This is a genomic window from Streptomyces sp. NBC_01381 (assembly GCF_026340305.1).
GTDB lineage: Bacteria > Actinomycetota > Actinomycetes > Streptomycetales > Streptomycetaceae > Streptomyces.
This window is the reverse complement of record NZ_JAPEPI010000004.1, coordinates 112122-168738: the sequence shown is the minus strand read 5'-3', so window position 1 is coordinate 168738 and position 56617 is coordinate 112122. Positions and strand designations below refer to the sequence as shown.

General features: G+C 70.8%; 52 protein-coding genes and 2 pseudogenes (2 of these 54 only partly in view). 22 read left to right on the top strand and 32 right to left on the bottom strand.

Annotation, left to right across the window (positions count from 1 at the left end):
• On the bottom strand, positions 1 to 1281 hold the 5' portion of the coding sequence (locus OG453_RS42030) for an AfsR/SARP family transcriptional regulator (protein WP_266874061.1). Its footprint begins 1776 nt before the window's first position; 1281 of the gene's 3057 nt are visible here — the first part of the coding sequence; it begins with the start codon at positions 1279 to 1281; its stop codon lies off the left edge, out of view.
• A gap of 164 nt (positions 1282 to 1445) precedes the next feature.
• Complete coding sequence (locus OG453_RS42025) at positions 1446 to 3032, bottom strand: MFS transporter (RefSeq protein ID WP_266874060.1); 1587 nt, start codon at positions 3030 to 3032, stop codon at positions 1446 to 1448.
• A gap of 247 nt (positions 3033 to 3279) precedes the next feature.
• Between OG453_RS42025 and OG453_RS42020 the strand changes: the two genes are divergently transcribed.
• Entirely contained in the window at positions 3280 to 3492 is a 213-nt protein-coding gene (locus OG453_RS42020; protein ID WP_266874059.1) for a DUF4287 domain-containing protein, read from the top strand.
• 37 nt (positions 3493 to 3529) lie between these two features.
• Here the strand turns inward: OG453_RS42020 and OG453_RS42015 are convergent, their stop codons facing one another.
• From OG453_RS42015 to OG453_RS42005, 3 genes are all read right to left on the bottom strand, one after another.
• Positions 3530 to 5179, bottom strand: a complete 1650-nt coding sequence (locus OG453_RS42015) for an FAD-dependent oxidoreductase (RefSeq protein WP_266874058.1) — start codon at positions 5177 to 5179, stop codon at positions 3530 to 3532.
• 102 nt (positions 5180 to 5281) lie between these two features.
• A complete protein-coding gene (locus OG453_RS42010; RefSeq protein ID WP_266874057.1) occupies positions 5282 to 6196 on the bottom strand; it encodes a diiron oxygenase in 915 nt (304 codons plus the stop codon).
• Between the two features lie 177 nt (positions 6197 to 6373).
• Positions 6374 to 6925 (bottom strand): TetR/AcrR family transcriptional regulator, encoded by a 552-nt coding sequence (locus OG453_RS42005; protein WP_266874056.1) that lies wholly within the window; start codon positions 6923 to 6925, stop codon positions 6374 to 6376.
• A gap of 175 nt (positions 6926 to 7100) precedes the next feature.
• Here OG453_RS42005 and OG453_RS42000 point away from each other — a divergent pair, with 175 nt between their 5' ends.
• Entirely contained in the window at positions 7101 to 7568 is a 468-nt protein-coding gene (locus tag OG453_RS42000; protein WP_266874055.1) for a nuclear transport factor 2 family protein, read from the top strand.
• Here the strand turns inward: OG453_RS42000 and OG453_RS41995 are convergent.
• Positions 7549 to 7989, bottom strand: a pseudogene (locus OG453_RS41995) (MFS transporter); the annotation flags it as partial. The gene OG453_RS42000 and the pseudogene OG453_RS41995 sit on opposite strands and share 20 nt — an antisense overlap.
• A 112-nt stretch (positions 7990 to 8101) precedes the next feature.
• On the opposite strand from OG453_RS41995, the gene OG453_RS41990 reads away from it, so the two are divergent.
• On the top strand, positions 8102 to 9196 hold the full coding sequence (locus OG453_RS41990; protein ID WP_266874054.1) for an Ig domain-containing protein: 1095 nt from the start codon (positions 8102 to 8104) through the stop codon (positions 9194 to 9196).
• 69 nt (positions 9197 to 9265) lie between these two features.
• Here OG453_RS41990 and OG453_RS41985 read toward each other — a convergent pair whose 3' ends face one another.
• The 7 genes from OG453_RS41985 to OG453_RS41955 all read right to left on the bottom strand — a co-directional run bounded on the left by OG453_RS41985 (position 9266) and on the right by OG453_RS41955 (position 16220).
• The gene (locus tag OG453_RS41985) at positions 9266 to 10630 is read right to left on the bottom strand and encodes an FAD-dependent oxidoreductase (RefSeq protein WP_266874053.1); all 1365 of its coding nucleotides are present in this window, start codon (positions 10628 to 10630) and stop codon (positions 9266 to 9268) included.
• 123 nt (positions 10631 to 10753) lie between these two features.
• The gene (locus OG453_RS41980; protein WP_266874052.1) at positions 10754 to 11812 is read right to left on the bottom strand and encodes a phosphotransferase family protein; all 1059 of its coding nucleotides are present in this window, start codon (positions 11810 to 11812) and stop codon (positions 10754 to 10756) included.
• Entirely contained in the window at positions 11809 to 12561 is a 753-nt protein-coding gene (locus OG453_RS41975; protein WP_266874051.1) for an SDR family oxidoreductase, read from the bottom strand. Before OG453_RS41975 ends, OG453_RS41980 begins: the two co-directional genes overlap by 4 nt.
• The gene (locus tag OG453_RS41970; RefSeq protein WP_266874050.1) at positions 12558 to 13778 is read right to left on the bottom strand and encodes an acyl-CoA dehydrogenase family protein; all 1221 of its coding nucleotides are present in this window, start codon (positions 13776 to 13778) and stop codon (positions 12558 to 12560) included. Before OG453_RS41970 ends, OG453_RS41975 begins: the two co-directional genes overlap by 4 nt.
• Positions 13779 to 13808: 30 nt before the next feature.
• Entirely contained in the window at positions 13809 to 14447 is a 639-nt protein-coding gene (locus OG453_RS41965; protein WP_266874049.1) for an HAD family hydrolase, read from the bottom strand.
• The gene (locus OG453_RS41960) at positions 14444 to 15259 is read right to left on the bottom strand and encodes an SDR family oxidoreductase (protein WP_266874048.1); all 816 of its coding nucleotides are present in this window, start codon (positions 15257 to 15259) and stop codon (positions 14444 to 14446) included. The genes OG453_RS41965 and OG453_RS41960 overlap by 4 nt, the downstream gene beginning before the upstream one ends.
• A gap of 133 nt (positions 15260 to 15392) precedes the next feature.
• Positions 15393 to 16220 (bottom strand): enoyl-CoA hydratase-related protein, encoded by an 828-nt coding sequence (locus tag OG453_RS41955; RefSeq protein WP_266874047.1) that lies wholly within the window; start codon positions 16218 to 16220, stop codon positions 15393 to 15395.
• Positions 16221 to 16336: 116 nt separating this feature from the next.
• On the opposite strand from OG453_RS41955, the gene OG453_RS41950 reads away from it, so the two are divergent.
• Together OG453_RS41950 and OG453_RS41945 are read left to right on the top strand one after the other, a co-directional pair.
• Positions 16337 to 17278 (top strand): alpha/beta fold hydrolase, encoded by a 942-nt coding sequence (locus OG453_RS41950; RefSeq protein WP_266874046.1) that lies wholly within the window; start codon positions 16337 to 16339, stop codon positions 17276 to 17278.
• 55 nt (positions 17279 to 17333) lie between these two features.
• Positions 17334 to 17990 carry a TetR/AcrR family transcriptional regulator gene (locus OG453_RS41945; RefSeq protein WP_266874045.1) on the top strand — a complete coding sequence of 219 codons (657 nt, stop codon included), beginning with the start codon at positions 17334 to 17336 and terminating at the stop codon, positions 17988 to 17990.
• Between the two features lie 25 nt (positions 17991 to 18015).
• On the opposite strand, the gene cynS is transcribed toward OG453_RS41945, so the two are convergent.
• Both cynS and OG453_RS41935 read right to left on the bottom strand, forming a co-directional pair.
• Positions 18016 to 18486: a cyanase gene (cynS, locus tag OG453_RS41940; protein ID WP_266874044.1), complete on the bottom strand. Its 471-nt coding sequence runs from the start codon at positions 18484 to 18486 to the stop codon at positions 18016 to 18018.
• Positions 18487 to 18558: 72 nt separating this feature from the next.
• Entirely contained in the window at positions 18559 to 19161 is a 603-nt protein-coding gene (locus OG453_RS41935; protein ID WP_266874043.1) for a carbonic anhydrase, read from the bottom strand.
• Positions 19162 to 19316: 155 nt separating this feature from the next.
• On the opposite strand from OG453_RS41935, the gene cynR reads away from it, so the two are divergent.
• Together cynR and OG453_RS41925 are read left to right on the top strand one after the other, a co-directional pair.
• Positions 19317 to 20225 (top strand): transcriptional regulator CynR, encoded by a 909-nt coding sequence (gene cynR, locus OG453_RS41930; RefSeq protein ID WP_266874042.1) that lies wholly within the window; start codon positions 19317 to 19319, stop codon positions 20223 to 20225.
• Positions 20226 to 20297: 72 nt separating this feature from the next.
• Positions 20298 to 21191, top strand: a complete 894-nt coding sequence (locus tag OG453_RS41925) for an alpha/beta hydrolase (protein WP_266874041.1) — start codon at positions 20298 to 20300, stop codon at positions 21189 to 21191.
• A gap of 32 nt (positions 21192 to 21223) precedes the next feature.
• On the opposite strand, the gene OG453_RS41920 is transcribed toward OG453_RS41925, so the two are convergent.
• From OG453_RS41920 to katG, 6 genes are all read right to left on the bottom strand, one after another.
• Positions 21224 to 21898, bottom strand: coding sequence for a response regulator transcription factor (locus OG453_RS41920; protein WP_266874040.1), 675 nt, complete (start codon positions 21896 to 21898; stop codon positions 21224 to 21226).
• Positions 21899 to 21964: 66 nt separating this feature from the next.
• A complete protein-coding gene (locus OG453_RS41915; protein ID WP_266874039.1) occupies positions 21965 to 22717 on the bottom strand; it encodes an ABC transporter permease in 753 nt (250 codons plus the stop codon).
• Positions 22710 to 23600, bottom strand: a complete 891-nt coding sequence (locus tag OG453_RS41910) for an ABC transporter ATP-binding protein (protein ID WP_266874038.1) — start codon at positions 23598 to 23600, stop codon at positions 22710 to 22712. Before OG453_RS41910 ends, OG453_RS41915 begins: the two co-directional genes overlap by 8 nt.
• 102 nt (positions 23601 to 23702) lie before the next feature.
• On the bottom strand, positions 23703 to 24845 hold the full coding sequence (locus OG453_RS41905; RefSeq protein ID WP_266874037.1) for a sensor histidine kinase: 1143 nt from the start codon (positions 24843 to 24845) through the stop codon (positions 23703 to 23705).
• Complete coding sequence (locus OG453_RS41900; protein WP_266874036.1) at positions 24842 to 25666, bottom strand: thioesterase family protein; 825 nt, start codon at positions 25664 to 25666, stop codon at positions 24842 to 24844. Before OG453_RS41900 ends, OG453_RS41905 begins: the two co-directional genes overlap by 4 nt.
• Positions 25667 to 25784: 118 nt before the next feature.
• Positions 25785 to 28016 (bottom strand): catalase/peroxidase HPI, encoded by a 2232-nt coding sequence (gene katG, locus OG453_RS41895; RefSeq protein ID WP_266874035.1) that lies wholly within the window; start codon positions 28014 to 28016, stop codon positions 25785 to 25787.
• Positions 28017 to 28435: 419 nt separating this feature from the next.
• Here katG and OG453_RS41890 point away from each other — a divergent pair, with 419 nt between their 5' ends.
• Positions 28436 to 28849, top strand: coding sequence for a Fur family transcriptional regulator (locus OG453_RS41890; protein ID WP_266874359.1), 414 nt, complete (start codon positions 28436 to 28438; stop codon positions 28847 to 28849).
• 69 nt (positions 28850 to 28918) lie between these two features.
• Here OG453_RS41890 and OG453_RS41885 read toward each other — a convergent pair.
• Positions 28919 to 30190 (bottom strand): annotated as a pseudogene (locus OG453_RS41885) (alpha/beta family hydrolase); the annotation flags it as partial.
• Between the two features lie 121 nt (positions 30191 to 30311).
• Here OG453_RS41885 and OG453_RS41880 point away from each other — a divergent pair.
• Together OG453_RS41880 and OG453_RS41875 are read left to right on the top strand one after the other, a co-directional pair.
• The gene (locus OG453_RS41880) at positions 30312 to 31058 is read left to right on the top strand and encodes a PP2C family serine/threonine-protein phosphatase (RefSeq protein WP_266874034.1); all 747 of its coding nucleotides are present in this window, start codon (positions 30312 to 30314) and stop codon (positions 31056 to 31058) included.
• Positions 31059 to 31097: 39 nt separating this feature from the next.
• Positions 31098 to 32225 (top strand): CapA family protein, encoded by a 1128-nt coding sequence (locus OG453_RS41875; protein WP_266874033.1) that lies wholly within the window; start codon positions 31098 to 31100, stop codon positions 32223 to 32225.
• Positions 32226 to 32245: 20 nt separating this feature from the next.
• Here OG453_RS41875 and OG453_RS41870 read toward each other — a convergent pair whose 3' ends face one another.
• The gene (locus tag OG453_RS41870; protein ID WP_266874032.1) at positions 32246 to 32941 is read right to left on the bottom strand and encodes a helix-turn-helix transcriptional regulator; all 696 of its coding nucleotides are present in this window, start codon (positions 32939 to 32941) and stop codon (positions 32246 to 32248) included.
• A 344-nt stretch (positions 32942 to 33285) separates the two neighbouring features.
• On the opposite strand from OG453_RS41870, the gene OG453_RS41865 reads away from it, so the two are divergent.
• Positions 33286 to 34749 (top strand): NCS2 family permease, encoded by a 1464-nt coding sequence (locus tag OG453_RS41865; protein WP_266874031.1) that lies wholly within the window; start codon positions 33286 to 33288, stop codon positions 34747 to 34749.
• Positions 34750 to 34818: 69 nt separating this feature from the next.
• On the opposite strand, the gene OG453_RS41860 is transcribed toward OG453_RS41865, so the two are convergent.
• Entirely contained in the window at positions 34819 to 35946 is a 1128-nt protein-coding gene (locus tag OG453_RS41860; RefSeq protein ID WP_266874030.1) for an NADH:flavin oxidoreductase, read from the bottom strand.
• Positions 35947 to 36061: 115 nt separating this feature from the next.
• Between OG453_RS41860 and OG453_RS41855 the strand changes: the two genes are divergently transcribed.
• On the top strand, positions 36062 to 36496 hold the full coding sequence (locus OG453_RS41855) for a MarR family winged helix-turn-helix transcriptional regulator (RefSeq protein ID WP_266874029.1): 435 nt from the start codon (positions 36062 to 36064) through the stop codon (positions 36494 to 36496).
• A 4-nt stretch (positions 36497 to 36500) separates the two neighbouring features.
• Here OG453_RS41855 and OG453_RS41850 read toward each other — a convergent pair whose 3' ends face one another.
• The 3 genes from OG453_RS41850 to OG453_RS41840 all read right to left on the bottom strand — a co-directional run bounded on the left by OG453_RS41850 (position 36501) and on the right by OG453_RS41840 (position 38076).
• Positions 36501 to 36968 (bottom strand): NUDIX hydrolase, encoded by a 468-nt coding sequence (locus OG453_RS41850; RefSeq protein ID WP_266874028.1) that lies wholly within the window; start codon positions 36966 to 36968, stop codon positions 36501 to 36503.
• Between the two features lie 25 nt (positions 36969 to 36993).
• Entirely contained in the window at positions 36994 to 37473 is a 480-nt protein-coding gene (locus OG453_RS41845) for an iron chaperone (RefSeq protein WP_266874027.1), read from the bottom strand.
• A gap of 147 nt (positions 37474 to 37620) precedes the next feature.
• Positions 37621 to 38076, bottom strand: coding sequence for a carboxymuconolactone decarboxylase family protein (locus tag OG453_RS41840; RefSeq protein WP_266874358.1), 456 nt, complete (start codon positions 38074 to 38076; stop codon positions 37621 to 37623).
• 178 nt (positions 38077 to 38254) lie between these two features.
• Here OG453_RS41840 and OG453_RS41835 point away from each other — a divergent pair, with 178 nt between their 5' ends.
• The 3 genes from OG453_RS41835 to OG453_RS41825 all read left to right on the top strand — a co-directional run bounded on the left by OG453_RS41835 (position 38255) and on the right by OG453_RS41825 (position 44372).
• Positions 38255 to 40723, top strand: coding sequence for a tetratricopeptide repeat protein (locus OG453_RS41835; protein ID WP_266874026.1), 2469 nt, complete (start codon positions 38255 to 38257; stop codon positions 40721 to 40723).
• Between the two features lie 92 nt (positions 40724 to 40815).
• The gene (locus tag OG453_RS41830) at positions 40816 to 41508 is read left to right on the top strand and encodes an alpha/beta fold hydrolase (RefSeq protein ID WP_266874025.1); all 693 of its coding nucleotides are present in this window, start codon (positions 40816 to 40818) and stop codon (positions 41506 to 41508) included.
• Positions 41509 to 41579: 71 nt separating this feature from the next.
• Positions 41580 to 44372: a helix-turn-helix transcriptional regulator gene (locus OG453_RS41825; RefSeq protein WP_266874024.1), complete on the top strand. Its 2793-nt coding sequence runs from the start codon at positions 41580 to 41582 to the stop codon at positions 44370 to 44372.
• On the opposite strand, the gene OG453_RS41820 is transcribed toward OG453_RS41825, so the two are convergent.
• A complete protein-coding gene (locus OG453_RS41820; RefSeq protein WP_266874357.1) occupies positions 44354 to 45718 on the bottom strand; it encodes a hypothetical protein in 1365 nt (454 codons plus the stop codon). The genes OG453_RS41825 and OG453_RS41820 overlap by 19 nt on opposite strands.
• 444 nt (positions 45719 to 46162) lie before the next feature.
• On the opposite strand from OG453_RS41820, the gene OG453_RS41815 reads away from it, so the two are divergent.
• Positions 46163 to 46756, top strand: a complete 594-nt coding sequence (locus tag OG453_RS41815; RefSeq protein WP_135329171.1) for a TetR/AcrR family transcriptional regulator — start codon at positions 46163 to 46165, stop codon at positions 46754 to 46756.
• Positions 46757 to 46776: 20 nt separating this feature from the next.
• Here OG453_RS41815 and OG453_RS41810 read toward each other — a convergent pair whose 3' ends face one another.
• Both OG453_RS41810 and OG453_RS41805 read right to left on the bottom strand, forming a co-directional pair.
• A complete protein-coding gene (locus OG453_RS41810) occupies positions 46777 to 48822 on the bottom strand; it encodes a discoidin domain-containing protein (RefSeq protein WP_266874023.1) in 2046 nt (681 codons plus the stop codon).
• A 168-nt stretch (positions 48823 to 48990) separates the two neighbouring features.
• Positions 48991 to 49419 carry a YjbQ family protein gene (locus tag OG453_RS41805; RefSeq protein ID WP_266874022.1) on the bottom strand — a complete coding sequence of 143 codons (429 nt, stop codon included), beginning with the start codon at positions 49417 to 49419 and terminating at the stop codon, positions 48991 to 48993.
• 101 nt (positions 49420 to 49520) lie between these two features.
• On the opposite strand from OG453_RS41805, the gene OG453_RS45460 reads away from it, so the two are divergent.
• The 6 genes from OG453_RS45460 to OG453_RS41780 all read left to right on the top strand — a co-directional run bounded on the left by OG453_RS45460 (position 49521) and on the right by OG453_RS41780 (position 54928).
• Positions 49521 to 49604, top strand: coding sequence for a putative leader peptide (locus tag OG453_RS45460; RefSeq protein ID WP_353962314.1), 84 nt, complete (start codon positions 49521 to 49523; stop codon positions 49602 to 49604).
• A 166-nt stretch (positions 49605 to 49770) separates the two neighbouring features.
• Entirely contained in the window at positions 49771 to 50658 is an 888-nt protein-coding gene (locus OG453_RS41800) for an ABC transporter permease (RefSeq protein ID WP_266874021.1), read from the top strand.
• A complete protein-coding gene (locus OG453_RS41795; RefSeq protein ID WP_266874020.1) occupies positions 50631 to 51425 on the top strand; it encodes an ABC transporter ATP-binding protein in 795 nt (264 codons plus the stop codon). Before OG453_RS41800 ends, OG453_RS41795 begins: the two co-directional genes overlap by 28 nt.
• 62 nt (positions 51426 to 51487) lie before the next feature.
• Entirely contained in the window at positions 51488 to 52531 is a 1044-nt protein-coding gene (locus OG453_RS41790; protein WP_266874019.1) for an ABC transporter substrate-binding protein, read from the top strand.
• Positions 52532 to 52533: 2 nt separating this feature from the next.
• Entirely contained in the window at positions 52534 to 53742 is a 1209-nt protein-coding gene (locus OG453_RS41785; RefSeq protein WP_266874018.1) for an LLM class flavin-dependent oxidoreductase, read from the top strand.
• A gap of 76 nt (positions 53743 to 53818) precedes the next feature.
• Entirely contained in the window at positions 53819 to 54928 is a 1110-nt protein-coding gene (locus OG453_RS41780) for an NAD(P)-binding domain-containing protein (RefSeq protein WP_266874017.1), read from the top strand.
• A 42-nt stretch (positions 54929 to 54970) separates the two neighbouring features.
• On the opposite strand, the gene OG453_RS41775 is transcribed toward OG453_RS41780, so the two are convergent.
• Together OG453_RS41775 and mltG are read right to left on the bottom strand one after the other, a co-directional pair.
• Positions 54971 to 55669 (bottom strand): antibiotic biosynthesis monooxygenase, encoded by a 699-nt coding sequence (locus OG453_RS41775; protein WP_266874016.1) that lies wholly within the window; start codon positions 55667 to 55669, stop codon positions 54971 to 54973.
• A 134-nt stretch (positions 55670 to 55803) separates the two neighbouring features.
• A protein-coding gene (mltG, locus tag OG453_RS41770; RefSeq protein WP_266874356.1) for an endolytic transglycosylase MltG crosses the window boundary here: on the bottom strand, positions 55804 to 56617 show its 3' portion. 14 nt of this gene lie beyond the right edge of the window; only the last 814 of its 828 coding nucleotides appear in the window; its start codon lies beyond the right edge, outside the window; it ends in the stop codon at positions 55804 to 55806.

Below are 56617 nucleotides of genomic sequence, written 5' to 3'. Positions count from 1 at the left end.
GAGCTCGGCGCGGTGGGTGCACGGCAGCGCGCCGAGCCTGGCCCGCGCGGTGATCAGCACCCCGCAGGTGGCGCTCCCCGGCAGCAGCGGGCGCACCTGGGACTCGCTGCCCGCGTCGTCGAGCACGAGCAGGACGCGGCGCCCCGCGACCAGGCTGCGAAAGAGGTCGCGCCGTTCCGCGTCCCCCTCGGGCGGGTCGGCCCCCAGGGCGCGCAGCAGCCGCCCGAGCACCTCGCCGGGCGCCACCGGGTCGGCGGTGCCGCGCAGTTCGGCGTAGAGCTGGCCGTCCGGGTAGTGCTCGGCGACCCGGTGTGCCGCCTGGACGCCCAGCGTTGACTTGCCGACGCCGCCGGTGCCCGACACCACGACGACGGGCATCGCCTCACGAGGGCCGGAAAGCGCCGCCCGTACGTCGGCGAGATGCGTGGCGCGTCCGGTGAAGTCGCCGATGGCGGGCGGCAGCAGGGCCGGAACCACCGGCACGGGAGCCGCCGGCGGGGCACCTTCGGCGGCCGCGGCCGGACCGGCGCCCGGCAGCAGCTCGTCGTCCGCGCGCAGGATCGACTCGTACATCCGCCGGAGGTCGGGGCCCGGGTCGATGCCCAGTTCCTCGGCGAGTACGTCGCGGCCCTCGACGTACACCGCGAGGGCGTCCGCCTGGCGGCCCGACCGGTAGAGGGTGAGCATCAGTTGGCCGCGCAGCCGTTCCCGCGTGGGGTGGGTGGCGACCAGGGCGGTCAGTTCGGCGACCAGTTCCGTCTCGCGTCCCGCCTCGGATAGTTCGGCGGAGATCCGCTCCTCCAGGGCCGTCTGCCGTGCCTCCTCCAGCTGGTCGGCCATGGCCCGCAGCGTGTCGCCGATGCCGCCGAGGGCGGGGCCGCGCCACAGGGCGAGGGCCTCGGCGAGCAGCCGGGCGGCCGCGGGGTGGTCGCCCGCGGCGGCGGCCTGTCTGCCCTGCGCCGTCAGATGCTCGAACGCGGTGCGGTCGACCAGGGCCGTGTCGGCGCGGATCAGATAGCCGGGCGGGCGTGTCTCGATGGCGTCGGCCGACAGCGCGCGCCGCAGTGCGGAGACATAGGACTGGATCAGGGAACGTGCCGTGCCCGGCGGGCGCTCGCCCCAGATGGCGTCGATCAGCGCGTCGACGGAGACCACACGGCCGTGCTCCAGGAGCAGCGCCGCGAGCAGTGCCCGGGGCTTGGGTCCACCGAGGTCGAGCCGACGGCCCGCGCGCCATGCCTCGACCGGCCCAAGGAGGCGGTAGTCGGTGTTCGTGTCCACGCCCTCTCCATGCGTCCCTGCCCCGCGCCGCCCCCGCTCGCCGATCCCCGGTCGACGAGTGGTCATGCTACGTCCGCCGCACTTCAACTGGCGTACCGGTGACGGGAATCAGGCCACGTCGGCGGGCCACCAGTCCTTCCGCCCCGGCCGCGCGGTGCCGCGCCTCAATCGGGGCGCGCAGACTCGTCCGGCACATCCCCGGCCGCTGCGAGCGGGTTCGCCCCGTTGCCCTGGAGCCGCTCCAGATCCGCGGGGCGCACCTGGATGACGAACAGGGCGATCAGCGCGGCGACGATCGCGAAGACGGCGGCAGCGATGAACGAACTGGAGATGCCCGAAGCAAGGACCTGGTCGCCCCAGCTCCCCGGGAGCTCCCCGGTCCTGCGGAACTCCGCCAGCTGGGCGGGGTTCGCCTCCGCCATGAACCGCGCCACCTGGTCGGTGGCCTCGTTGCGGCTCGCCGTGCCGAAGACGGTGACCAGGACGGACAGGCCGAGCGAACCGCCCACCTGCTGCGTGGCGTTGAGCACCCCGGAGGCCGCACCCGCCTCATGCGACGCCACGCCCGACACCGCCATCAGGGTCAGCGACACGAACTGCATGCCCATGCCGAAGCCGAAGACCAGCATGGGCCCGAGGATGCTTCCCGCGTAGGTGCTTTCGACATCGGTCATCGTCAGCCAGCCGAGCCCCAAGGCGGCCAGGACCGCGCCGACCACCATGAAGGGCTTGGGCCCCCACTTGGGCAGGAGCTGGGATGCGACCCCCGCTCCTATCGCGATGATCACGCTCACCGGCAGGAAGGCGAGCCCGGCCCGCAGCGGGCTGAAGTCCAGGATGTTCTGCACGAACAGCGTCAGGAAGAAGAACATCCCGAACATCGCCGCGGCCAGGCTCAGCATCATCCCGTAGACACCGGCGCGGTTGCGGTCGCGGAACATCCACAGCGGCGTGATGGGCTGCTTCGACCGGCTCTCGATGACGAGGAACACGCCGAGGAGCACCACGGCCGCCACAAAGGACGCGATGGTCAGCGTGTCGCTCCAGCCGTCCTCGGAGGCGCGGATGAAGCCGTAGACGAGGAGCACCATGCCGACGGTGGACGTGAGCGCGCCGAGGAGGTCGAAGTGGCCGGGGTGGCGCTCGGACTCCTGGATGTAGCGGGGCGTCGCGAGCGCGATCACCAGGCCGATGGGGATGTTCACGAAGAGGACCCAGCGCCAGTCGAGCCACTCCACGAGCAGCCCGCCGGCGAGCAGTCCGATCGCGCTGCCGCCCGCCGAGACGGCGGCGAACACACCGAACGCCCTGTTCCGCTCGGGTCCTTCGCGGAACGTCGTGGTGATCAGCGCGAGGGCGGTGGGCGATGCGATGGCGCCACCGACGCCCTGCAGCGACCGCGCCGCGAGCAACTGCCAGGACTCCTGGGAGAGCCCGCCGAGCAGGGAGGCGAACACGAAGAGCAGGACGCCGAACATGAAGACCCTGCGGCGGCCGAGGATGTCTCCGAGCCGCCCGCCGAGCAGGAGCAGGCCGCCGAAGGTCAGCGTGTAGGCGCTGACCACCCAGGACAGGGTCTCGGTGGAGAAGCCGAGCGAGGTCTGGATGTGCGGAAGCGCGATGTTCACGATGGTGATGTCGAGGACCACCATCAGCTGGCACGAGCAGATGACGAGAAGCGCGATACCGCTGCCCCGTCCCCGCTCCGGGGATTCGGCAGACACCGAGGGTGAAGATCGATCGGCCGTCATGGGATTGCTTACGTGCTGACGCCTCAGTCCGGCCTCACACCGCGGGCCGGCAGTGAACGGCTGCGTTCACTGGCTCAAGGCTAGTCCGGGCACTCCGGCCCCGCCAATCGAACAACCCTGCACCGCACGGTCACTGCGATCCAAAGATGTCCCGGGCCGACCGATGACTTTCCCCAGCCCCTCCCGTCTTACCTGCGACATCACCACTTGCCTGCGACACCAACACGACAGACGGGACACCGCCATCATGAGCACTGCCGCCAACGGCCCGGCCAGCTACTTTCCTTCGATCGAGAAGAAGTACGGCCGCCCGGTCACCGAGTGGCTGGAGCTCATCCGCTCTTCGCCGCTGACCAAGCACATGGAACTCGTCGCCTGGCTCAAGACCGAGCACGGCCTGGGCCACGGGCACGCCAACGCCCTCGTGGCCCACACCCTTGCCGAGGCTCGCGCCAAGTGAGGCGCGGGCGTGGCAGGTTGGGCCCTTGTGGCCCGGCTCAGCGCAGCACTCCCCCGCGACTTCTGCGCGCCGTCGGCACAAGCTCCTCCACGGTGGCGAGCTTCACCCGGGGCCTGCCGTCGCGTTCGCCCCGGGTGACTTCGGCGCGCTCGATCGCGGCCATGCCGCGGGCGTCGACGACCTTGCGGTTGCGGCGCCGGGCAAGGCGGTGGAAGGCCTTCGGCGCGCGCTCGGGTGCGGGCAGGGCGCCGGCGACCGCGTCGGCGAGGAGGGTGGTGACCGTCTCGGCGGCGCAGATGCGGTTGGCGCCGATGCCGCCGCTGGGGCCCCGCTTGATCCAGCCCACGACGTAGGTGCCGGGCCGTCCGGTGACGCGGCCGCCCTCGTGCGGGACGGTGCCGGTGGCCTCGTCGAAGGGCAGCCCGGCGACCGGAACTCCGCGGTAGCCGATCGCGCGCAGCACCAGGCCGGTACGGATCGCCCGCTCGCCCGAGGCTTCCGCGACGCGCACGGCCCGGACACCGCCCTGGCCCTCCACCTCCAACGGGGTGCAGTGGAAGCGCAGCACGATGCGCCGCCCGGCCGCGGGCGGCTCCGCCAAGGGCGGCCGGGAGCGGGGCACGCCGCACAGGACGGCGGCCTTGTCCTTCGGGCCCGCCTCGTCGATGGCCGCGGCGATCCGCGGGTCGTGGTCGTCGACGATCAGCTCCACACCCGGCAGGTGCTTGAGCGCGATCAGCTCGGATGCGGTGTACGCGGCGTCTTCGGGGCCGCGCCGTCCGAGCAGGACCACCTCGCGGACCTTGCTCGCACGCAGCGCCGCCAGGGCGTGGTCGGCGATGTCGGTTCGGGCGAGCTCGTCGGGCTCGGCGAGCAGGATCCGGGCGACGTCGAGGGCGACGTTGCCGTTGCCGACGACGACCAAGCGCTCGGCGGAGAGGTCGATCGCGTCCGGCGCCGCGTCCGGGTGTGCGTTGTACCAGGCGACGAAGGACCGGGCGGAGACCATGCCGGGCAGGTCCTCGCCCGGCACGGCCAGGGTGCGGTCGGCGGCGGCACCCACGGCGTAGATGACGGCGTCGTGGTGCGCGGCCAGCTCCTGCGGGGTGATGTCGGTGCCCACGTCGAGACCGAGGTGTATGCGCACCCGCGGATGTGTGTGGAAGCGCGCGAAGGTCTCGCCGACCTTCTTGGTCGCGGGGTGGTCCGGTGCCACGCCGTGGCGTATGAGCCCGCCGGCCACTGGAAGCCGGTCGATCAGCGTGACTTCGGCGCTGGTGTGCAGCAACAGGTCCCGCACGGCGTACATCCCGGCTGGTCCGGTGCCGACGACGGCGACCTTCAGCGGGGCGAAGTCCGACGGCAGGACCCGCGGGAAGGAAGGCTCGTCCCAGACGTGGAAGTTCGGCCCGTCGGGCTCGCCATCGGGCGCCTTCCCTTCGTAGTACGCCGAGTTGATCTCGGCGTACTCCTGCTGCGCGGCCGGCAGTCCGTCCACGGGGAAGATCGCGTCGACCGGGCAGGCGTCGGCGCAGGCACCGCAGCCGATGCAGGTCGTCGGGTCGATGTGCAGCATCTCCGTACTGCCGAACTCCCGTTCCTGCGGCGTCGGGTGGATGCAGTTGACCGGGCAGACGGCGACGCAGGTGGCATCGGTGCAGCAGGTCTGGGTGATGGCATAGGTCATGGTGGCGGCTCGACTCGTTCGGCTCGGATCGACTGAGGTCGGGTCGGATACGGGCGGTTCAGACGCGATCGGTCAGACGCGGTGGGGTCGGACGCGGTCGGGTCAGATGAGGTTGGCGCGCTTGTAGAAGGCCAGCGCCGGCTTGGTGAGGAGCCGGGCGGACGCGAGGAACTCCATCAGGCCCGAACAGCTCGACCGCATCATGGACTTGTGGTGCTCGTTGGCCTTCGCCTCGGCGACGGCGCGCTTCTCGTCGAGCCCCGCGTTCGCGTACACCTTGCGGTTCACCATGCTGGTGACGATGTAGTACGACGCGACCGCGACGACGAACGCGTTGATCTGCCGGCGGACCCGTCCCGCGCCCACGAGCCGCTTGCGCGTCTGGTCGCGGGCGAACTTCATGTGCCGCGACTCCTCGACCACATGGATGTTGTTGATCGTGCGGACGAACGGCACGACCCGCTCGTCCCGCATCCAGTCGCGCTGCATGACGTCGAGCACCTCTTCGGCCACCAGGATCGCCGCGTACGCCGCCTCGCCGAAGGCCAGGGTCTTGAACGCGCGGCCGAGTTCCATGACGGCACGGTGCGGCCGGTAGGCGGGCGCTCCCAGCTTCTGGGCGCCGCGGGCGAACATGATCGAGTGGCGGCACTCCTCGGCGATCTCCGTGAGCGCCCACTGGACCTCGGCGCTGGTGGGGTCCTTCGCGTACACGTCGCGCAGCACCATCTGCTGCAGGATCATCTCGAACCAGATGCCCGTGCTGGCCACCGAGGCGGCTTCCTGACGCGTCAGTTCCTTGCGCTGCGCCTCGGTCAACTCCTGCCAGTACGCGGTGCCGTAGAGGGAGCTCCACTCCGGGCTCGCGCCGTGGTAGTCGCGGTCGAGCGGTGTCTCCCAGTCGACCTCGGTGGCCGGGTCGTAGGCCAGCACGGCGGCCGATTCGAGCAGCCGCCGGGCCACGTCGTCGTCCTGGGAATGACCCTGTGCGGTCGGCCGAACAGTGCTGCTTGCCATGCTGCGGCTCCTTGACTCGGAGGTGTGCGCCAACGTCGAGGCAACGGACCGCCGTGCCGTCCCGCAACGCCGCCGGAGCCCTTGCTGACGGACCGTATAACAAGGGAACGGGACAGGCCTACCCCCGAGTAAGAACTATCTCGGGCCTTCCACTCACAGGGCAGGCGCGCGGAACGACTACCGGGCAGCCAGCAGCAGAGCCGCACCCGCACGCGCCGCACGCGCCGGTTCCGGTGACCCCGAGATCGCGGCCGTGGTCATGGCCCCTTCCGCCAGCAGGACCAAGGGGCCGACAGCCCCCTCCGGCTGCCCCTCGGCGGCCGCGAGTCCGGCCACGTAGTCGCGGAAGGCGTCCTTGTGCGCCCGGACGGCCTCGGCCACCGGCGGGTCCACGGCGCCGAGTTCACCGAAGGAGTTGATGAAGGCGCAGCCGCGGAAGTCCGGCTCGGAGAACCACTCGTACAGCCAGTCGTAGACCGCGAGGAGGCGGCTCTCCCCCGAGGTCCTGCCGTCCACGTACTCGGCGAGCCGCGCCCGCCAGCGGCGGTCGCGGCGGTCGAGGCAGGCGAGGACAAGCTCCGACTTCGACGGAAAGACCTGGTAGAGCCGCTTGAGGGAGACCCCGGAGGCCGCACGGACCTGATCCATGCCCACCGCCTGGACGCCGCGCTCGTAGTAGAGCGCCTCGGCGGCGTCGAGTACGCGGGCCTCTGCCTCGGCGCGATCCATGAGAGCCCCAAACCCAAGAAGGAGAACGAACGTTCTTCGACGGTACCGACCGTACTACGGGGCGGCGGGCAGCCACTCCCTTGCGCGAGAACGCGCGTTCTCCTATGGTGACACACCACGCGGAGAACGCACGTTCTCCCGACCGCCCGGAACCGACCGGAAACGAGGCACCCCGATGACCGCACGACCCCCCGTCCCCCCGTTCACCCGCGAGACCGCCGCCGAAAAGGTCAGGCTGGCCGAGGACGGCTGGAACAGCCGTGATCCCGAGAAGGTCGCCCTGGCCTACACCGAGGACTCGCACTGGCGGAACCGCGCCGAGTTCGTCACCGGGCGCGCCGCCATCGTCGCCTTCCTGTCCCGCAAGTGGGACCGCGAGCTCGACTACCGGCTCATCAAGGAACTCTGGGCCCACGACGGCAACCGCATCGCGGTGCGTTTCGCGTACGAATGGCGCGACGACTCCGGGCACTGGTTCCGCTCGTACGGGAACGAGAACTGGGAGTTCGACGACGCCGGCCTGATGCGGGCGCGCCACGCGTGCATCAACGACCTGCCCATCGCGGAGTCCGACCGCAAGTACCACTGGCCGCTGGGCCGCCGCCCCGACGACCACCCCGGACTCAGCGAACTCGGTCTGTGACGGCCTGCGGCCGCCGCTGACGCCGACCGCGCACCAAGGTGGCCAGGAACAGCGGCAGCACCACGCACTGGGCCGCCACCGCGACCCAGAACAGGCCGGTCCTGCCGGTGCGTTCGGCCAGTTGACAGCCCTCGCCTCCGGCGACCCCGCTGGCGAACGCGCCGATCCCCGCTGCCAGGCGCTGGCGGCCGAAGACGACGGCGGGCGCGCGCGGCGAGCGGGCCAGCGCCTCAAGGTCGTTCTTGAAGAAGAGGACGATCTCGCCGAGACAGATGAGAAGGGATCCCAGCAGGATCGCAACGTGGTCGCCGATGGCGAGCGTGGCCATCCCGCAGGTCATCGTGCCGAAGCCGAGCCACAGGGCACGGGCGTAGGACAGGCCCGCAATCCGGTCCGCGAGGAGCGGTTGCGCGACGACGAGAGGCCCCCGCCGACGACCGCCTCGCCCTGGGCGGCCGCGCCGAGCTGACCGGCCACTCGGCGCCGGCGACACCACGCTGTACCTGGACTCGGGCGCACTGCTCGGCGACGGGGTGCACAACCGGCTGCTGCGCATCGGCGACGAGTTCGTCCAGTACACGGTGGCGGAGCAGGACGGCGACGAGTGGCGCGTGACGGGGCTGCGCCGGGCCCAGTGGGGTTCCGCCGCGACCGGGCACGCCACCGGGGACACCGCCGCGCGCGTGATCGCCAACAGCTACGCCGGTGCGATCGGCGGCAAGGGCATCATCGACGAGATCGCGGGTCGCCTCTCCACCGCCTGGAACGACACCGGGATCATGTCCAATTCGTACGACGGCGTGGAGTCGGCGTCCGAGTCCGGCTGGGCCCCCTACGGGCAGGCCCGCCTGATCAACGGCACGTACGCGAAGACGAAGGCCAAGGACGGCTTCATCACCGAGACCAGCCGCATGACGTCCAACACCTGGGACGCGCTGACCCGCGCGAGCTGGGGCGAGGTGGGCGTCACCAGCATGGACCAGGTCTTCATCAACAACGCGTTCTACAAGGCCAACTTCCTTCCCGGAATGCTCGGTTGGATCAGCCTCAAGGGCAACGAGAGCCTGCTGAGCATCGAGAGCAAGATGGCGCGGGGCGCGGGCCTCAACGCGGGGTCGGGCTTCCAGTCGTCGCTGCGCAGCCTCACCGCGGGCGGCGACAACAGTCTCCGGGTCCTCGACGCGATCAAGCAGTGGGACACGGCCCGTGACATCGGCGCGTTCAGCGAGGCGCAGAAGGCCCGCTTCCGCGACCAGTCCACCAACTGGCACCTCACGGCCGTCAAGCCGGGCAAGGAGTGGTCGCTGCAGGAACTGGACGCCGACGGCAAGCCGATCGGCGCGGCCCAGCGGGTCGTGGCCCCGGAACCGAAGCTCGGCGCCGCCCCGCTGCCCACCGCTCAGGCGGACGGTCTCTACGAGGCCAGGGTGACCACGAACACCCCGGCGACCGTGCGGTACGAGGTGACCGGCGGCGCGCTGCCCAAGGGCCTTCGCCTCAACAAGGACACCGGGGGCATCACCGGCGTCCCGGAGAACGCCACGAAGGCCGAGTTCACGATCACGGCCCGCAACACGGACGGCCTGCCGGACGCGCGGGCGAAGTACACGATCACCGTGCGCCGTTGACGTCAGCCCGGTGACACAGCTGCCCCTGGCCGAGATCGGCCAGGGGCGGTGCTGCCAGGGGCGGTGCTGCTAGGCGCCGCTCGCCTTCAGCATGTCCTCGCGCTCGACGATCTTCACGCGCTCACGGCCCTGCGGCTCGCCCAGCGCCTTCTCGGCGGCGTCGAGGCGGTACCAGCCGTCCCACGTGGTGAAGCGGACCTCCCGCTCGCCGAGGAACGCGTCCACGGCCTCCGGGTCGGGCGATGCGGGGGTGTGCAGACGGTCGTTCGCGTGGTCGTCCAGGAGGCTGGCGACCGTCTCGTTGGCGTCGCCCTTGGTGTGGCCGATCAGGCCCACGGGACCGCGGCGGATCCAGCCGGTGACGTACGTGGACTGGAGGTGCTCCCCGCTCTCCTCGATGACCCGGCCGCCCTGGTCCGGGACGGTGCCCGACGCGACGTCCCAGGGCAGCTTGGGCAGCTCGTCGGAGAGGTAGCCGACGGCGCGGTAGACGGCGCCGAGGTCCCAGTCCTTGAACTCGCCGGTGCCCTTGACGTTGCCGGTGCCGTCGAGGGCGGTGCGCTCGGTGCGCAGTCCGACGACCTTGCCGTCCGCGCCGAGGATCTCGGTGGGCGACTCGAAGAAGTGCAGGAACAGCTTGTGCGGGCGGTCGCCGATGTCGCGGATGGCCCAGTTCTCAAGCGTCTTGGCGACCATGTCGGCCTGCTTGTTGCCGCGCCGGGTGGCGATGGAGCCGTCGTCGTAGTCGATGTCCTCGGGGTCGACGATGACCTCGATGTTCGGGGAGTGGTCGAGCTCCCGCAGCTCCATGGGGCTGAACTTCGCCTGCGCGGGGCCGCGGCGCCCGAAGACGTGGACCTCCAGGGCCTTGTTCGCCTTGAGACCTTCGTGGACGTTCGCCGGGATCTCGGTGGGCAGCAGCTCGTCCGCGGTCTTGGCGAGGATGCGCGCCACGTCGAGGGCCACGTTGCCGACGCCCAGGACGGCGACCTTCTCGGCCTCCAGCGGCCAGGTGCGCGGCACGTCCGGGTGCCCGTCGTACCAGGAGACGAAGTCCGCGGCACCGTGGGAACCGTCGAGGTCGATGCCGGGTATGTCGAGGGCCCGGTCGGCCGTCGCGCCCGTGGAGAAGATCACCCCGTCGTAGAAGGTGCGCAGGTCGTCGAGGCTGATGTCACGCGGGTAGTCGACGTTGCCGAAGAGGCGGATCTGCGGCTTGTCGAGCACCTGGTGCAGGGCCGTGATGATGCCCTTGATGCGCGGGTGGTCGGGGGCGACGCCGTAGCGGATGAGGCCGAAGGGGGCCGGCATCCGCTCGAAGATGTCGATGGACACACCGGGGTCGGCAGCCACTGCGGATTTCAGCAGCGCGTCGGCAGCATAGATCCCGGCCGGGCCGGCTCCGACAATGGCTACCCGCAGAGGGCGAGGCATGTTCAGGTTCCCTTCGAGCGATGGGTGACTCGACGGGCAGCCTAAACTAAGGCAAGCCTTAGTTAGTAACCGGGTTGGCTTTATGACCCCATAAGGCTGCCTTATGGGTCGATCGGCGGCCGATCAGAGGCCGAGACCGTAGTGACCTGCCAGTACCCAGGCCTGGTCGACCATGTGGTCGATGTAGGCGGTGCTCGGCGGGCCGCCCTCCGCGGCGTTGCGGGGCTCGTCGCGGGCCCGCCGCAGGACGCCCTCCCCGATGATCGCGATCTTCCAGACCGCGAGGACGTGCCAGAAGCCCAGCTCCGGGCCCACTTCTCGGCCGCTCGCCTCCGCGTACGTGGCGATGAGCGTGTCGCGCCGGGTGAATCCGGGCAGTGCGGTCACGCCCAGGGCGGGCCGCGCGGCCGGGACCTCGCCGGGCTCCGGCCAGTAGGCGAGCAGGGTTCCCAGGTCGGCCATCGGGTCGCCGAGGGTCGACAGCTCCCAGTCCAGGGCGGCCCGTACCGCGCCGGTGCTCGGCGAGCAGATGACGTTGCGTACGTGCAGATCGCCGTGGACCAGACAGAGCGTGTGCCGCGCGGGAACGCGCCGGCGCAGCAGTTCGGTGAGCCGGTCGAGGGAGGGCAGATCGCGGGTGCGGCTCTGCTCCCACTGCCGGGACCACCGCTTCAACTGCCGCTCGGCGTAAGGGCGGTGGCTCGCGAGGTCGTGGAGACCGGTCCGCTCCAGGTCCACGGCGTGGATCGCGGCGAGGGTGCGGGCGAGCGAAGGGCCCACGCCGGCGCGGACCGGAAGGGGCAGCGCCCGCGCGATCTCCACGCTGTCCAGCACGGCCCCGTCGACGTACTCCATGACCAGTTGATCGACGCCGGCCTCGCCGCGCAGACCGACCACCGCCGGCACGGGGACCTGCGTGCCGGCGAGCGCCGCCAGGATGCGGTGCTCGCGGGCGATGTCGTGGGCCGTGGGGAGCAGCGAGCCGTGCGGGGGACGGCGCAGCACCCAGCTGGAGCCGCCCCTCGCGTCGTCGATCCGGTAGGTGAGGTTGCTCTGGCCGAGGCCGACGCGCCGGGCGGTGAGCGGCCCGGTCACCTGCTCGCCGCGCCCGGCCAGCCATGCGGCGAGCGCTTCGAGGTCGATGTCCCGCGCCGCCCCGGACCGGGCGTCGGCCGCCCTCATACGGCTCCTGGGCCCAGGAGCTGCCCCCCGTCGACGACGAGGGTCTCGCCGGTGATCCAGCGCGCGCCGTCCCCGGCGAGGAAGGCGATCGCGGAGCCGATGTCCTCCGGTTCACCGATCCGGCCGAGCGGGGTCGCCGCGGCGACCGTCGCCTCGCGCTCCTGCCACAGTGCCTCGGCGAGCCGGGTCCGTACGACGCCGGGCGCGATGGCGTTGACCCGGACCTTCGGGGCGAGTTCCAGGGCGAGTTGCTTGGTGAGGTGGATGAGCGCGGCCTTCGACACGTGGTAGATCCCGACGTCGGCGGCGACCGAGTAGCCGCCGATCGAGGCGGTGTTGACGACGCAGCCGCCGTGCTCCCCCATCCACGCCTTCACCGCGAGCGACGTCCACAGGATCGGCGCCCACAGGTTGACGTCCATCGTCTTGCTGAAGCGGCCGTGGTCCTGGTCGATGACCGGGCCGTACGCCGGGTTCGTACCGGCGTTGTTGACGAGGATGTCGAGCCGCCCGTACGTCCCGATGACGAAGTCGACGCAGGCGCGCGCGGCCTCCTCGTCGGTGGCGTGCGCGCCGAACCCGACCACGCCGTCGCCGAGTTGGGCGGCCGCCTCCTTGGCGCGCTCCTCGCTGCGGGAGGTCACGACGACCTGCGCGCCCTGGTCGCGCAGGGCCGCGGCGGCCGCGAGGCCGATGCCTCGCGACGCTCCGGTGACGACGGCGACCTTGCCGTCGAGCGGGCCGCTCACCGCGCGGCCCGCTCGTTCTCACGGCGGCGCAGTTCCCGCACCGCGATGGTGCGCTTGTGCACCTCGTCGGGGCCGTCGGCCAGGCGCAGGGTGCGCAGATGGGCGTACATGCTGGCGAGGGGGAAGTCGTCGGAGACTCCCCCGCCGCCGTGCACCTGGATGGCGCGGTCGACGACCTTCAGGGCGACCTCGGGAGCGGCGACCTTGATCGCGGCGATCTCCGTGCGGGCCTGCTTGTTGCCGACGGTGTCCATCAGGTACGCGGCCTTGAGGGTGAGGAGCCGCGCCATGTCGATCTCGATGCGGGCCTCGGCGATCCAGTCCTGGATGTTGGCCCGGTCGGCGAGCGGCGCACCGAACGTCGTACGCGACTGCGCGCGGTCGATCATCAGGTCGAGGGCGCGCTCGGCCATGCCGATCGAGCGCATGCAGTGGTGGATGCGGCCGGGGCCGAGCCGCGCCTGGCTGATCATGAAGCCGTCGCCCTCGCCCGCGAGCAGCGCCGTGACCGGCACGCGTACGTTCTCGAAGAGCACCTCGGCGTGGCCCTCGCGGTCCTGGTAGCCGAAGACCGGGAGGCCGCGCAGGACGGTGACCCCAGGAGTGTCGAGGGGCACGACCATCATGCTCTGCTGGCGGTGGCTCGGCCCTTCCGGATCGGTCTTGCCCATCACGATCAGGACCTTGCAGTTCTGGTGCAGGGCGTTGGAGGTCCACCACTTGCGGCCGTTGAGGACGTACTCGTCGCCGTCGCGCTCCATCCGCATCTCGATGTTGCGGGCGTCGGAGCTGGCGACCGCCGGCTCGGTCATCGCGAACGCGGAGGCGATCTCACCGGCGAGCAGCGGCTTGAGCCACTTCTCCTTGTGCTCCTCGGTGCCGAAGAGGGTGAGGACCTCCATGTTGCCGGTGTCCGGGGCGTTGCAGTTGGTCGCCTCGGGTGCCAGGTGGGCGCTGCGGCCCATGATCTCGGCGAGCGGCGCGTACTCCAGGTTGTTCAGGCCCGGACCCCATTCGGGGTGCGGGTGGAAGAGGTTCCACAGCCCTTGCTTCTTCGCCTCGGTCTTCAGCTCCTCGATGACCGGGGGCTGGAAGTGCGGATCGCCGGACTCGGCCATCTGCGCCTCGTAGACGGCCTCGGCGGGGTAGATGTGCTCGTCCATGAAGGCGAGCAGCTTGTCCTGGTACTCCTTGGCACGGTCGGAAAGGTCGAACACGAATCCTCCAACGGTCAGATGCTCACGGTGTCATGGGGCGGCCGACGGCACGAGCAGCCGCGCGAGTGCGGCGGCCGTCGTGGCGGCATCGCGGTGCACTACGCCGGCGATGCCGATGCGGTGCGCCGCGGTGATGTTCTGTTCCAGGTCGTCGACCATCACGGTGTCCTCCGGGCGTGCGCCGAGGCGCTCGCAGGCGATGGCGTAGGCGCGGCGCGACGGCTTGCGCACACCGATCTCGCCGGACACGGTCACCGCGTCGAACATGGCGGGCAGGTCGAAGCCCGCGTAGCAGTTGTCGCCCAGGGAGTTGGAGAGCAGACCGACGCGGTGTCCGTCGGCCCGCATCTTCGCCACGAGGGCGATCATGTCCGGGTCCGGGCGCAGTTGCGCCTGCATCCGGCCCACCAGGCCCTCGCCCACGGCCGGCACGCCGTGGGCCCGCAGCCGCGCGGCGAAGCCGTCCTCGAACTCCCGCTCCCCGATGCGCCCTTCCTCGTGCGCGACCAGCAGTGCGCTGCTCTCCTCGTCCTTCGACAGGAGCCGCAGCAACAGCCGCCGCTCAGCGCCGAGTTCCGCGCCCAGTTCCTCGAAGGCGGCGACCACGCTGGTGGTGAGTACGCCGCCGAAGTCGAACAAGACGGCGCTGCGGGTACGTTCCTCACTCATCGCACTGCCTCCTGGTAGCGCCGCATGCCGCGCAGCCACCGGTCGTAGTCACTGCCCTTGTGCCGGAAGAAGTCGAGGACCTGCGGATGCGGAAGCACGAGGAACCGCTCGTCCCCGATCGCCTCCGTCACGCGATCGGCGACATCGAGGGGCGAAAGCACCTCTCCGGCGTCCAACACGGCCTGGGCGGCGGCCCGTTCGACGGGATCATCCGACCTCGAGCCCGCCCTGAGCAGCTCGGTCTCGACACCCTGCGGGCACAGGCAGCTGACCCGTACGCCTTCGTTTCCGTACGTCACCGAGAGCCACTCGGCGAACGCGACCGCTCCGTGCTTGCTGACGGCATACGTCGCCGAGCCGATCTGCGTGAGCAGGCCCGCGGCCGACGCGGTGCTGAAGAAGTAGCCGCTGCCGCGCTCCAGCCAGCCGGGCACGAGGAGCTTCGCGGCGCGTACGTGCGCCATCACGTTGACGTCGAGCGCCCGGCTCCATTCCGCCTCGCTCGCGTCGAGGCCCGGGCCGCCGCCGACTCCGGCGTTGGCGAAGTACAGGTCGACCGGACCGAAGCGCTCGCCGGCCGCGGCGATCAGGCGCTCCAGGTCCGCCGTCGATGCGGCGTCCGCCGCGTCACCGGACACCCTCTCCTCGCCGTGCGCGCCGGCCAGCCGCTTCACCGTCGCCGCGAGCCGGCCGTCGTCGAGGTCGGTCAGCAGGACGCCCCGAGCGCCGTGCTCGAGGAGGCGTTGCGCGATGGCGGCGCCGATGCCGCCCGCCGCGCCGGTGACGATCGCGACTCTCCCGTTGATCTGCACGAACTCTCCCACTCGGTAACCCGAAGTAGTCCGGATCTTCCCTGGCGTCCTCTCACCGTAGTTGAATCCGATGTCAACTTCAATGCATGTGGCGCGCCGGCAGCTCGGCCTGCCCCGGGTGGCCTTCCGTGCGTCACTTGGGGTCAAGGGGGCGGAACGCGGGTGCGCGGCGCTCCAGATAGCTGGTGACGCCCTCGGTGGCGTCGGGATGCCGGAAGGCCTCCGGCATGAGGGCGTCCGCCGCGCCGGCCGCCGTGGCGAAGTCGGTGTCGAGCGCCTGGAGGACCTGCCGCTTCATGACGCTCATGGATGTGGGCGAGCACCAGGTGGCCAGTTCCGTGGCGTAGTCGACCGCAGCGTCGAGGAGCAGTTCCGGCTCGACGACCCTGTTGACCAGACCCATCTCGTACGCCTCGGTCCCGCGCACCACGCGTCCGGAAAGGAGCAGATCCATGGCCCGTCCTGGCCCGACGAGCCGGGGCAGCAGCCAGGCGATGCCGTACTCGGCGATCAGGCCGCGCCGCGCGAACGCCGTGGTGAGCTTGGCGTCCGGCGTGCTCAGGCGGATGTCGCAGTACAGGGCCTGGACGAGGCCGAGGCCTGCCGCGGCCCCGTTGATCGCCGCGATCAGCGGTTTGCGCAGGGTCAGCGGGAACCAGCGCGGGCGCTCGCGCTTCGGCAGTTCCAGCGCGGCCAGGTCCGTCGCCGCGCCGACCTCGCCGACCTGCCGCAGGTCGTCCATGTCCGCTCCGGCACAGAAGCCGCGCCCCGCTCCGGTCAGGACGATCGCGCGCACCTCGGGGTCGGCGTCCGCCTCGGCGAGCAGCGCGAAGCAGCGGGCTTCCAGCTCGTCGTTCCAGGCGTTCAGCCGCTCCGGGCGGTTCAGGGTCAGCACGAGGACGGGTCCACGCCGCTGGGCGATGACCGTTTCCCGTGACTCCGTCCGACTGCTTCCGGTCACTGTCGTGGCCTCCTTCTGAACGCTTCTCGCTCCGCGCCGTGACCCGCCCTGTATATTTGAACCCAACGTCAAGTTCAATACTTTGAACATGCCCCTCACCAGCGGGAGTTCTGCACATGACGACACACATGCCGATCAGCGAGTGGGAGAGCGTCGCGGCGAGGGACGTCGCGACCAACGGCATCACGCTCCGGGTCTTCGAGCACGGGGAGGGCCGCCCCGGCAGGCCTCCGGTGGTGCTCTGCCACGGCTTTCCGGAGCTCGCGTTCTCCTGGCGGCACCAGGTCAGCGCGCTCGCGGCCGCGGGGCACCGCGTGCTGGTCCCCGACATGCGGGGGTACGGCGGCAGTTCACGCCCCGAGGACGCCGACGCGTACGACGCGCTGACGCTCTGCGCCGACCTCGCCGGGCTCCTGGACGACATCGGGGCGGACGACGCGGTCTTCGTGGGGCACGACTGGGGTTCCATCGTCGTCTGGCAGATGGCCTCGGCGTACCCGGAGCGCGTTCGCGCGGTGGTGGGGATGAGCGTGCCGGCGACGCCGCGTGCCCCTGCCCCGCCGCTGCCGATCCTGCGCTCGCGCTTCGGCGACGACTTCTACATCGTCTGGTTCCAGGAGCCGGGCGTCGCCGACCGGGCCCTGAGCGAGAACGTCCGCAGGACGCTCGTCACCAGGGAGATCTACTCCGCCGCGTGGGCCGCGAAGCCCGACGAGCAGCTGCCGCCTCCCGCGTGGCTGAGCGATGAGGAGCTCGCGTACTACGTGAAGGCGTTCGAGGAGACGGGGTTCACCGGCGGCCTCAACTACTACCGCAACCTGGACCGCACTTGGGAGCTCACGGAGCACCTGGACGGCCGGCTCATCGCACAGCCGTCGCTGTTCATCACCGGATCGAAGGACCCCGTGGGGAAGTTCATGCCCGCGCACGGCCTCGACCGCGTCCTCACCGATCTGCGCGGCCATGTCGTCCTGGACGGGGCGGGCCACTGGATCCAGCAGGAGCGCGCCGACGAGGTCAACGCCGCGCTGCTCGACTTCCTGTCCGGCCTGGGCTGATAGCATCCGCAGCCACCGGTTACGTATGTGTTCGAACGACAGTGAATGGATCGCAGTGGCTGCCCAGGCCCCGGCCGCAGACGGCGGCCAGAAGCAACCGATCACACCACGCAGCGCACGCGGTGTCAGGACGCGCAACGCCCTGATCACGGCCGCCCGTGAGGTCTTCGAGCGTGACGGATATCTGGACGCCCGGATCACGGACATCTCCAAGGCGGCCCATGTCGCATCCGGGTCCTTCTACACGTACTTCAACAGCAAGGAAGAGATCTTCCAGGCGCTCGTCGAGCAGGTGCAGGAGGAGATGCTCCACCCGCACCTGCGCGAGCGCACCGGCATCACCGACACCCGCGAGCTCATCGACGCCTCGAACCGCGAGTATCTGCGCGCGTACAAGAAGAACGCGCGCCTGATGGCGCTGTTCGAGCAAGTCGCCCAGATCGACGAGCAGTTCATGGCGCTGCGCATCGAGCGCGGCAACGCCTTCGCCCGCCGCAACGCCAAGCTGATCAGCGCGCTGCAGGAGAACGGCGAGGCCGACACCAGCCTGGATCCGCTGGTGACGGCACACGCGCTTTCGGTCATGGTGAGCCGTATGGCGTACATGGTGTTCGTGCTGGGCCAGCGCATCCCGTTCGAGCGGCTCGTCACGACGCTCAACAAGATCTGGGAGAACGGGCTCCAGCTGAAGGACGCCGAACCGGAGACGTAGAGCGCCCGTATCTGATCAGAAGGGCTCAGAAGGGCTTGGTCGGCAGGTACTTGCCGTCCAGGGTGATGACGGCGCGCTCGCCGCCCTCGGGGTCGGCGACCTTCTTCACGTCCAGCTTGAAGTTGATGGCGCTGATGATGCCGTCGCCGAACTCCTCGTGGACCAGGGCCTTCAGCGTCGTGCCGTAGACCTGGAGCATCTCGTAGAAGCGGTAGATCGTCGGGTCGGTGGGGATGCCGCCGTCGATGGAGCCGCGGGTCGGGATGGTCTGCAGGAGCAGCGCGGCGTCGTCGTCCAGGCCGAGGAGTTCGGCGACGGCCTTTGCCGACTGCTCGGGCAGGGCGTGCTGGCCGAGCACGGCAGCGGTGACGAAGGCGACCGAGAGGCCGGCGGCGTCGGCGATCTGCTGCCAGGACAGGTCCTTGCGGAGCTTGGCCTCGACGGCGGTCGTGGCGAGGGTCTGACGTGCGGTGGGGTCGAACTGGGCGTGCAGCATGGGGAGGGTTTCCTTTCGGGAGGGTTCTGCTTTTGGTCTGCTGGCTCAGGCCACGAGTTTTGGTCCTCTGGCTCAGGCCACGAGCGTGGCCGTGCGGCCGGTGGCGTCCAGTTCCTCGACGGTGCCGGTGGGGATGTCGTAGACCCAGCCGTGCAGAGTGAGCGTCCGCGCGGCCAGGGCGCGGGCCACCGAGGGGTGGGTCGCCAGATTCGCCAGCTGGGCGCGCACGTTCTCGCGCACCAGAGCGTCCACCTCGCGCTCGCCGGTCTCCGCGCTGACGCGGGCCCGTGAGGCGTCCGCGTGCCGCAGCCAGTCGGCGACCGCGGGAGCGCCGGTCAGGTCGTGGTTCTCGGCGAGCGCGGTCATCGCGCCGCAGGCGGAATGACCGCACACCACGACGTCGGTGACCCCGAGGACGGCGACGGCGTACTCGATGCTGGCCGCCACTCCGTCCGAGCCGGGAGTGTGGGCGGGGACGAGATTGCCGGCGGTGCGGATCACGAACAGCTCGCCCGGCTCGCTCTGGGTGATCAGCTCCGGCACCACCCGGGCGTCGGAGCAGCTGATGAACAGCGTCGTCGGCCGGTGGGTCGCGGCCAGCTCGGCGAAGAGCTCCGCCTTTGCCGGATAGACATCGCGCCGAAATCGCGTGACGCCCTCGGTGAGGTCTGGCATGGTCACTCCCTTCCTGGCTGCCCGCTCTGTGGGGCGGCGCTGCCGCTCTGTGGGGCGGCGAGATCCACCATGCACGACCTGCACCTATAGCGTCCAAGACGCAATATCCATGACTCCTATCGATGCGATCTATAGTTCCGTCTATGCTGGAGGGCATGGCTCCGGAGCTCCGTCATCTGCGCTATCTGCTCGCCGTCGCCGAGCACGCCAACTTCACCCGCGCCGCCGAGGAGCTGCGGGTGTCCCAGCCGACGCTGTCCCAGCAGATCAAGCAGCTCGAGCGCGCCGTGGGCACACAGCTCCTCGACCGCACCGGGCGGACCGTCCGGCTCACCGACGCCGGCGAGACCTACGCCCATTACGCCCGCAGGGCCCTGCGGGACCTCGCCGCGGCCGAACGGGCCGTCCTGGACGTCGCCGATCTCTCCCGCGGGCATCTGCGCCTGGCGATCACCCCGACGTTCACCACCTACCTCGTCGGCCCCCTCGCTGCGGAGTTCCACACCCGCCACCCCGGCATCACGCTGGACGTCAAGGAGATGACGCAGGAACGCATCGAGGCCGGGCTCCTCGCCGACGAGCTGGACCTCGGCATCGCCTTCCACGGCCCGCACGCACCCGGCATCATGGCCACCGCCCTGTTCACCGAGACCCTCGGCCTGGTCGTCGCCGCGGCCCGGCACTCCGGCAGCGACAGCGAAGCGCCTCTGCCCGTCGGCGAGTTGACGGAGCACCAACTCGCGCTCCTCAGCGGGGACTTCGCCACCCGCACCCATATCGACGGCTACTTCACCGCGCACGGGGTGCGGCCGCGCATCGCCGTGGAGGCCAACTCCATCCAGGCGCTCACCGAGATCGTCCGGCGCACCGACCTGGCGACGGTGCTGCCCGACGCCGTCACGCACGACCACCCCCATCTGACCCAGGTCCCGCTGGACCCTCCCCTGCCGGCCCGGACCGTCACGCTCCTGCACCGCGACAACGCGTACCGCAGCTCCGCGGCCCGCGCCTTCACCCGCGTCACCGAACAGCTCGTCGCGGCCCGCGCCTACGCCCCCGCCTGAGGCGGCCGCCCCCTCAAGAAGTTTCGAACAGTACGATGTGCGCTTCCTGCCCGACCACCAGTGGAGCACCCAGTGACGGCCGAACCCCCCAGCCTCTTCCAGGTCATCGGCGCACCCCACCCGGACATCGCGGCCCTGCCGCCCGCCGCCCCCTGCGAGCCGGGCGTCAGCGTGCTGCGCGGGATCCCCTACGACGTGCCCGAGGGCTGCCGCCCGCTGGAGCTCGACCTGTGGCTGCCCGAGAAGGCCGGCCAATCCCCCACGCCCGCCCCGCTGGTGCTCTTCGTGCACGGCGGTGCCTGGCGCCGGGGACGGCGCGACGACATGGGACTGCACACGCGTTCGTGGTCGCCCGGTCCCTTCGCGCGCATAGCGGCGGCGGGCTTCGCGGTCGCCTGCGTCGACTACCGGCTCAGCGGCGAGGCCGTCTTCCCCGCCCCGCTTGACGACCTGCGCGCCGCCCTGCGGTGGCTCACGCTGCGCTCCGCTGAGCTCGGCATCGACACCGGGCGGACGGTGGTGTGGGGAGAGTCCGCGGGCGGGCACCTCGCCTCCCTCCTCGCGCTCACCCAAACCGAACCGCCGGTCGCGGGCGGCGTCATCTGGTACGCGCCGAGCGATCTGACCACCGCCCGCGGCAGCTACGACCCGTCGGACCCCGCGTCCCCCGAAGCGCTGCTGCTGGGCGCGGCCCCTTCCTCCGTACCCGAGCTCGCCCGCGCGGCCAGCCCGCTCGCCCGGGCCCACGCCGACGCACCACCGCTCCTCCTCGTCCACGGCGAGGACGACCGCATGGTGAACCGCACCCACAGCGAGGCCCTGGCCGATCGCCTGCGCGAGGCCGGCGCACCCGTCGAACTCTGGACGATCCCGGGCTCCGACCACGTCTGGTACGGACTGACCGAGGCGCAGGCGGATGACATCTTCAGCCGCTCACTCGCCTTCGCGGGCGGAGTCACGGACTGACGGCGGCCGGGCGACGCCGGGGCGCAGGTCCCTCAGGCCGGCATCCCGCGCTCGGCAAGGCCGCTCTCGTACGCGATGATGACGAGCTGCGCGCGGTCGCGGGCGGTCAACTTGGCCAGGAGGCTGCCCACATGGGTCTTCACCGTCGGCAGGCTGATCACCAGGTGTGCGCCGATCTCGGCGTTCGAAAGGCCGTTGGCGATCAGCACGAGCACCTCCTGTTCCCGCTTGGTGAGCCCCACGAGGCCGGGTGCCCGCCGGTCGGGTTCGGTGCGGCCCGAGTGGTCCGCGATGAGGCGGCGGGTGACCGTCGGCGCCAGGACGCCCTCGCCGGTGGCCACGACGCGGATGCCCGCGACGAGGTCGGACGGTGAGGCGTCCTTCAGCAGGAATCCGCTCGCGCCCGCCCGAAGGGCCGGGTACACGTACTCGTCCATGTCGAACATCGTGAGCGCGAGCACCCGCACCCCCGCCAAGGCCTCGTCGGAGCAGATGTGCCGCGTGGCGGCGATGCCGTCCAGCACGGGCATGCGGAGATCCATCAGGACCACGTCCGGGACCAGCTCCCGGGCCAGTTCCACCGCTGAGGCGCCGTCCGCCGCCTCGCCGACCGTCGTCATCCCGGGCGTGGCATCGATGAGCACACGGAAGCTGCCGCGCAGCAGCGCCTGATCGTCCGCGATCAGCACTCGGATCGCATCGGCCATCCCGCGTTCCTCGCATGCTGTTCAACGGGCCTTTGGATGCGGCGACTTTAACAGTGCGGTCTCTCGTCAGGCATCCCATCGGCGGTGCCTCACACAGCCCAGAACGAGCGCCGTCACCGTCCAGACGAGCAGCACCGCGCCCCCGGTGTACGCGTCGCCCGCGTCGACGGTCAGCATCCGCGCGCCGGCCCGGTCGGGGAAGTACCGCGCCACCTCCTTCGTGGCCCCGATGACGGAGAGGATCTGGGACCCCGCGAGCACCATCGGCAGCAGGATCGCCAGCGGGACGACGGCGCTGCGGGCCGCCGCGGCCGCGCCCGCGGCGAACAGGCTCATCAGCGTCAGATACAGCACCGCCCCGGCCAGCGCCCGGGGCACGCCCTCCGCCCCGATCGAGGCACCGTGGGATCCCAGGGCGAGCTGAGTGACCAGGTAGCCGGCGACGGTGACCGGGATCGCGACGAGCAGGGCGGCCGTTGCCGTGACGGCCATTTTCGCCGCGTACAGCCTGCCGCGCCGGGGCACGGCGAGCAGCGAGACCCGCATCATCCCCGACCCGTACTCGCTGCTGACGACGAGCACACCGAACACGATCAGCGCGAGCTGCCCGTAGAGGATTCCGTCGAGGCCGGCCTGCTCGGCGGTGAAGCCGTCGCGCAGCATGCCGCGGTCGGATTCCAACGCCGACCTCGCCGACCAGCCGTCCAAGGCGGCGATGAGGAGACTCAGCGGGATGAAGAGCAGCAGCGCGAGGAACGTGCCGCGGACACCGCGCACTTTGGTGAACTCAGCCCGGACGGCTGCGAGCGTCTCAGCCACGGCTGCCCCCGACGAGCGAGAGGAAGATGTCCTCCAGGGAGCCGGTACGGGTGCTCAGTTCGTCGAGCGCGACACCGCACGCCGCGGCGAGGCGGCTGATGTCGCCCGCGGAAAGACCGCCGACCTCCAGACTGCCGTCCGCCGCGAGAACGGGCACGGCTCCCCTGCGTTCCAACTCACGTGCCAGCAGGGTGGGTTCAGAGGTCCGCACGCGTACGTATGACCGCGCATGGGTCCGGATGAAGTCCACCATGCCGGTGTCCGCGAGGAGTTGACCTCGGTCGATGACGATCACATGGTCGGCGACCAGGGACATCTCGGTCATCAGATGACTGGATACGAAGACGGTGCCGCCCTCGGCGGCCCGCGTGCGCAGCAGTTCACGCAGCCGGCGGATGCCTTCCGCGTCCAGGCCGTTGGACGACTCGTCGAGCACCAGGACGGGCGGGTCGCCGAGCAGGGCGGCGGCCAGGCCGAGCCGTCGTCCCATGCCGAGGGAGAAGGCTCCGGTCCGCTGCCGGGCCGCGTGCGTCAGACCGACCAACTCCAGTACCTCGCCGACCCGTTGCCGTGGGATCCGGTTGCTCTGCGCCAGCCACCGCAGATGGTCGACGGCCGTGAGGCTGCGGTGCGGGGCCGACGCGTCGAGGAGGGCGCCGACGTGCCGGGCCGGGTGGCGCAGTTCGCGGTAGTCGCGCCCGCCGATCCGCGCGGACCCGCCGTCCGGGTGCGTCAGGCCGAGCATCATCCGCATCGTGGTGGACTTACCGGCCCCGTTGGGCCCGAGGAACCCCGTGACGGCACCCGGTCGCACCGTGAAGGTGAGACCGCCGACGACGGTGTGCTCCCCGTACCGCTTGGTCAAGTTCTGGACGTCGATCACACGGCAAGTCTCGCCACGAACGGTGGCCCATGCATCGGCCCCGGGTCGGGATGGGCGGGACGCCCCGGGTGTACCGAACCCATACCTGCGAATGAGTCCGGATCAGTACGGCAGTGCCGCCGTCACCCGGAAGCCGCCGCCCGCCCGCGGCCCGGCGGTGAGGGTGCCGCCGTGTGCGGTGACCCGCTCCCGCATCCCGACCAGGCCGAGGCCGCCGCCGGGGGCAGCGGGGCGGTGCGCGGCACCCGCGGCGGGCCCATCGTCGTAGACATCAACCGTCAACACACCACCCTCTGCCCTGAGTTGGATCCGGCAGCTGGTCGGCGCCGCATGCTTCACGACGTTGGTCAGGGCTTCCTGCACGATCCGGTACGCGGCCGTCGCGACGCCGTCCGGAGGCCCCTCGTCGCAGCGGGAGTCCAGCTCGACACGGACTCCCGCCGCCTCGGCGGCCCGCACCAGCCGCGGCAGATCGGCGAGCCCCGGCGCAGGACCGAGGTCCTCGTCGGCCTCCCCGTCGCGCCGCAGCACCTTGAGCGTGGCCCGCAGGTCGCGCAGTGCCGTGCGGCCGACGTCCTCGATCACCGTCAGGGCTTCCCGCGCCTCCTCCGGGTGGCTGTCGACCACGTGGTTGGCGATCCCGGCCTTGACCGCGATGAGGCCCACGCTGTGCGTGACGACGTCGTGGAGGTCACGGGCGATGCGCAGCCGCTCCTCGACCTTCGCCCGCTCGGCCGTCTCCTCGATGACGCGCCGTACGCTCTCCCGGCGTTCCCTGACGGACGACCCCGCCGCCCAGGTCGCGCCGAGGACCAGCAGCCCGAACACGGCCTGCACCACGCGGGTCCCGCCGTCGTAGTCCCGGCCTCCGGTCAGCGTCAGCAGGGCGGCTCCGGTCGCGCACGCCCCGCCGATGAAGACCGCGGACGGCCCCGCCTTCCGCCGCCACTCCACCGCCACCGAATACAGCGCGTACGCGGCGGCGAGGAACGAGGTCGGCCCGAGTCCGAACGGCAGCGCCGCGCAGGCGGCGACGAGCACGAACGCGAAGACCGGCACGGGCCACAGCCGACGGACGGCGACCGGCAGCGCGGCGCTCAGGGAAAGGACCAACACGGCTGCGTCGCTCGCCTCGCCGCTCAAAGTGTCCCGCAGTGGGGCCAGTTGAGGCAGCAGCGCGAGACCGAGTGCCGCCGGCGCATCGAGCAGGATCAGGCGCCGCTGCCGGACATCCCGCACGTTCACTGCGCGGTCGGCTGTGGCCTGACGGTCAGCATCTGGTGCGCGTATCCGACAGGTCCGGTGGCGTCGTGCAGGACCGTGCTGGTGACGCCGTGCCCCGAGCCTCCGAAGACGACCGTCGTGTCGAGGCCCGTCCAGGGGCCTTCGGGCTGCCGGTACAGGTGCAGGGTCAGGTCGACGTTCGGGTACATCCAGGCGGTCGGCGGCTGGCGTACGGCGATGCCGTTGGCGGTGTCGACGAGGCCCACGTACGACGCGAGCGGACTTGCGCTCTCGCCCGCGACGAGGTCAAGTGCCGTGGAGATCCAGGCGGTTGTACGTCCCGGCTGCGGCGGGGACAGCGGACGTACGTCGATGGAGGCGATGTAACCGCCGGGCCAGAGGGCTGCCATCTCCCACGGGGCGACCTCGTCGGGCGGGGTGAGCGGGGCCGGGGCGCCGCCCGCAACAAAGCTCGTGTCGAGCGCGGCGAGGAGCCAGGCGCGGGCGCGGACCACCGCTCGTCCCGCGACCAGCACGGTGGCCTCGATCAGCTCGATGGTGCGGCCGGGGCGGACGGTCTCCACCTGGATCTCGCACTCGTCGAGCGCGAGGCGCCCCAGGATGTCGAAGCTGATCCGGCCGATGACCAGGCCGGTGTCCGCGGCCTTGCCGGTGGTCCTGTCGGCCAGATGGCGTTCGATGGCGTGGACGACGAGGCCGCCGAGCGGACTGAAGTGCAGCTCGTCGGGGTCCCAGGCGCCGCTCGCGTGGACGGTGGGCTTGTAGCGGTGCTCGTCTATCCGCTCGTAGTAGCTGTCCGGAACCGGTGCGCCGGTGTTCAACGGGCCTCCTCTGTCGTGCCTTCGGTGATCGTACGGCGCCTCCTGTCACCGCCTGCACGCAGAACGGCGTCCGGTCCGGCCCACGGGGGCCGGACCGGACGCCGTCGTCCTCTACGCCTCAGGCCAGGTCGAACCGGTCCAGGTTCATGACCTTGTCCCACGCCTTGACGAAGTCCTGCACGAACTTCCCCTTCGCGTCATCGCTCGCGTAGACCTCCGCGACCGCACGCAGCTCGGAGTTCGAGCCGAAGACGAGGTCGGCACGGGTGCCGGTCCACTTGACCGCGCCCGTGGCGGCGTCGCGGCCCTCGAACGTGTCCTGGGCCTCGGACGTCGACTTCCACTCCGTGCCCAGGTCGAGCAGGTTGACGAAGAAGTCGTTGGTCAGCGTCCCGGGGTTGGTGGTGAGGACGCCGTGCTTCGACTGCTGGTGGTTGGCGCCGAGGACGCGCAGACCACCGACGAGGACCGTCAGCTCGGGGGCGCTGAGGGTCAGCAGGTTCGCCCTGTCGAGCAGCAGGTACTCGGCGCCGAGGCGGTTGCCCTTGCCGATGTAGTTGCGGAACCCGTCGGCGCGCGGCTCGAGCGCGGAGAACGACTCCACGTCCGTCTGCTCCTGCGACGCGTCGGCGCGGCCCGGCGTGAACGGGACCTCGATCTCGACGCCGCCGTCCTTGGCGGCCTGCTCGACACCGGCGGCGCCGGCCAGCACGATCAGGTCGGCGAGCGAGATCTGCTTGCCGCCGCTCTGGGCCGAGTTGAAGGAGCCCCTGATCCCTTCCAGGGTGCGCAGCACGGTCGCCAGCTCGTCGGGCTGGTTGACCTCCCAGCCGCTCTGCGGCTCCAGGCGGATGCGGGCGCCGTTGGCACCGCCGCGCTTGTCGCTGCCGCGGAAGGACGAGGCCGACGCCCACGCGGTGGACACCAGCTGGGAAACCGTCAGGTCCGATGCGAGGACCTGGCTCTTGAGGGCGGCGATGTCCGCCGCGTCGACGAGCTCGTGCGTGACCGCGGGCAGCGGGTCCTGCCACACCAGCTGCTCCGCCGGGACCTCCGGGCCGAGGTAGCGCACGATCGGGCCCATGTCGCGGTGGGTCAGCTTGAACCAGGCGCGGGCGAAGGCGTCCGCGAACTCCTCGGGGTTGTCCTTGAAGCGCCGCGAGATCTGCTCGTAGGCCGGGTCGAACCGGAGCGAGAGGTCGGTCGTGAGCATCGTCGGCGCGTGGGTCTTCGACGCGTCGAAGGCGTCGGGGACGGTGCCCGCCCCTGCGCCGTCCTTCGGACGGTACTGGTACGCGCCGGCCGGGCTCTTGAACAGCTCCCACTCGTAGCCGAAGAGGATCTCGAAGAAGCTGTTGTCCCAGGTGACCGGGGTGTTCGTCCAGATGCCCTCGAGACCGCTGGTGATCGCGTCGGCGCCCACACCGGTGCCGTTCGTGCTCTTCCAGCCGATGCCCTGCTGCTCCATCGGGGCGGCCTCGGGGTCGGGACCGACCTTGTCCGCGTCACCCGCGCCGTGGGTCTTGCCGAAGGTGTGGCCGCCCGCGATCAGGGCCACCGTCTCCTCGTCGTTCATCGCCATCCGGCGGAACGTCTCACGGATGTCGCGGGCCGCGGCGATCGGGTCCGGGTTGCCGTTGGGGCCCTCGGGGTTGACGTAGATGAGGCCCATCTGGACAGCGCCGAGCGGGTCCTCGAGCTCCCGGTCGCCGGTGTAGCGCTCGTCGTCGAGCCAGGTGGTCTCGGGACCCCAGTAGACGTCCTCGTCGGGCTCCCAGACGTCGGGGCGGCCGCCGCCGAAGCCGAAGGTCTTGAAGCCCATCCCCTCCAGGGCCACATTGCCGGTGAGGATCATGAGGTCGGCCCAGGAGAGGCTCTGGCCGTACTTCTTCTTGACCGGCCACAGCAGACGGCGGGCCTTGTCGAGGCTCGCGTTGTCCGGCCAGCTGTTGAGCGGGGCGAAGCGCTGCTGGCCGGCCCCGGCGCCGCCGCGGCCGTCGCTGATGCGGTAGGTGCCCGCGCTGTGCCAGGCCATCCGGATCATCAGCGGGCCGTAGTTGCCGAAGTCGGCGGGCCACCAGTCCTGCGAGGTGGTGAGCACCTCGGCGATGTCGCGTTTCACCGCGGGCAGGTCGAGGGTCTTGAAGGCCTCGGCGTAGTCGAACTCCTCGCCCAGCGGGTTCGCCACTGCGGGGTTCTTGGCGAGGATCTTCAGGTTGAGCCGGTCCGGCCACCACTGGCGGTTTCCGCCGCCCTGGGTCGGGTGCGGTGCGCGTCCGTGCGCGACCGGGCAGCCGCCTGTCTCCTCCGGCTTCGGGTCGGTGACGATCGCGTCATGGTTCTCAGTCATGGGAATCCTTCCGGACGGGGCGGATCACAAAGCTCAAGAACTGCGGAGTGGTACATAGGTCGGGGCACGGGCCGCCGAAGGCGGGGTGGTCACCGACCGGGCACCGGCGCGCACACGGACGATGCGCTCGGGGTCGACGGGGGCAGGTTTCTCCAGCAGGATCTGGTCCTCGAACGGCTCCAGGCCGAGGACTCCCGCCTGCTCGCCGTACCGATGGTCGGCGAGCGGTGCGCCGGATGCCGCGTCGAGCGGACCCGTCTGCTGAAGTCACGCGCTTTTCCCTGCTGTTGCCCTGTCCCTTGGCTGTCGGCCGGATCCGATCCTACGATGGACCAAGTCCAAGTCAATACGACAGACAGGGCGCCGTACGGATTCATTCGTCGGACGATGCTCAACGACGCAAAGTTAGGCTGGTGGACATGAGCGACCTGCTCGAACGGCTCCGCGGACGTGGCTGGCGGATGACCGCTCAGCGCCGGGTGGTCGCCGAGGTGCTCGACGGCGAACACGTCCATTTCACCGCGGACGAGGTGCTCGCGCGCGCCACCGCCCGGCTGCCGGAGATCTCCCGCGCCACCGTCTACAACACCCTCGGTGAGCTCGTCTCGCTCGGCGAAGTGATCGAAGTGGCCACCGACGGCCGCGCCAAGCGTTACGACCCGAACGCCCACCATCCGCACCAGCACCTGATCTGCTCCGGCTGCGGCGCCATCCGGGACGTACATCCCGACGGCGACCCGCTGACGGCGCTGCCGCCCTCCGAACGGTTCGGCTTCCAGGTGTCCGATGTCGAGGTGACCTATCGAGGGCTGTGCCCGGAGTGCGCCGGGTAACTCACGGTGCCCGTGCGGCTGTTCCGGCACGCCGGGGCCGCCGACACCGGGCCGACCGTCCTTTGCTGTCAGGTGTCCGATGAACCAGTCCCTGGCCAGGTCGGCCACCTGGTCCAGGGCTCCGGGTTCCTCGAAGAGGTGCGTGGCCCCCGGGACGATCTCGAGCCGGTTCTCGCAGCGCAGTTCCGCCTGGGCGGCACGGTTGAGGTCGACCACCATCGGGTCGTGCCCGCCGACGATCAGCAGGGTCGGTGCGCGTACGTCGCCGAGGCGGGGCGCGGCGAGATCGGGCCTGCCGCCCCGGGAGACCACGGCGCCGACAGCCGTGTCATCGGCCGCATCGTCAGCGGCTGCCCGCAGCGCCGCCGCGGCCCCCGTGCTGGCTCCGAAGTAGCCGATCGCCAAGGACTCGCGCTGCCGCAGCCAGCGGGTGGCCCCCGACAGCCGCGCGGCCAGCGTGTCGATGTCGAAGACGTTCGCCCGGTCGCCCTCCTCGGCGGGAGTCAGCAGGTCGAAGAGGAGCGTGCCGAGGCCCGCCGCGCGCAGGGCCGACGCCACCGACCGGTTGCGCGGGCTGTGCCTGCTGCTGCCGGAGCCGTGGGCGAACATCACCACCGCGCGGGCGCCCTCCGGCAGAGCGAGGTCTCCGACAAGACCGATACCGCCCGCGTCGACCTCGACCTCAACCTCGGCCTCGACGGGTCGGGACCGGGCGGCCTGCGCCAGGTATGCGATCACTTCCTCGTCGGTGGTCTGCGAGAAGTCCCGGTACCACTGGCCCACGGAGCCGAACAGGTCCGGCGCGGCCAGGCACACCACTTCATCCGCCACCTCGCGCAGCCGGTCCAGCGTGTCCGCCGGAGCGGTCGGCACGGCGAGCACCACGCGGGCCGCGCCCTGTGCCCGTGCGACCCGGCAGGCGGCAGCGGCCGTGGCGCCGGTCGCGATCCCGTCGTCCACCACGATCACCGTGCGGCCCTCGACCGCCGTCCGAGGCCGCCCGTCGCGGTACCGCCGCGCCCGCCGCAGCAGCTCCTGTTCCTCCCGGCGCTCGACCGCGGCGCGCTCCGCGGGCCGGATGCCGCAGTGGCGCACGATCTCCTCACTGATGACGCGTACGCCGCCTTCGCCGATCGCCCCGAAGCCCAGTTCCGGCTGGTAGGGGACGCCGAGCTTGCGGACCACGATCACATCGAGCGGGGCGCCGAGCGCCCGCGCCACCTCGAAGGCCACCGGTAGGCCGCCTCTGGGCAGGCCCAGGACGACCGGCCTTTCCTTCCGCAGGTGCCGCACCGCTCCGGCCAGGCGGCGCCCGGCATCCACACGGTCGCTGAACAGCACAGTGTTCGCCCCATCTCGTTCGGCACCTTCCATTGTCGCGCTCCGACCGCGCCCGCGGCGGCACACGGCGCGACAATGGAGGTGCGGAAAGCGCCCGCCCTGGCGGAGAGGCGGGATGGAGATGCCGTACGTAACGGTCACCGCCCTGAGCCACCCGGGGCTCATGCGCGATCACAACGAGGACAGTCTGGCCGTCGGGCCATGGACGCTGTGCGGAACCGTGACCGAGAACCCGCAGACGCTGGGGTTCCCGCTCGGTACGCCGCTCGTCGTGGCGGTCGCCGACGGCATCGGCGGCCAGCCGGCCGGCGAGGTCGCCAGCAGCCTCGTCGTCCGGCACCTGGCTTCGCTCGGACCCACCCTGGACAGCGAACAAGCCGTGCGTGACGCACTGGACGCCTGCAATCACTCCGTGTACGCGGTGGCCGACGGCGACCCGGAGCTGATCACCATGGGGACGACGGTCGCGGGGGTCGTGGTCCTCCCGACGGAACTGCTTGTGTTCAACGTCGGTGACAGCAGAGTGCTCGACGTGAGCGGCGGCCATGCGGCGCTGCACCGGATGAGCGTCGACGACAGCCCGGCACCGGAGCCCGGCCGGCGCACCACGTCGATCGTCACGCAGTCGCTCGGCGGCGCTCCGCGGTTCACCGCGATCACTCCGCACATCAGCACGACGCCCCTCACCACGGGGCGACGCTACTTGGTGTGCACCGACGGCCTGACCGACCCCGTGCCCGAGGAAACGATCGACGAGGTGCTGCGGGCCCAGGACGGCGGGCGGGCGGCCTTCGGACTGTGGAAGTCCGCCATCGAGGCCGGCGGCCCCGACAACATCACCCTCGCGCTGATCGGCATCGTCGACTAATCGGCTCATCGACCCCACGACACCCCAGGGAGAGCCCGCATGACCACGCTGTTCGTCTGCGGCGACGTCATGCTCGGCCGTGGTGTGGACCAGATACTGCCGCACCCCGGCGACCCGGAGCTGCGCGAGCGATATGTGCGGGACGCCAACGGTTACGTCGCCCTGGCGGAGGCGGTGAACGGGCCCATCCGGCGGCCGGTCGACTTCGCGTGGCCCTGGGGAGACGCGCTGGAGGTCCTTGCGGCGGCCGCGCCCGACGCCCGTGTCATCAACCTGGAGACCAGCGTCACGCGCGGAGGCTCGTTCACGCCGGGCAAGGGCATCCACTACCGGATGCATCCCGGCAACGTCCCCTGCCTGGCGGCCGCCCGGCCCGACGTCTGCGTCCTGGCCAACAATCACGTCCTTGACTTCGGCCGCAGCGGGCTGACGGAGACGCTCGACTCACTGGCCGACGCACGGCTGCGGACGGCCGGCGCGGGCCAGGACGCAGACGCGGCGAGCCGCCCGGCGATCGTCCCGCTCGACGGAAACCACCGGCTCCTGGTCTTCGCCTTCGGCATGCCGTCCAGCGGCGTTCCGTACGGCTGGGCGGCGGCCGAAGACCGCAGCGGGGTGAGCTTCGTGGCCGGCGCGTCCGACGCCGCCGCTGCCGAAGTGGCCGACCGCGTACGGCGGACCAAGCGTCCGGGCGACATCGCGATGGTCTCGGTCCACTGGGGCTCCAACTGGGGGTACCGGGTGCCCCGGGACCAAGTCGCCTTCGCGCACGCCCTGATCGACGCCGGAGCGGATGTCGTGCACGGCCACTCATCGCACCACCCTCGCCCCCTGGAGACGTACCGGGGCAAGCTCGTCCTGTACGGCTGCGGCGATTTCATCAATGACTACGAGGGCATCACCGGGTACGAGGAGTACCGCGACGACCTGCGGCTCCTCTATCTGGCCTCACTTGAACCCGGCACGGGCCGGCTCGTCGAGCTGCGCATCGTCCCGCTGCAGTCCCGGCGCATGTGTCTGCGCCACGCCTCATCGGAGGACGCCGGGTGGCTGCGCGCCCTCCTCGACCGGATCGCCACGGGGTTCCGTCCCTGCGTGGCCACCGACTCGGAGCTCACCTTGCGGGCGGCCGGGGGTCAGATGCGGTCGGCGGCGATGAGGGGGTAGCTCGATGCGCTCGGCCGCCGTCACATGTTCAACAGTGACCAGAAGCGGTCGACGATCTGCTCCAGATAGGCCCGGCCCTGCTCGCCGGACGCGGACTTGCCGACCATCCCCCGGCTCAAGGTCGCGGTCATCAGGTTCTGGTACTCCTGGTGCATCAAGCGCAGCGGTGCTTCGAGCATCTTTCGGTCGATACCCGTCAGTTTCGCAAGGGCTCGGGAGTGCGCCTGCCAGCGGGTGCTGACCGCCTCGCCGAGCAGTTCGGCCAGGCGGCCGTTCCCGCCCGTGACCGCGAGACGGTCGCGTACGGAGAGCCCGAGCACGGACGCCAGCGCTCCTGACTGGCGCGCGTCACCCGTCCATACGCCCGTGCGCTCGGCGGCATCGTATTCGGCGGTGTCCATGCCGACCGCACGGGCGACATCGACGGCGGCATAGCCGCGGATCAGCCGATGCTCCCTCAACGCACGGGGTGTACCGATGAGTTGGGTCGGCTCGCACCACAGCACCGCGGCGAGTGCGGCGAGTTCGCCCGGGTTGGGCGCGGCGATCCCGCGTTCCCACGCGGCGATCGTGTCGGGGGTGATGTGCCCCATGCCGAACGAGGCGCGCATCCCGTGCGCGACATGGCCGGGGGCCATGCCGAGGGACTCGCGGATGCGGCGCGCGGCACCGGCGTCGAAGGGCGGGGGCGGGTCATGGGAGGGGGGACCAGGCACAGCCCGGGATAATAGAGACAGATGATCGATTTGGCTACTGTGCGTTCCACAGACCCCACATTTAGTGCATAGATCCAGGGGCAGTTTTCGTGCATACATCCAGCGGGCGCGGGGTGTAGCCGCAGAACCTCCATAACGTCCTTGCAACCATTGCCACTTCGGGGCAATCGAGCGCGCATCGCCGACCATCCGTCCGTATGATCCACAGCGCTTCGCATGTGCGTTCGCGCATCACGCCGCCGACGACGGAGTCGGATGTTCATCCAACAGTCCCCTGATTCCGGATGCGTTCACCCGCGCACGCTCCATGCGCTCCCAAGTCATGCGCACATCCTGGAGAGTTGATGAAACCCAGCGCGACCGGCGCTCCGCACGACGCGTACCCGGCACCCAGCGGACCCCGTGTCCCCAGCGGTCCGCTCGACCGCTACTTCCGCATCAGTGAACGCGGGTCGACCTACGGCCGGGAGATACGCGGTGGATTCGCCACGTTCTTCACGATGGCGTACATCCTGGTGCTCAACCCGATCATCCTGAGCGGCGCCAAGGACAAGACCGGCGCCGAGCTCGACCCGGCCCAGCTGGTCACGGCCACCGCGCTCGTGGCCGCCGTGATGACGGTCATCATGGGCATCGGCGGCAACCTCCCGCTCGCGCTCGCGGCCGGACTCGGTCTCAACGCGGTCGTCGCCTTCCAGCTCGCCCCGTTGATGACGTGGGACGACGCGATGGGCCTGATCGTCCTCGAAGGCATCATCATCTGCGTGCTGGTCCTGACCGGTCTGCGCGAGGCGGTCATGCATGCCATCCCGCAGCCGCTCAAGCAGGCCATCAGCGTCGGCATCGGCCTGTTCATCGCGTTCATCGGCTTCGTCGACGCCGGGTTCGTCACCCGCATCCCGGATGCCGCGAACACGACCGTGCCGGTGCAGCTCGGCACGGGCAACCTCACCGGCTGGCCGATGTTCGTGTTCTGCTTCGGGGTCGTGCTGACGATCGTGCTGCTCGCCCGCAAGGTCAGGGGCGCGATCCTCATCAGCATCGTCGTGACGACCGTCCTCGCCCTGGTCCTGAACAAGGCGGCGGACATCAAGACGTGGGGCCTGACCACGCCCGAGCTGCCGGACTCCCTCGTGGACAGCCCCGACTTCGGGCTGCTCGGCAAGTTCGACGTGTTCGGCGCCTTCGGTCAGGTCAGCGTCGTCACCGTACTGCTGCTCGTCTTCACGCTCATCCTGTCCGACTTCTTCGACACCATGGGCACGGTCGTCGGTGTCACGGCGGAGGCGGACCTGCTCGACGAGCAGGGCCAGGTGCCGGGTCTGGGCCGGGTGCTGCTCATCGACGGCGCGGCGGCGGTGGCGGGCGGTGCCGCGTCGGCCTCCTCCGCGACCACGTACATCGAATCGGCGGCGGGTGTCGGCGAAGGCGCCCGCACCGGCTTCGCCAACCTTTTCACCGGCGGCCTGTTCGCCATCGCCCTCTTCCTCACCCCGGTGCTGACCATCGTGCCCATGCAGGCGGCGGCACCCGCGCTCGTCGCCGTCGGCTTCCTGATGATGACGCAGGTCAAGCACATCGACTGGGACCGCTACGACATCGCGATCCCGGCGTTCCTGACCATCGCCGTCATGCCGTTCACCTACTCCATCACCAACGGCATCGGCGCCGGCTTCCTCGCGTACGTCATCATCAAGACGGCGCTCGGCCGGGCCCGCGAGGTGCACTGGCTGCTGTGGGGTGTCTCGGTGCTGTTCGCCGTCTACTTCGCCATCGACCCGATCGAGCAGTTGCTCGGCGTCAAGTGACGAAAGCGGGCCCAGGGTCGATCCCCTGGGCCCGCTGCACGTTTCACCCGGTCCGGCGTACTCGCGGCGCTAGCTCAGCGTCTTCAGCGCCGCCGCGTCGTACGGCTTCAGCTCCGCGGTCCGGTCCCCCAGGACCTTCGCCGCCCACTGCGGGTCCTGGAGCAGGGCGCGGCCGACGGCGACCATGTCGAACTCGTCGCGCTCCATGCGGTCCAGGAGGTTGTCGATGCTGCCGAGCGCGGCGCCCTCGCCCGCGAACGCACGGATGAAGTCACCGTCGAGGCCGACCGAGCCGACGGTGATGGTGGGCCTGCCGGTGAGCTTCTTGGTCCAGCCCGCCAGGTTGAGGTCCGAGTCTTCGAACTCCGGGAGCCAGTAGCGGCGCGTGGAGGCGTGGAAGGCGTCGACGCCCGCCGCGGCGAGCGGGGCCAGGATCGCCTCCAGCTCTTCCGGGGTCTCGGCGAGGCGCGCGTCGTAGGCCTCCTGCTTCCACTGCGAGTAGCGGAAGATCACCGGGAACTCGGGCGAGACGGCCGCGCGGACCGCCGCCACGATCTCCGCCGCGAACTTCGTACGGGCCACGGCGTCACCGCCGTACGCATCGGTACGGCGGTTCGTCCCCTCCCACAGGAACTGGTCGAGGAGATAGCCGTGGGCGCCGTGCAGCTCGACGCCGTCGAAGCCGATGCGCTCGGCGTCCGCGGCGGCCTCGGCGAAGGCGCCGATGACGTCGTCCAGGTCGCTCCGGGTCATCGCCTTGCCGGTGCCCTCGGTTCCGTCGACGCGGATGCCGGAGGGGCCGACGGCGGGCGCGTCGGGGTAGGGCGCCTCGCCCTGCTTGCGCACCATGCCGATGTGCCACAGCTGCGGGACGATCGTGCCGCCCGCCGCGTGCACGTCATCGGCGACCTTCGCCCAACCCGCGAGCTGCTCCTCGCCGTGGAACCGCGGCACACGGTCGCTCTGTCCGGCCGAGTCGTGGCCGACGTACGTCCCCTCGGTGACGATCAGGCCCACGCCCGCGGCGGCGCGACGGGCGTAGTAGGACCGCACGTCCTCGCCCGGAACGCCGCCCGGGGAGAACATGCGCGTCATCGGCGCCATCGCGATCCGGTTCGGGACGGTCAAGCCGTTCAGCGCGACGGGCCGGGACAGGATCTCGGCCGCGCGGGAGGCCGAGGACGTAGTGACGGTCACGGTGGTGCTCCTCGTGGAAACTTGACAACTTAGATGCTTGATAAACTCAAGCAACGTCTAGACGGTAAACGCCGATATTTAAGATCGTCAAGTTTCACGAGGTAAAGTGACCCTCATGACAGGCTCTCCCCGCACCGACACGGCCCGGCTCATGGAGCTGCTCTCGCTGTCGCTCGGCGCCTACTACGGCGACTTCACGCTCGCGGCGGCGAGCGAAAACCTCACGGCCAGCCAGGGCAAGGCACTGACCGTCCTGCGCCGCGGCCCCGCGGCCATGCGCTCCCTGGCCGACACCCTCACCTGCGACGCGTCGAACATGACCGGCATCATCGACCGCCTGGAGAAGCGCGGCCTGGTCCGCCGGGAGCCAAGCCCCTCCGACCGACGCGTCAAGAACGTCGTCCTCACCACGGAGGGCGAGCGCGCCACGGACGCGATCCGCGCCAAGATGCAGGCGACGCAGGAGGGCCTGGACCGCCTCACCACCCAGGAGCGCGAAACCCTCCACACCCTGCTGGAGCGAGTCTTCCTCGCGCAGCCCGCCATCTGACCCCTCAGTGCTGGATCAGGCCACCGACCGGGACGGAAGCGACGTGGCCGGTCACCGGAGTGGTCTGCGCCAGGGCGAGGCCGATGTCGACCAGCGATGACCGGCGCAGGAGAGCGACCTCGGGGATCGGGGTCCACACCGACTCGGCGGTTTCGCCGTTGGGCTCGGGCCGGAGTCGGCCGCCGGTGATGCGGACCTCGTAGAAGATACCGACGTTCTGGTGCTCGACTCCCGCACGCGCGGCGGCCGCCGGGATCACCCTTGAGTCCACGCCCAGCAGGCGTTCGACCACCGCGTCACAGCCGGTCTCCTCGGCGACCTCCCGGATCACGGCGTCGAACGGATCCTCCGCGTGCTCGACCCTTCCGCCCGGGAGCGTCCAATTGGTTTCGCCCTGCGGTGGAACGTGGTGGGCGAGCAGCACCCGCCCGTCCTCGATGCACACGGCGTACGCCGCCAGCCGGAAGCTCATCCCCCACATCTACCACCGGCCCGCCTCAGCTCACCGCCCTCTTCACGAGCGCCCCGATCCTCGCCTCGTCCTCGGCCGTCAGCTGCTTCAGTGCGAAGGAGGCCGGCCACATGGTGCCGTCGTCGAGGTTCGCCCTGTCGCTGAAGCCGAACGTCGCGTACCTCGCGTTGAACTTCTGCGCGCTCTGGAAGAAGCAGACGACCTTGCCGTCCTTGGCGTAGGCGGGCATCCCGTACCAGAGCTTCGGTGCCAGGTCCGGCACGGCCGTCCTGATCACGGCGTGGATGCGTTCGGCCATGATCCGGTCCGACTCCTGCATCTCGGCGATCTTCGCGAGCACGGCGGCTTCGTCCTCCGCCGCCTTGTCGGCGCGTGATGCGCGGCGCGCCGACGCCTTCAGTTCCTGGGCGCGGGCCTTCATCGCGCCGCGTTCCTCATCCGTGAATCCGTCGAACTTCTCGGCGGTCGCGGTGGTGCCGGTGGCGGGGCTCTGGGTGGACTTCATGGCGGGTTCCTTACGGTGCGTGGCTGCTGGGTGAGGGTGCGGGGGCAGGCCCGGGAGGAGCCGCCGTGGCGGCGGCTCCCCCCGACGGACCGGCCGGGTGGTGAGCTGGTGGGTGGGGTGATGGCGGGGCGGATGTGCCAGTCGCCGTCAGCCCCACGCGCCGGCGATCTGGCGGGTCGCGGCGTTGAGCCGGTTGAAGAGGTTGGTCACGCCGATCATGAGGACCAGCGCCGCCAGCTGCTGCTCGTCGAAGTGCGTGGCGGCCGCGTCCCACACCTCGTCGTTCACCGCGTCGGGACGGTCGGCGAGCCGCGTCGCGGACTCGGCAAGCGCGAGCGCGGCCCGCTCCGGCTCGGTGAAGTAGGGAGCCTCGCGCCAGGCGGCGACCGTGGCGAGGCGCTCGTCGCTCACCCCGGCCTTGCGGGCCGTCTTCGCGCCGCCGTCGACGCAGGCGCTGCAGCCGTTGATCTGGCTGACCCGCAGGTGCACCAGCTCCAGGGTCTGTCCGTCCACCCCTGCGGAGTGCACGGCCTTGAAGAGCGTCTGGATGGGCTGCATCGCGTCGGGCAGGACGACGGCGGGGTTCTTCATACGGGACTGCATCATGATCTGCTCCTCGTTCCGGTCGGTGCCCCGTTCCCTCGGGGCGTGACTCCATATCAGCCGGGTCTGCTCGCCACGGCCACGGCGATGGGACACCGTGGGACACGTGAAACAGCCTTGAGCTGCGGCGACTTGGCCAGGTAAGTTCCTGCCGAAACGGGACACGGGGGGGCACTTGATGGATGGTCCACAGCGGGCGACGAAGGCAGACCCACAGAACGAGCTGGCCGCCCGGCTGCGGCTGCTCCAGGAACTGTCCGGGCTCGGCGTACGAGCCCTTGCACGGGACACCGACCTCAGCTCGTCGTCCCTTTCGCGCTACCTCAGCGGCCAGACCGTCCCGCCCTGGCCCGCGGTGATCGCGCTGTGCCGGCTCGTCAAGCGCGACCCCCGTCCCCTGCGCCCCCTGTGGGAGCGGGCATCCAACCCCCTCCCCGCTCCCCCGAAGTCCAGCCGCCAGGGCCGGCCGAGGCCCCGCAACGATCTGCCGCGCGACGTGCCCGACTTCACCGGCCGCGAGGCCCAACTCGCCACCGTGCTCGCCGCGGTGGACAGCCACCGGGTCGTCGCGATCGACGGCATGGCCGGTGTCGGCAAGACCTGTCTGGCGATGCACGCCGCGCACCGGCTCGCCGCCGACTTCCCGGACGCCCAGCTCTATGTGGACCTGCACGGCTTCACCGAGGGCCGCGAGCCGCTCGATCCCGACTCCGCGCTGCGGATGCTGCTCGGCGCGCTCGACGTCCCGTCCGAGAAGGTCCCGCGGGAGGGCGTCGAACAGCTCGCCGCCTGCTGGCGCTCCGAGCTGGCCGACCGGCGGGTCGTCGTGGTCATCGACAACGCGGCCGATGCCGACCAGGTCCGCCCGCTGCTGCCCGGCGCCGGTACGTCCGTCGCCCTGATCACCAGCCGCAACCGGCTCATCGGCCTCGACGAGGTGCCCCCGGTCTCCCTTGACGTGCTGAGCCCGCAGGAGAGCGCCGAGCTCCTCGCCCGTGCCAGCGGCGACCCGAGCGGTCCCGACGGACGGCTCGGCCGCGACCCGGAGGCCGCCGCCGAGGTGCTGCGGCTGTGCGGTCATCTGCCGCTCGCCCTGCGCCTCGCCGCGGCCCGGCTGCGGCACCGGCCGGGCTGGACGGTGGGCATCCTCGTCGAGCGGATGGCCGAGGGCGCGAGCGAGTTCGACACCGCGTTCGCCATGTCCGTACGGCAGTTGGACCGCTCCCAGGCCCGCCTGTTCCGTCTCCTCGGCCTGCTGCCCGGGGGTTCCTTCGACGCGTACCTGGCGGCGGCGCTCGCGGACGTGCCGCTGCACAGCGCGCGGGCGATGCTCGAGGACCTGGTCGACGCGCACCTCGTACAGGAGTCGACGGCCGGCCGCTACCGGCTGCACGACCTGGTGCACCAGCACGCGCGGCGGGCCGGCGCGGAGCAGGACTCACCGGCCGAGCGGGAGCGGGCCCTTGGCCGCTTCCTCGACTACTACGTGCACGCGGCGGCCGCCGCCGACGCCGCGATGCCGTTCCTCTCCCCCGGCCGACCGGCCTCCGCGGGGCAAACCCCGGCCGCGCTGCCGCGCTTCACGGACAAGAACGCGGCGTTCGCCTGGCTCGTCGCGGAGTACGAGAACTTGGTGGCCGCCTTCGAGACGGCCGCCGCCGTCGGGGCCGACGCACACGTCTGCGAGCTGCCGCGCTTCCTGCGGGCGTACTTCGCGCGGCGCTGCGGCACCACGCATCTCAACGTGCTCTTCGAACGGTCACTCGCCGCCGCCGAGCGCCTGGGAGATCCGCTCCAACTGGCCGACGCACACAGCGACTTGGGCTTCGCGCGCTACAACGCGGGCCGGATGACGGAGGCCGCCGCCGCGTACGAGGCGGCACAGCCGCGGCTCTCCCAGGCAGGGGACTCGGCGTCGGAGGCCGAACTGGCCATGCGGCGCGGCTATTTGAAGTGGGACGAAGGGCATGTGGAGGAGCCGCTCGAACTCTTCAAGCAGGCAGGGAAGTTGTACGAGCAGGCCGGCTGCCCGGCGGGCGAGGCCCAGGCGGCCGCGTCGGAGGCCTGGGCGATGCTGCAGCTGGGACATCGCGAGGAGGCGGCACAGCGGGCCAGGGAGGTGCTCGGCATGCCCCACACCGACCCCGCGTGGCCGCCCGCGCTGACGGCTCGGATCACCCTCGGCGTGGCCATCGCCCACGAGGAGCCGGACGAGGCGGCGGAGCACCTGCGTCAGGCGCTGGCGCTGGCACGCGAGGACGGGCACCTGCACAACGAGGCGTGGTGCCTCAACTGCCTGGGTGTGGCACTGCGGCGGATGGGCCGCTACGAGGAGGCGCTGGCCAGCCACCGGGAAGCGTTCGCGCTCCTTGACGAGCTGTTCGAGGAGCACTGGAAGGTCCGCTTCCTGAACGGCTACGCCGAGACCTGCCGCCTCGCGGGCCTCCCGGACGAGGCCCTGCGCCTGCACCGGCAGGCGCTGGAGCTCGCCCCGGTCCTTGGCTACGGCCACGAGGCAGCGCTGGCCCACGAGGGCATCGCGACCGTGCTCGACGAGACGGATCCGGCGGCGGCCGCGGAGCACCGCGCGGCCGCCCAGGCGGTACCGGTGCCGGTGCCGGTCCCTCGGGAGACGACAACCCCCTGACGAACTACGTCACTTGACGGAATCCACCGCACTCGCGCCCTCCTAGCTTGCTTCGCGTGGCCGCAATGGCCCGAGACACCGAGGGAGATGTCATGAGCGCGAGTCCGGAACCGAGGAACGTCGTTCTCGTCCACGGAGGCTTCGTGGACGGATCAGGCTGGCAGGCGGTGCACGACAGCCTCACACGGGACGGGTACGACGTCAGCGTCGTCCAGAACCCGACACTGTCCCTCGAAGGGGACGTCGCCGCGGTGCGTCTGGTCCTCGACGCCCAGGAGGGGCCGGTCGTCCTGGTCGGTCATTCCTACGGCGGCGCCGTGATCTCCCAGGCGGGCAACCACCCGAAGGTGGCGGCGCTGGTGTACATCGCGGCGTTCGCGCCGGACAAGGGCGAGTCGGTGAGCACACTCATCGCCGACCCTCCGCCGGGTGCCGCCGTCCCGCCCATCCTGCCGCCCAGGGACGGCTTCCTGTTCCTGGACCGCGCGAAGTTCGCGGATGCCTTCGCCGGTGACCTGCCTGCCGAGCAGGCGGCGTTCCTGGCCGACGCCCAGGTTCCGTGGGGAGTCGACGCGCTGTCCGGAGCCGTGGTGGAGCCGGCCTGGCGGGTGAAGCCGAGCTGGTATCTCGTGGCGACCGAAGACCGTATGATCCCGCCGCCCGCGCAGCGTGCGATGTCCGAGCGGACGGGCTCCCAGGTCGTCGAGGTCGCCGCAAGCCACGCCGTCTATCTCTCGCAGCCCGCCGCGGTGGCCGCCTTGATCAGGCAGGCAGCCGGCAACTGACGCTGAGGCACGCCCCTCCTGCCCTCGGCCGCCCCGGGCGTACTGTGCGGGATGGGGCAAGGGGGGCGTGCATGGGCGGCGAGGGTCCTCAACCGGTGGAGCCGGCAGGTGAGTTGATCGGGCGTGGCCCGGAACTCGACATGATGCGGCGGTTCGTCGACGGGGTCGCCACGTTCGGGGGCGCACTCCTGTTGTCCGGGGAAGCCGGTGTCGGCAAGACGGTTCTGCTGGACGCCGCGGCCTCGTATGCCCGCGGCGCCGGCCTGCGGGTGGTGCGGGCCGCCGGTGTGGAGTTCGAGAGCACGGTCAGCTTCGCGGGGCTCCACCAGATTCTTCACCCGCTGCTGCCCGGGCTCGGGCAGCTGACCGGGCCGTACCGCGGGGCGCTGAGCGTCGCGCTGGGCCTGGACGACGGTCCTGCGCCTGATCAACTCCTTGTGTCGAACGCGGCGTTGGCTCTGCTCGTCCAGGCAGCGGCAGAGCGCCCGTTGCTGATGATCGTCGACGATCTGCCGTGGCTCGACCGTGCCAGCGCGGTGGTCCTCGGCTTCCTCGCCCGCCGCCTCGATGCCGGCCGGGTCGGCCTTCTCGGCGCGTACCGTTCGGAAGAGGGCAGCTTCTTTGAACGCGGTGGAGTGCCCGTCCACCCCGTACAGCCCCTCGACACGAGCGCGGCGACAGAGCTGATTCAAGGCCACTTCCCGTCGCTGGCACCCCGCGTACGCGACCGGCTGCTCGCGGAAGCGCAGGGCAACCCCCTGGCCCTGCTGGAACTGCCCATCGCGCTCAGCGGCACGCAACGCTCCGGATCCGGAGTGCCCGACGTACTGCAGCTGAGCCGTCGTCTCCAGGCCGTTTTCGCCTCCCGTGTCGAGGCCCTGCCCGCCCGAACCCGGCTGCTTCTGCTGTACGCGGTCCTCGACGGCACCGGCGACCTCAGTGTCCTGGCGTCTGCCGGGGCCGGGCGGATGAGCGTGGCGGATCTGGCGTACGCGGAGCGGGCGGGCCTGGTGCGGGTATACGACCGGACCGGCCGCTTGGCGTTCCGTCATCCGCTGACCCGCTCGGCCGTCGTGGATCTTTCGACGAGCGACCAGCGCCGCACGGTGCACCGGGCACTGGCCGAGCACCGGGCCGATCGGTCCGAACGACGCGCCTGGCACCTCGCGCAGGCCACGGTCGAGCCCACCGAGGAAGTCGCGCGGCTGCTCGAACAGGTGGCACACGACATCGTGCGGCGCGGCGACGCGGCCGGCGCCGTCGCCGCACTGCTGCGCGCGGCGGACCTCAGTCCGCGCGGCCACGACCGCAGCCGCCGGATCGCCGAAGCGGCCTACCTCGGCGCGGATCTGACGGGCGATCTGCGCGATGTGCCCCGACTCCTCGAAGAGGCCCGCAAGGCCGACGGCGGACGGGCCGGGCCGCTGGTCGCTGCGGTCGCCGCCGCACACCACATCCTCCTCAGCGGTGAGGGTGACCTCGACACGGCCCACCGTCTCCTGGCCGGCGCGATCGAGATGCAGCACCAGCCGTACGACGCGACGGACACCACCATGGTCGAGGCGCTCTACACCCTCGCCTGGGTGTGCCACGGCAGTCACCGTGCCGCACTGTGGAAGCCCCTGCACCAGGCGCTCGGCCTGCTGAAACCGGAGGTCCCGGACCGGCTGGCCCTGATCCTCGGCACCGTCGCCGACCCGGCCCGGACGACACCGACCGCACTCGGCAGGCTGGATGAGGCCATCGCCTCCCTCGACCAGGAGGCCGACCCGGTCCGCGTCATCCGGATCGCCATGGCATCCCTCTACGTCGACCGGCTCGCCGGGTGCAGGACGGCGCTGCGGCGCGTGCTGCGTGACGGGCGGGACACCGAATCGGTCACCCTGGAACTCCAAGGACTTGTCTTCCTCGGCAGGGACTGTTTCGCGGCAGGCCAGTGGGACGAGCTGGAGACGCGGGCAGACCACGGCCGGCGTCTCGGCGAAGCCCACAGCTACCGGCTCCTCTCGACGGACTTCCTGTACCAACGGGCCCTGGTCGCCGCGGCACGCGGCGACGACAGCGCCACGAGAGCCCTGACGGACGAGATCACCTCGTGGGCCGCGCCCCGCCACGTCGGGTTCTTCCTGTCCTGCGCCTCGCACGCGAAGGCACTTGGCGCGCTCGGCCACGGCCGGTTCGAGGACGCCTACCGGCACGCGTCCGCGGTCAGCCGCGCGGGAGAACTCGCCCCACACGTCCCCACGGCCCTGTTCCTGATCATGGACCTCGTCGAGGCCGCGGTCCGGACAGGACGGAGCGTGGAGGCGGCCGCGCACGTCGCGGCGGCGCACGAAGCCAGCGTCGCCGCGATCTCGCCCCGGCTCGCCCTGGCCGTGAAGGCATCCGCAGCGATCGCCGCGGACGGTCTCCGCGCGGTCGAGCTCTTCGAAGAGGCACTCGCCATACCCGCCGCCGACCGCTGGCCGTTCGAACTGGCCCGGGTCCACCTCACGTACGGCGAACGCCTCCGACGGGCAAGGTCCACCAAGAAGGCACGCGTACACCTTGGGGCCGCGCTCGACACCTTCGAGCGGCTCGGCGCCGCCCCGTGGGCAGCCCGGGCGCGCAACGAACTGCGGGCCACCGGGCTTTCCCTGGGGCACGGCACAAGAACCGGACCCGCCTCGCTCACCCCACAGCAACGGGAGATCGCCCTGCTCGCGGCCGCCGGCCTCACCAACAAGCAGATCGGCGAGCGGCTCTTCCTCTCCCCGCGCACGGTCTCCACCCACCTGCACCAGCTCTTCCCCAAGCTGGGTGTGACCTCCCGGGCGGCGCTGCGTGACGCGTTGGGAAACGTGCCTCAGGAACCGCCGATCTGATCGCGGGGGACGTGTGCACCCACCGCGGGGCTCACATGGATGCGCAGGTCGCCGAACCGGTGGGACGGCCAGCCGTCGGCGTACTCCGGCGGCTCTTCGCTCGCCGCGGCGAGAGCGGCCGTCGGCGTGTGCTGTGCGGTCCGCAGGATGTCCGCGCCGGTGGTGCTGGCGTTGTGGCCGTCCGTCTGGGCGGAGGCGCACCCGGCGTAGAAGGCGATCGGCAGGGCTTCGGGCCCGGACAGCACGCACGGCGGCCGCACGCCGAGGCGGTGGAGTTCGGATGCCGTGCCGGCCCAGTCGCGGCGCGAGGCGGTGGAACCGTCCACGGCGTCCTCCAACACCGCGTACTGCACGGCCAGATGCCCGGCCATGGCGAGCGCCACCAGCGTCACGGCCACCGGCCGCCATGCGCGGCGCGTGGTGGTGACCAGGTGGGTGAGGGCGTCGGCGACCGGGATGGCGAGCAGCGCGTAGAAGGGCAGCAGGAAGCGCGGCGCGGCGTATCCGATCATGAACAGGTACGGGATGCTCGCCGTCGTGGCGCAGGCCAGCGGCAACAGTGTGCGCGCGGTACGCCCGGACCTGACCGCGACCACGAGGCCGAGTCCGGCGAGCAGTGGCAGGACGAACCACCACGCGATCAGCTCCGGGGGCGGAATCGAACCGGTGCACGGTCGGCACAGCGTCTGGCCGCGCAGGCTGCGCAGCTGATCGCCGATGGCGATGTTCCAGCCGAGACCGCCCTGGATCCGGGACGCGTCGGCGAGCCGCGCGCCCAGACCGCCGAAACTGACGTACGCCTCGACGATCCACCCGGCGGCGCCGGTCGCAAGACCCGCGACGAGCGCCGCCAGCGGACGTGGCCGGCGGTGGACGCAGACCAGCAGAGCGAGCAGGGGGAGGGTCACCCAGACGGCGTCGGTGGGCCGCATCCACGCCATCAGCGCCGCGCTCGCGCCCAGGCCCCACAGCGCGGCCCGGTCGGAGCGGTCCGCCTGCGCCCGCAGGAGACAGCCGACACCCGCCAGGGCGCCGATCGCGACCCAGTAGTTGGGCATGACCTCCGGGCCGTAGAAGACGGTCACCCAGAGCGTCGCGAACAGGGCGCCGGCCAGGGCAAGCACTCGTACGGGAAACAGCCCGCGCCAGGCGCGCAGCGCAAGGAACAGGCCGAGCCCGGACAGCAGGGCGAGATAGACCCGCAGAAGTTCGGTGGACGACGACCACGAGGCGATCGGCGCGACGAGCAGGGAGATCCCGCGGGCACGGGGCGCGCTGAAGAACGCCGCCGGGGCGTGGCCGCTGACCTGGCTGACGTACACCGCCTCGTCCCAGCCGAGGCCCATCCCGGGCCGTACCAGGGCCAGTTGGGCCAGCACGAAGCCGACCGCCACGGCCGCCGGCAAGCCCCGCCCTCCGGTACGTCGCGTACGTCGCGAAGTGCGGACGGCCGGCACCGGGCCGTGGCGCTCCGCTTCGACGAGCCGGACGTTCAAGGTGTTGACCATCGCCTGCCTTTCACCCGTCCACGCCTGAGGGTTCCTCCGCTCCGCAGGACGCAGACCGAAGGAACGTAAATCAGTAAAAACGTGGACAAATTACCCCGTGATGGTCAGAAGCGCAGAGTGAAGGCGTCCATCCGGAGGAGCAGCCTGCGAGCCTGATGCCTCGTCAGCCCAGGAAGCTCAGTCGCACTTGACGCATCGTCGAGGAGAACGGGGCCGTCCCAGCGGCCCGCTGCCCCGCTCCCCCTGCGACGTATGCTTGCGCCGGTCAGGGGAGGAGGGGCCATGGGGCGAATGCCGTCGGCGCAGCGGCGCAGGCAACTGGTCGAGGCCGCGATCCGGGTGATGGCCCGCGACGGCGTCGCGAAGACCACGACACGGTCCGTCGTGGCGGAGGCGGGCGTCTCGCTGAGCGTCTTCCACTACTGCTTCGACTCCAAGCAGGAGTTGCTCGAAGCGGTGATGGACACCATCTCCGAGCACTCCGAGTCGGACGTCCTGACCACGCTCATCCGCAGACCCACCCTGCGCGAGACGATCCGCGCCGGGCTCCAGGCGTACTGGGACCATGTGCTGGCCAATCCCGGCGAGCACATGCTGACGTACGAGCTCACCCAGTACGCCCTGCGGGAGCCCGGCTACGAGCATCTCGCCCGGCGGCAGTACGAGCGCTACGTCGCGGCCCACACCAAGGTGATCCGCCAGCTCCCCGCCGTCCTCGGCGTGGAGCTGGCGGTGCCCGAACCCGCGGCCGCCAGGTATCTGGCCGCGCTGACCGACGGGCTCACCCTCAACTTCCTCGTCCTTGGCGACGAGGAGAAGGCGGGCGACGTACTGGACATCGTCGCGGACCAGATCCTGACGCTCGTACGGGAGTAGCTCGTACGGGAGTAACCGGGTCAGCGGCTGTAGACCGCTGCCTCATTGATGGAATAGCCGTACTTGGTGGCCCGCGTCACGCCGTGGATACGGACGTAACGCGCCTCCACCGGCTTGAACACCGCGTTGTCCAGGCCTCCGTCCGCGCTGTCCGTGGACCACACGGTCCGCCACTCGGTCCCGTCACCCGAGACCTCGATCCGGTAGCCCCGCGCGTAGGCCTTCTCCCAGTCGAGGGAGACCTTGCCGACCGTACGGGTGTCGCCCAGATCAAGCCGCAGCCACTGGTCGTCCGACCAGCCGCTCGCCCATCGCGTGCCGGTGTCGCCGTCCACGGCCTTCCCGGCGGCGTAGCTGGTGAACGGGTTCCACTCCGTGTCACTGGCGCTCGCCGCCGCGTTGGCGGCGAGGTTGGGTGCGGGCTTGTGGCCTTCGGTCGCCTTCCAGGTGCGGAGGTAGGACTCCGCGCCGCCGAGCAGGTCCTCCACCGTGCCCTTGCCGCCGCTGAGCCGCATCTGCTCGAGCCAGTCGGGCACCATGCCGACGTGGGCCGCACCGTCGGTGTTGAAGTCCCAGGTGCGGTCGCCGGTGCGCTGCCGGTCGACGACGGAGCCGCCGTCGGCGGTGCGGAAGGGGTACTTGACCGCGTTGGGGGCATCGGGTCCTTCCGGTCCCGGCCAGCCGCCGACGCCGTTCATGTCGGTGCCGTAGCCGAGTCCGACGCCGTACTTCTCGCGCAGCGGCTTGGTCCCCGCGGACTCCTTGGCGAAACTGTCGGCGCTGGACATGTACGAGGACTTGAAGCCGCCGAGACGGTAGAGCCGCTCCAGCCAGCCGTCGTCCATCCAGCTGTGGCTGGAGAGCGCGCCGGGGTAGTCCGCCGACTCCAGCATGTCCAGGGCGCGGTCGGCCGCCTTGACGCTCATGTGGTCGACCTCGAGCATCATGTTGCGTTTCATCATCCCCTTGACCGCGTACTCGCCCAGGCGGGTAAGACCGCGGGTGTTGCACTGCGCGTCGCTGTCGTACGTGGGGACCTTGGCGCCGGCGGGGAGCAGCTTGCTCACCTCGGCGGGGGCGGCCGCGTTGCCGGAGGGGTTGTCGTGCTGCGGACCGCTGCACTTCTCCGTACGCCAGAAGGTGCCGGTGGAGAGGAACTGGCCGATGTTCACGGCCGTTCCGATGGTGCCCGAGTCCATCCGCACCCCGCAGAGCGCGTTGTCGAACTTGTGGCACAGGAACATGCTGCGCACACCCAGCTTGTGCAGCTCGTCCAGACCGCTGTCGATGTCGGCCTGGCTGCACTGGGGTACGCCGAGGATCTGCTTGCAGCCGAAGGGCTCCGAGGTCTCGACGCCGAGCACCACGGCGAGCTTGCCCTCCTCAGCGACCTGGCGGGCCTGGGCGGAGTCGGTGACGATACGGAAGAAGCCCTTGCCCTTTCCGCCGTAGATCTTGTCGATGTAGTCCTGCATCTCGTAGGTCTTACGGGCCTCGAGGCGGATGGCGTCCATCTCGTTGCAGCCGCGGTCCCTGACGTAGATCGAACACAACAGGCCGTTGGAGACCAGGTCGTTGACCAGGATCCGCTGGCCGCCGCGCCAGGCTCGCTCCAGCCATGCGTAGTAATTCTGCTGGTGGCTGAGGGAGTTGTGGGCCGGCCAGTCCTTGAACGTCGGCCAGCCCACCGGGTCGTGGTGGCCGTCCGCACCGCCGGTGACGTTCTCGAAGAGAGCGAGCGCGCCGTCGGGATAGTGCTCGGGGCAGTCCTTGAGGGCATCGGCGACGCCCTCGGTGGAGAACGCCTTGCCGCAGATGATGCGGCCGCCGAAGCCCTCGTTGGACATCAGGTGATTGTGCCCGTCGACAAATCCGCGGACCCGGCCCTTGCTGTCCGTGCCGCGGAAGGGTTCGCCGGTGACGTTGATCTGCGAATCGGCGGCGGGCCGCGCGGTGGGCTCCCACCAAGGGGTGTCGGCGCCCGCGGCCGGTGGGGAGCCGACGGTGAAAGCCAGCAGGAGGGCGACGACAGCGGCAAAGAGTCCGCGTCTGCGGAGGAGGGTCATCCGGGGCTACCTTCGCTGTCCGGGATGGGCGCGCGCTAACTTACTCGCGCGTAGGTCCCGTCGAGGATGGCGCGACCCTGACAACCAGTCAATAGTCCGGGACAGATGACCTATTTGACAGGTCGTCAGCCTCGTCGGCGGTCAGAGCCCTGACCCCGTTTGCCCCCTTCAGGAACCCCCAAGAAAGCTCAACCGCACCTGACGGTCGGGGTTGTCCCGGTTCGTATCCACCAGGCACACCGACTGCCACGTCCCCAGCTCCAGCCGGCCCCCCAGCACCGGCAACGTCGCATGCGGGGCCACCAGCGCCGGCAGGACGTGGTCGCGGCCATGGCCGGGGCTGCCGTGGCGATGCTGCCAGCGGTCGTCGGCCGGGAGCAGGGTGTGCAGGGCGGCCAGGAGGTCGCTGTCGCTGCCCGCGCCCGTTTCCAGGATCGCGATGCCGGCGGTCGCGTGGGGGACGAAGAGGTTGAGGAGGCCGTCGCGGCCGGCCGCCGCCACGCGCAGGAAGCGCTCACAGTCGCCGGTGAGGTCGAAGACCTTCTCGGTCGAGCCGGTGTTGATGTTCAGGACATGGGTGGTGAAAGCGTCGGACATGGGGCCATCCTCCCGCACGCCACTCCCATTCACTGATACGCGGCGTCCGCCTTTCGAGACGGCGTTGACCGTACGTGGACGATCTCGCTACGTTCTGCGGCATGTTGCGTTCAGCTCTGCTCACCACGCGCGGTCACATCGACCTGCTGCGGGTGGCTTCTGCTGCGTGTCGCCCCGGCTGCTGACGTTCCTCCCTCAGCCCGCTTTTCACTCTTCGCGGTTCTCTGCCGCGCCTGCCTTCGCCGCCCTCTCTGCCCTCTCCGCCCTGCCGCTTGCGCGCGGTTGATCTCACCGTCCCGCGCGTAGGCCTTTCGGGCATCGGGCAGCCCTCCCTCCTGCCGAGGAGCACCCATGAGCATCAGTCATGCCCCGCCGGATTCACTGCCAGACATTTCGGAAATATCCAAGTCTGTCGAGGGCACACCGCCGACCGGGCCCGAACTCGTCCCCATCATCCCCTCGTCCACCCGCCGCACCCGCGTCCCCCGCTGGCTGCGCCGCACCTCAGGCCCGCTCGCGCTGCTCGCCCTGTGGCAACTCCTCAGCTCCACAGGGGTATTGGCCAAAGACATCCTCGCCTCGCCCGGGACCATCGCCGGCGTCGCCCGCGACCTCATCGCTGACGGGTCGCTGACCTCCGCCATGGGGGTGTCCCTGCAGCGCGTCGCGATCGGGCTGCTGCTCGGCGCCCTCGTGGGGACCTCACTCGCCCTCGTCTCGGGGCTCTTCCGCATCGGTGAGGATCTCGTCGACGCCAGTGTGCAGATGCTGCGCACCGTGCCGTTCGTCGGGCTCATCCCGCTGTTCATCATCTGGTTCGGCATCGGCGAGGCGCCCAAGGTCGCCATCATCACGCTGGGCGTGTCGTTCCCGCTGTACCTGAATGTGTACGCCGGGATTCGCGGGGTCGACTCGCAGCTCATCGAGGCCGGGGAGTCGCTGGGGCTCTCGCGGTGGGGGCTCGTGCGGCACGTGATCCTGCCGGGCGCCCTGCCCGGGGCGATGACGGGGCTGCGGTACTCGCTCGGCATCGCCTGGCTCGCTCTCGTCTTCGCCGAGCAGATCAACGCGGACTCGGGCATCGGCTTCCTGATGGTCCAGGCGCGTGACTTCCTGCGGACCGACGTGATCGTGGTCTGCCTGATCGTCTACGCCTTCCTCGGCCTCGTCGCCGACTTCATCGTCCGCACCCTCGAAAGGCTGCTGCTGCAATGGCGACCGACGTTCACCGGCCGGTGACCCCCACCGCCGGCAAGGCCCCGACCGCCCCCGCCGCCCAGCCGACTTCGGCCGTACGGGTCGAAGGTCTTACCCGCTCCTTCGACGGGCGCGCCGTCATCGATCAGCTCGAACTCGACGTGAAACCGGGTGAGTTCGTGGCGCTGCTCGGGCGCAGCGGCTGCGGCAAGTCGACCCTGCTGCGCATTCTTGCCGGGCTCGACCGGGACATCCGGGGCACGGTCCTCGTGCCGCGCCGCAAGGCCGTCGCGTTCCAGGCGCCGCGCCTCATGCCGTGGAAGCGCGTGTGGCGCAACGTACTGCTCGGCCTCAAGGGAAAGCCTCAACGTAGCGTCGCAGAACGGGCGTTGGAGGAGGTCGGCCTCAAGCACCGTACGAACGCCTGGCCCAAGACGCTCTCCGGCGGTGAGGCCCAGCGTGCGTCACTCGCCCGTGCCCTTGTGCGCGAGCCCGATCTGCTGCTGCTCGACGAGCCGTTCGGCGCGCTCGACGCCCTCACCCGCATCAAGGCCCAGCGGCTCGTCGACGAGCTGTGGCAGCGGCGTGGGTGCGCCGTGCTCCTTGTCACGCACGACGTCGAGGAAGCGGTGCTCCTCGCCGACCGGGTGCTCGTCATGGACGAGGGAGTCATCGCGTACGAGACACAGATCGATCTGGACCGGCCGCGCGGCATCTCCGACCCCCGCTTCGCCGAGCTGCGCGCCGAACTCCTTCGACGCCTGGGCGTCGACGCACCCGCCCACGCGGAACCCGCCGCCGCGGCGTGAACCACCGGCCGCTCCCCTCCCCCGTGAACAGCACGAACCCACCGAACGGACGCACACTCACCATGCGACGACACCATGCCGCCCCCGCTCTGCTCCTCCCCCTGGCCCTGCTGCTCGCCGCCTGCTCCGGCACCTCGTCCGCCGGCACATCGGCGGGCGGCGCGGGCGGCGGCACCGACGGAAAGGGCTCGCTCACCCTCAACGTCGGTGACCAGAAGGGCGGTTCGGAGGCCGTGCTGCGCGCGGCCGGGGAACTCGACGACCTGAACTACAAGATCCGCTGGTCGACCTTCACCTCCGGACCGCCGCTCCTGGAGGCCGTCAACGCCAAGGCCGTCGACATCGGCGCCGTCGGCAACACGCCGCCGGTCTTCGCGGCGGGCGCCGGCTCGAAGATCTCCGTGGTGGCCGCCAGTCACGGCACGGCGGCGGGCGAGGCGATTCTCGTCCCGAACGACTCGCCCCTGAAGAAGCCGCAGGACCTCAAGGGCAAGTCCGTGGCCGTGGCGCAGGGTTCGTCGGCGCACTTCCAGTTGATCGCGTCCCTGAAGGAGGCCGGGCTCGCCTTCAAGGACGTCAAGGTCAAATATCTGCAGCCGGCCGACGCACTGGCCGCGTTCACCAGCGGCAAGGTGGACGCGTGGGCCGTCTGGGACCCGTACACCTCGCAGGTCCTGCAGGGGAAGAAGGGCCGCGTCCTGACCGACGGCGACGGAGTGGTGAACGGCCTCAACTTCCAGGTGGCCGCGCCCGGCGCGCTGGGGGACAAGAAGAAGTCCGCGGCCATCGCCGACTACCTGAAGCGGCTGCGCAAGGCGCAGGACTGGGTCCACGACCACCCTGAGGCGTGGGCGAAGGTCTGGGCGAAGGACACCGGTCTTCCGTACGAGGTCGCGCTCGACGCGGTCAAGCGCAGCAACGGCACCCGGGTCTCGGTGGCCGTGGACAAGAACGCGATCGCCTCCGAGCAGGACATCGCGGACACCTTCACCGATCTGAAGCTGATTCCGCGCCGCATCGACTTCGGCGACTTCGTCGACACCCGCTTCAACGGCGACCTGCCGCCCTCCACCAGCAAGCCGCGCACCTACGGCAAGGAGTCCTGACCATGACTGTCCACCTCAACTGGTTCCTGCCGACCGGCGGCGACGGCCGTACCCTCGTCGACCGGCACGCCTACACCGACGGCGGCGTCAAGCGCTCCCGCGTCACTCCGGTCAGCGGAGTGCGGGCCCCCGACATCGACTATCTGATCCAGATCGCCAAGGCGGCCGAGCAGTTGGGCTTCGAGGCGGTGCTCACGCCGACCGGAACGTGGTGCGAGGACGCCTGGCTGACGACGGTCGCGCTCGCCCAGCACACCGAGCGGCTTAAGTTCCTGGTGGCGTTCCGGCCCGGTGTCATCTCCCCCGTGCTCGCCGCGCAGATGGCGGCCACGTATCAGCGCATCACGCGGGGACGGCTGCTCCTGAACGTCGTCACGGGCGGCGACTCCACCGAGCAGCGGCGCTTCGGCGATCATCTCGACCACGATCGCCGGTACGCCCGTACCGACGAGTTCCTCTCGATCGTCCGGGGAGTCTGGAGCGGCCGGCCCTTCGACTTCGACGGCGAGCACTACCAGGTGGAGGGCGGCCTCACCGCGCTGCCGCCGGACCCGCTGCCCGAGATCTTCTTCGGTGGTTCGTCGGCGGCGGCCGGTCCTGTCGCGGCGCGGCACACGGATGTGTATCTGACGTGGGGCGAGCCGCCGGAGCAGGTCAAGCAGAAGATCGACTGGATCGCCGGGCTCGCCGAGGAGGAGGGGCGCACGGTCCGTTTCGGGATCCGACTGCACACGATCTCCCGCGACTCCGCCGCCGAGGCATGGGCCACGGCGAACCGGATGCTCGACGATCTCGACCCGGACACGGTCGCCGCCGCGCAGCAGGCGCTCGGCCGCAGCGAGTCCGTGGGCCAGCAGCGGATGCTCGCGCTGCACGGCGGTTCCCGAGACGACCTGGAGATCTCGCCCAATCTGTGGGCCGGGGTCGGTCTGGTGCGGGGCGGCGCGGGCACGGCCCTGGTGGGCAGTCACGCGGATGTGGCCGACCGGATCGAGGAGTACCACTCCCTCGGCATCGAGCACTTCGTCCTGTCGGGCTATCCGCACCTGGAGGAGGCGTACTGGTTCGGGGAGGGCGTGATCCCCGACCTTGCGGCGCGCGGGCTGCTGCCGCGCATTCCGGCCTCGCAGCTGGCCGGGGTTCCCGCGGTGAACGGACGTCCGGCGTCCGCTCCGGGGGGTGCGCCGCTGCTGGTGGCCGGAGGCCGCTGACCTGGCCTCCTTGGTCCGCTGACCAGCGGGTGCGACGCGCGGGAAGATCCCGGGCCCCGATGGAGTTAGTAGAAACGTGAACGACATCGGGGCGCGGGACGCGGCCGCACAGCAGGCGGCACAAGAGGTGGACGTGGTCGTCATAGGCGCCGGGCAGGCGGGTCTGTCCAGCGCCCATCATCTGCGCAGGGTCGGCTTCGAGCCGGACCGGGACTTCGTCGTCCTGGACCACTCGCCCCGGCCCGGCGGCGCATGGCAGTTCCGCTGGCCGTCGCTCACGTACGGAAAAGTGCACGGCATGCACTCGCTGCCCGGCATGGAACTGACGGACGCCGACCCCGCGCGCCCCTCGTCGGACGTCATCCGCGAGTACTTCGACGCCTACGAGCGGCGCTTCGACCTCCGGGTGCGCCGTCCCGTCGACGTACACAAGGTGCGCGAGGGCGACGGCGGGCGGCTGCTCGTCGAGACCTCGGCCGGAACCTGGGCGACGCGGGCGCTGATCAACGCCACGGGCACGTGGGACCGGCCGTTCTGGCCGCGCTATCCGGGGCAGGACACGTTCCGTGGGCGGCAGTTGCACACGGCCGTGTATCCGGGGCCCGAGTCCTTCAAGGGGCAGCGGGTGATCGTCGTGGGCGGCGGGGCGTCAGGCACCCAGCATCTGATGGAGATCGCGCCGTACGCCGCCGAGACCACCTGGGTCACACGGCGGGAGCCCGTCTTCCGCGAGGGACCGTTCGACGAGAACTGGGGGCGCTCGGCCGTCGCCATGGTCGAGGAACGGGTGCGGCAGGGGCTCGCGCCGCGGAGCGTGGTGTCGGTGACCGGACTGCCCGTCAACGACGCCATCCGGCGGGCGCGAGCCGACGGGGTGCTGGACCGGCTGCCGATGTTCGACCGCATCACGCCGAGCGGCGTGGAGTGGGACGACGGGCGGCGGGTGGATGCCGACGTGATCCTCTGGGCCACCGGATTCCGGGCGGCGATCGAGCACTTGGCGCCGCTGCGGCTGCGCGAGGCCGGGGGCGGAATCCGCCTCGAAGGCACTCGGGCCGTCGCCGACCCCCGCGTCCACCTGGTGGGGTATGGGCCTTCGGCCAGCACGATCGGCGCGAATCGCGCGGGGCGTGCGGCGGTGCGGGACATCCGGCGGCTGCTTGACGGGGTGCCGGTCGCGGTGTGATGCGGGTGACGCCGCACCGGCGGTGCGGCGTCACCGCTCGGCTCAGGGCGCGGGGATGTTCTCCAGGCTCTTGTACGGGAAGTAGCGCTGCACGCCGAGCCGGGCTCCGCCCGGGGTGACGCCGTCCAGGGCGCCGACCACGGTGCGCAGCTCGATCGAACCCTCGTCCTCGGCGAAGCGCTCCCAGGCCGGCATGTCCTCCCACTCCGCGTAGTTGAGCACCCGCCGGCCGTCCTTGCTCGCATGGAAGTGCGCTCCCAGCAGTCCGGCGGGACGGATCCGCTCCAGCATCTCGATGACCGCGTCGCTCAGGGCTCGCTGGCTCTGCGGCCCCTCGGTCTCGAAGGTGGGCGTGACGAGCACACCCGGGCGTCGGCCCGCGCTCTCCTGCGGTACGTAGCTGCGGTGCAGCGCATAGCGCACGACGCCGGGGCGTTCGATGCCGGGCACGGCCTCGTCGACCCTGCCGATGGCTGCGGGGCGCCGTGTCCGCACCCACTCCCGATGGGCGTCGTCGTCCGTCCACTGCGCGTAGTTGAGGACTTCGCCGCCGTCCTCGCTCAGGAACGCGGTCAGTGAGAGCATCGCGTCCGGGCGCTCCTGGCGTTCCCACTCCCCGATCACGAGGTCGGCGGCGCGGCTCTGGACGTCCGGGGACGGCACGATCCAGGAGCTGACGAGGATGGTGCCGGCGTCCGTGCGGCGGACGTCGGGGAAAGTTGTCGCTATCGGTGCGGGCATGGTTGCGTCCTCCTGAGCCTTGTGGCGCGGTCGACACAGAGCCTCGCCCCTGAAGCGCGGTTGAGGTCAAGCGAGGGGATCGCCCTCGGGAGGGCGATCCCGTGGGGCGCCTGACTGGCGGACTCGCTGGTGGACTAACTGGCCGACTTCTTATGCTTGTTGAACTCCGCCACGTTCTTCTGCTGCTCCTCGAAGCTCGACGTGAAGCGGGTGTCGCCCGGCTTCACCGTCACGAAGTACAGCCAGTCGCCCTGTGCCGGGCTCGTCGCCGCACGCACGGCCTCCTCGCCGGGGTTGCCGATCGGGGTGGGCGGCAGCCCCATGCGCACGTAGGTGTTGTACGGGCTGTTGATCTTTGTGTCGCTGTCGCGGGTGTCCAGCGTCGACCGGTTCAGGGCGTAGTTGATCGTCGAGTCCAACTGCAGGGGCATGCCCTGGTCGAGGCGGTTGTAGATGACCCGGGCCACCTTCCCCATGTCCGCCTTGGAGCCGGCCTCGGCCTCGATCATGCTCGCGATGGTGACGGTCTGGTAGATGTTCACCGCTTTCCGGTCGGCGCCCGCCGTGACCTTGCCGCCGTTGAACCTCTTGGTCGCCGTGTTCACCATGTACGACAGGACGGACGCCGGAGTCGACCGGGAACTGATCGGATAGGTCGCCGGGAAGAGATACCCCTCGGGGTTGCCGCCCGCGTCACCGGGGAGTTTGAGGCCCGCCTTGGGCAGGCTCTTCTTCGTGGTGCCCGACGGCACCCCGAGCACCTTGTCGATGGCGCCGTACACCTGGCCCGATCGCCAGCCCTCGGGGATGGTCAGCGACTCGGGGCGCGTCGGCTTGTCGTCCGGGAGGAGAAGCGGCACCGCCACGGCGGTGGCGGCCACGACGGCTCCGGTCGCGATCAGGGCGATCCAGCCCCGACGCGTCAGTCGAATCGCGCCCCGGCGCGGA

Excerpts from the sequence above, each read along its gene's own strand:
- OG453_RS42025 (WP_266874060.1), bottom strand. The coding sequence starts at position 3,032 with ATGACGGCCGATCGATCTTCACCCTCGGTGTCTGCCGAATCCCCGGAG.
- OG453_RS42020 (WP_266874059.1), top strand. The coding sequence starts at position 3,280 with ATGAGCACTGCCGCCAACGGCCCGGCCAGCTACTTTCCTTCGATCGAG.
- OG453_RS42015 (WP_266874058.1), bottom strand. The coding sequence starts at position 5,179 with ATGACCTATGCCATCACCCAGACCTGCTGCACCGATGCCACCTGCGTC.
- OG453_RS42010 (WP_266874057.1), bottom strand. The coding sequence starts at position 6,196 with ATGGCAAGCAGCACTGTTCGGCCGACCGCACAGGGTCATTCCCAGGAC.
- OG453_RS42005 (WP_266874056.1), bottom strand. The coding sequence starts at position 6,925 with ATGGATCGCGCCGAGGCAGAGGCCCGCGTACTCGACGCCGCCGAGGCG.
- OG453_RS42000 (WP_266874055.1), top strand. The coding sequence starts at position 7,101 with ATGACCGCACGACCCCCCGTCCCCCCGTTCACCCGCGAGACCGCCGCC.
- OG453_RS41985 (WP_266874053.1), bottom strand. The coding sequence starts at position 10,630 with ATGCCTCGCCCTCTGCGGGTAGCCATTGTCGGAGCCGGCCCGGCCGGG.
- OG453_RS41980 (WP_266874052.1), bottom strand. The coding sequence starts at position 11,812 with ATGAGGGCGGCCGACGCCCGGTCCGGGGCGGCGCGGGACATCGACCTC.
- OG453_RS41965 (WP_266874049.1), bottom strand. The coding sequence starts at position 14,447 with ATGAGTGAGGAACGTACCCGCAGCGCCGTCTTGTTCGACTTCGGCGGC.
- OG453_RS41950 (WP_266874046.1), top strand. The coding sequence starts at position 16,337 with ATGACGACACACATGCCGATCAGCGAGTGGGAGAGCGTCGCGGCGAGG.
- cynS (WP_266874044.1), bottom strand. The coding sequence starts at position 18,486 with ATGCTGCACGCCCAGTTCGACCCCACCGCACGTCAGACCCTCGCCACG.
- OG453_RS41935 (WP_266874043.1), bottom strand. The coding sequence starts at position 19,161 with ATGCCAGACCTCACCGAGGGCGTCACGCGATTTCGGCGCGATGTCTAT.
- cynR (WP_266874042.1), top strand. The coding sequence starts at position 19,317 with ATGGCTCCGGAGCTCCGTCATCTGCGCTATCTGCTCGCCGTCGCCGAG.
- OG453_RS41920 (WP_266874040.1), bottom strand. The coding sequence starts at position 21,898 with ATGGCCGATGCGATCCGAGTGCTGATCGCGGACGATCAGGCGCTGCTG.
- katG (WP_266874035.1), bottom strand. The coding sequence starts at position 28,016 with ATGACTGAGAACCATGACGCGATCGTCACCGACCCGAAGCCGGAGGAG.
- OG453_RS41890 (WP_266874359.1), top strand. The coding sequence starts at position 28,436 with ATGAGCGACCTGCTCGAACGGCTCCGCGGACGTGGCTGGCGGATGACC.
- OG453_RS41880 (WP_266874034.1), top strand. The coding sequence starts at position 30,312 with ATGCCGTACGTAACGGTCACCGCCCTGAGCCACCCGGGGCTCATGCGC.
- OG453_RS41875 (WP_266874033.1), top strand. The coding sequence starts at position 31,098 with ATGACCACGCTGTTCGTCTGCGGCGACGTCATGCTCGGCCGTGGTGTG.
- OG453_RS41865 (WP_266874031.1), top strand. The coding sequence starts at position 33,286 with ATGAAACCCAGCGCGACCGGCGCTCCGCACGACGCGTACCCGGCACCC.
- OG453_RS41855 (WP_266874029.1), top strand. The coding sequence starts at position 36,062 with ATGACAGGCTCTCCCCGCACCGACACGGCCCGGCTCATGGAGCTGCTC.
- OG453_RS41850 (WP_266874028.1), bottom strand. The coding sequence starts at position 36,968 with ATGAGCTTCCGGCTGGCGGCGTACGCCGTGTGCATCGAGGACGGGCGG.
- OG453_RS41845 (WP_266874027.1), bottom strand. The coding sequence starts at position 37,473 with ATGAAGTCCACCCAGAGCCCCGCCACCGGCACCACCGCGACCGCCGAG.
- OG453_RS41840 (WP_266874358.1), bottom strand. The coding sequence starts at position 38,076 with ATGCAGTCCCGTATGAAGAACCCCGCCGTCGTCCTGCCCGACGCGATG.
- OG453_RS41835 (WP_266874026.1), top strand. The coding sequence starts at position 38,255 with ATGGATGGTCCACAGCGGGCGACGAAGGCAGACCCACAGAACGAGCTG.
- OG453_RS41830 (WP_266874025.1), top strand. The coding sequence starts at position 40,816 with ATGAGCGCGAGTCCGGAACCGAGGAACGTCGTTCTCGTCCACGGAGGC.
- OG453_RS41825 (WP_266874024.1), top strand. The coding sequence starts at position 41,580 with ATGGGCGGCGAGGGTCCTCAACCGGTGGAGCCGGCAGGTGAGTTGATC.
- OG453_RS41820 (WP_266874357.1), bottom strand. The coding sequence starts at position 45,718 with ATGGGCCTCGGCTGGGACGAGGCGGTGTACGTCAGCCAGGTCAGCGGC.
- OG453_RS41815 (WP_135329171.1), top strand. The coding sequence starts at position 46,163 with ATGGGGCGAATGCCGTCGGCGCAGCGGCGCAGGCAACTGGTCGAGGCC.
- OG453_RS41810 (WP_266874023.1), bottom strand. The coding sequence starts at position 48,822 with ATGACCCTCCTCCGCAGACGCGGACTCTTTGCCGCTGTCGTCGCCCTC.
- OG453_RS41805 (WP_266874022.1), bottom strand. The coding sequence starts at position 49,419 with ATGTCCGACGCTTTCACCACCCATGTCCTGAACATCAACACCGGCTCG.
- OG453_RS45460 (WP_353962314.1), top strand. The coding sequence starts at position 49,521 with ATGTTGCGTTCAGCTCTGCTCACCACGCGCGGTCACATCGACCTGCTG.
- OG453_RS41800 (WP_266874021.1), top strand. The coding sequence starts at position 49,771 with ATGAGCATCAGTCATGCCCCGCCGGATTCACTGCCAGACATTTCGGAA.
- OG453_RS41795 (WP_266874020.1), top strand. The coding sequence starts at position 50,631 with ATGGCGACCGACGTTCACCGGCCGGTGACCCCCACCGCCGGCAAGGCC.
- OG453_RS41790 (WP_266874019.1), top strand. The coding sequence starts at position 51,488 with ATGCGACGACACCATGCCGCCCCCGCTCTGCTCCTCCCCCTGGCCCTG.
- OG453_RS41785 (WP_266874018.1), top strand. The coding sequence starts at position 52,534 with ATGACTGTCCACCTCAACTGGTTCCTGCCGACCGGCGGCGACGGCCGT.
- OG453_RS41775 (WP_266874016.1), bottom strand. The coding sequence starts at position 55,669 with ATGCCCGCACCGATAGCGACAACTTTCCCCGACGTCCGCCGCACGGAC.